The organism is Microcoleus sp. AT3-D2 (genome assembly GCF_036705715.1).
GTDB lineage: Bacteria > Cyanobacteriota > Cyanobacteriia > Cyanobacteriales > Microcoleaceae > Microcoleus.
Map to the genome: position 1 here is coordinate 7,584 of NZ_JAUBVE010000029.1, position 57,671 is coordinate 65,254.

A 57,671-nucleotide genomic window follows, 5' to 3' on the forward strand; every position below is an offset into this window, starting at 1 on the left:
ACTCCGACTCCGACGCCTGCGGAAACTCCAATTCCGACACCGACGCCAACTCCGACTCCGACGCCTGCGGAAACTCCAATTCCGACACCGACGCCAACTCCGACTCCGACGCCTGCGGAAACTCCAATTCCGACACCGACGCCAACTCCGACTCCGACGCCTGCGGAAACTCCAATTCCGACACCGACGCCAACTCCGACTCCGACGCCTGCGGAAACTCCGACGCCTGCGGAAACTCCGACGCCTGCGGAAACTGCGATACCAATTCCGACGCCAATTCCTGCGGAAACTCCAATTCCGACGCCAATTCCTGCGGAAACTCCAACTCCGACTCCGACGCCTGCGGAAATTCCAACTCCGACACCGACTCCGACGCCTGCGGAAACTCCGACACCAATTCCGACATCTGCGGAAACTCCAATTCCGACGGTTAAACCTGCGGAAACGCCGATCGCAACTGACAATTCGATCGCCCCAACCACATCTCCAACAACCGAAACCCCCGAACCTGCGCTAATTCCTGCTACTTCGGAAGACTGTATGTGCGATCAAATCACTTTACCTGATAGCACTTCCATTCTCGGCCCGAATATCCCTGAAAATATCCTCAATGGTACTGACGGTAAAGATACTCTAATCGGCAGCGATATTAATGACATAATCAACGGTTTCAACGGCAGCGACTTGCTAAATGGCTTATTCGGCAACGACAATATTTACGGCGGCTTTGCTAGCCCAGTTGCTGTTGGTGCGGATGCAGACAGTGACACCATATTTGGCAACGAAAATAATGACTATCTCGTCGGCCACGCTGGGAATGACATTATTTATGCGGGTAAAGATCATGATGTGGCGATCGCAGGCAAAGATAATGACATAGTTTGGGGCGACAAAGGCAACGATACCCTGCTTGGCGATGAAGGTAATGACAGTTTATTTGGTGGCACTTCTGATGCGTCTGACGGTGACTTGACAGGAAAAGATTTGCTTTTTGGCAATAACGGCAACGACGTTTTATACGGACAAGAAAGCGAAGATACTCTTGCTGGGGGCGAAGACAATGATACCTTACACGGCGGCAAAGATAACGATATAATTTGCGGCGATTCTGGCAATGATTTGCTGTTTGGAGATTTGGGAAATGACAGCATCTGCGGCGGCGATGGCGAGGATACGATTTTCGGAGATATTGACAATATCGCGATGGATGCTAGCAGTCAACAAGATTATTTGTGCGGTGGCAGCGGGAATGATTTAATTTATGGCAATGAAGATGCCGATCAATTGTGTGGCGGTGACGGTAGCGATACTCTGTACGGCGGTAAGGGTGATGATACTTTGATTGGGGGAAGTGGCGACGACTGGTTGATGGGAGACTTCGGAAACGATACGCTGCAAGGGGGAAGCGGGCGCGATTACTTTTTCTTGACTGCGGGAGAAGGCAGCGATATAATCGGTGATTTTACGCAAGGTGAAGATTTATTAATTTTAACGGGAGGGTTAACGGTCGATCGACTCAGCATAGTTGAAGAAAACAGTACAACTTTTATCAAAGTTGCCAACACAGATCAAATATTAGCTAGCCTCAAAGGCGTACCAGCTAATCTCATCACTCAACAGGATTTTATAGTAATTGGGCTACCTGGTTTGTAGATAATATCGAATCCGGTTGTATCAGAATGATTGCTAATATCATGTCCGATCGATTAACCATAATATCCCGGTCGGCCCGGGTTTTTGAGATTGTCAACTATTGGCAGGTATTGTTGGTGAGGGAAGCCCCTACAAAAATCGCGATCGCTCGACCGGACATGATATGAGACACTACTTAAATCTTTCGTATAGCGTCAGCAAATAGTCATATGGCATTGATTTATCCTCTCTAAAATTAATCCCTCCTGCCTTCAGAAAGCCGGCTAGGGCGATCGCGAGGAGTATGGAGTCAAACACAATATTGGTACTAGACTTGGGGTTAAGTTGAAACTGTAGGGTGCGTACTTCGCACCCTACAGTCTCTCGTTTCCAGGCTCGGCTTTGTATTTAAACCGGAACCAGAGTGGGTTCCAAAGTTGCCACTAATTTGAGATTGTACTCATATTCAAAACACGGCTTTTTATAATCCAAACTCCACATTTCTAGAGCGCAATTGTCTTCGGGATTGAGCGGTTGTAGGCGCAAGTGAAACTCTCTAACTTCCGGGCGATGTTGGCATTGGAAATCAGAAATTGCGCCTATTTGCCGCCTATCTAAAGCCACAGCTAACCGCAGAAAAGGATGCAATTTACTGACGAGTTCCCGGTATTTTTTCGGAAGAACAATAAAGTTTTCGTGCTTCTTTTTAGGAGGATTTTTCCGGTGATAGCGAGCCAAATTGGCAATGACTTCAATCTCTGTTTCAGTGTAACCCAATAACTCACCATTGCGAATTAAATAGTAAGAATGCTTGTGGTGCGCTGAATGGCTGACGTATAAACCGCAGTTGTGCAGAATTGCCGCAGCCCACAGCAACTCGCGTTCTTCGCTTCCCCAGTTGTGTAGAATTCCTTGAGTTTGGTCGAAGAAATTGAGAGTAAATGCTGCGGTTCTTTCGCTTTGTTCTAAATTGACTTGATATTTGTTAGCCATGTGCAGAATGCTGCGCTGGCGGATTGAACCTTGATAACGCAAGCGGTTTTCAATTAAACCGTGCGCCAGCATCCAGTCAACAATTACGCCTTCTCTCAGAGAGCGATCGCAAACAGTAAGCGATTCAATTCCTAATAGTGCCATAGCTTCCTGCAAAATCAAAGATCCTGCCAGAATAATTTCCGCCCGCTTATCGGACATTCCCGGAATTGCCAGCCTTTCCGAGTAAGAAAGTTTGCGAAAGCGATTGACTAAATCGCGCAAATCTTTTAAACTTAACTGATATCCGGCTAGGGGACTCGGCACTGTTCCCAACTTTTCGCGAGCGTTAATTGCAGCCAGAGTTTCGATGGTTCCAGCAGTGCCAATCAAGCGCAAAGGTTCGCCAGCCTTGAATTGAGAGCGCAATTCGTCGATCGGTCTTTCCAGCGAAATCCGAATATAAGCTTGCAAATAAGCAAACTCCTCCCTGCTAATCGGGTCAGTTTTGACAAATTGTCCTGTTAAGCGAACAGCACCAATTTTTGTACTGGTGAGACAGCGAGGCCCCGAACTGTCTCCTAAAATCAACTCCGTAGAACCGCCCCCAATATCAATAATTACCTGGGACTGATTGTTAAACTCCATACCCGAAAGAACGCCGAGATAAATTCTCCGCGCTTCTTCTTGACCGGAAATTAAACTCACATTCAGGTCTAATTCTTCAGCAACTTGTTGGAGAAAATCCCGCCCGTTAGGAGCTTCCCGAACCGCACTCGTAGCCACAGCAATAATTTGTTCGGCATTGAAAGTTTTAGCAATATCTTGAAAACGGCCCAGAGTGGCGATCGCCCTTTCCATAACCTCGGACTTCAAGCGCCCTGTCTTAACCTCACAATCGCCCAACCGAACCGTATCTTTTTCTCTAGCAATAATCGTAAACGCGGGCAATTTCGGATCGATGCGCGCCACCACCATGTGAAATGAGTTAGTACCCATATCAATAGCAGCAATAATGCGATTTGACTCCGCAAAAGCAAGTGAATTAACCATTGGAGTATCGGGGTTGACAGATATTTATGATTATTTCACGAATCCCGTTAGGCATTCTATTAAATTAGAAAAAATCAGGAACTGCTGACTGGGCAAGACTTTCACCTGTTTTAAATTTCGATAGAAGTATGCTCGCCAGCAGAGATAGTAAGTGATTGTGCCTAAAATTTGATAAAATCTAGAGTTAAAAATATCAAATCTAGAATTGAAATGCTTAAAGAGCTCGATCGCCAACCCGAATCCACATTGCTAACCGTCGTGAGGCTTTTGAGATGGGACAAACCAGCAGGAAGGCTCATTTTAATGATTCCAGCCCTCTGGGCCGTTTTTTTAGCAGCCGACGGGAAACCGCCCGCAGCATTGGTGGGGGTGATTGTGTTGGGTACCTTAGCCACGAGTGCGGCTGGATGCGTCATCAACGACTTGTGGGATCGCGATATCGATCCCGAAGTAGAAAGAACGCGATCGCGCCCGCTAGCATCCCGCGCCCTCACCGTGCAAACTGGAATCGGAGTTGCATTAATTTCCTTTGCTTGTGCGGCGATTCTCGCTTTTTATCTCAATCCTTTAAGCTTCTGGCTGTGTGTCGCCGCCGTACCAGTAATTATCTGCTATCCGCTGGCAAAAAGATTCTTTCCAGTGCCGCAATTAGTGTTATCAATTGCCTGGGGTTTTGCAGTTTTAATTAGTTGGAGCGCCACTGTTGACGAATTAGAATTAGCGACTTGGCTGCTGTGGGGTGCAGTCGTGTTGTGGACGATGGGATTTGATACAGTTTATGCGATGAGCGATCGGGAAGATGATTTGCGTTTGGGGGTGAATTCCAGCGCAATATTTTTCGGGGATAATGCTGCTAATGCTGTGGGCTTTTTCTTTGTTGGTACTGTCGGTTTGTTAGCTGCAATGGGAATTAATTTGCACTTGCACATTGGTTTTTGGATGGCAATTAGTGCGGCGGCTATTTTGTGGTTTTTGCAGTACAGTCAACTGGGGAAGGCGGATATTCCTAAGCAGGTTTACGGTCAGATTTTTCGCCAAAATGTTTGGGTGGGGTTTGTAATATTGGCAGGGATGATTGTTGGGGAGATTTTTGGATAAGTTCGCCAATATCAAGTGTAGGTTAGGTTGATATTGGCGAAACAAAACTTACACTTGATATGAGTCCTGAAGCAGAGAGATAAAAAGCGCGACGCAGAAATACCCCAGTGAAAGCAAAGAAAGAGTAGCAGTGAAGATTAAAGCGATCGACGATAACCACCAACTGAGTTTATTTACTTGACAAAATAACACTTACAAGCTAGCGTTATATCACCTCTACATTTAAATTGTAATATAAAAATTTATTCATAATGTAGACCCTAGACTTTATGATTCAAAAAATCCGTGAGGCTATTGGATTGTTCGCCTCAAACTTTGTGCTGTTTAGTTTGATAGTGCTAACAGTATGGTTGCCGGGGTCAATTCTGTTGATATATTTGCGCCTGTACGTTTTTCCAGAGATGACTGGTGGAGACGAGTTGCGTATGACCATACAAGAATTGCGAGTGTCGCAATTCATTGAAGGGTCTTTTGGTACGCTCTATGTGGGTGCATTACTTCATGCACTTGCTCAGTTGAAGCGGGGACTTCATCCAACTTATCGTGAGTCCATCACCCACGCAGGACGAAAGTGTTTCAAGCTGTTCGGAACTCGTTTTGTCACTGGATTGATTGTGGTAGGTGGTTTAATTCTTTTCATCGTTCCAGGTGTCATTTTGGCATTGCGCTATGCACTAATTGATGCCGCTGTGGTGCTGGAAGGTGTAGAAGGATCGAAGGCTCAAAAAGTTAGTGCAAATTTGACTCAAGGGAAAAGATGGAAGATATTTTGGACAATAATTCTGACCTATCTTGGATTGTTTATTGCTTTGATGATTGGGTCTTTGATTTTGTATCTACCGCTATCATTGATTGGACAACAGGATAACTTTGGAGTGGCATTAATCTATGAGTGCGTTGCGAGTATTTTTGCTGCATTGCCCATCATAGTTTTGTTTTTGTTCTACTGGGAGGCAAAAAATCAGCAGCCAGTTTTCTAGGAGGAAAATTATTGATGTCACGATGGTATGACAACAAAACAACTAGAAAATACTTCTCATCCAAAATCAACTACAGGGCTTACGCACAGACACTATCTGTAGGGTGCACACAGCGAACCTTACCTTCACAGATAGTTGAAAAATTGCTACTTGGCCGGGATGATTGTTGGGGAGATTTTTGATTTTTTTGTAGGGCTTTTCCCGCAGGAAACGGGTGTGAAACTCGAATGATTGAAGTTGGAAAGAAGAGCTTCCGAGCGATTTCAGCCTGAAAGCCTGTGTCTCTCTGCTTTGTATCGAAGTCTCCAACGGCTGCACCTGAAAAAGGGGGGATGTGCGATCGCTTATTCCCCCTTTTTCAGGATTATTATAGAGAAATATACTTAGTTAAATATACTTGGTGATCAATCCAATTAAATTAAAACTTTTACATAAATTAATGATGTGGAGGCTTCTAAAAACTGATATATTTTTTGTGTTACACAAAATTCTACTCAATTATACTAAATATTGCTGGCTAAAAATAAATAGAAACCGATTGTGACTGGTGAGGCTGCGGCATCTGGCTAAGAAATATCCAGATCCCTTTCTCACCCACATTCAGAAGGGTTCTCGATATTTCAACAATGCGATATATTCACTCCAAAACAATGAAAAAAATCGTCATTGGCATCATGGGCCCGGGCGATAGTGCCACATCAACCGACTTAGAAAACGCCTATCAACTCGGACAACTCATCGCCGAATCAGGATGGATATTGCTAACTGGCGGCAGAAATGTCGGCGTCATGGATGCCGCCAACAAAGGAGCAAAATCAGCTAACGGTTTAACAGTCGGCATCCTTCCGGGAAATGACACTCGCGGCATTTCTGAAGCTGTAGATATTGCCATTGTCACCGATATGGGAAACGCCAGAAATAACATTAACGTTCTTTCTTCAGATGTAATAATTGCCTGCGGTATGGGCACGGGCACTGCTTCGGAAATTACCCTCGCCCTCAAAGCTAACAAACAAGTTATATTGTTAAATCACAGCGCCGAAAGTCAACTTTTTTTTAAAGCTTTAGCACAATTTAACATCTTTGTGGTAAACAATGCTGTAGAGGCTATGAATCAAGCTCGCGAAATCCTAGTAAATCCAAGATGAAACCCAAGATGAGAGTAAGTAAATTTAACTTTTGTGCGATCGGCATTTTCCTGACTTTGGGGATTTTCGTCACTACCAAAGCAGACGGAAGAATTGCACAGTTCAGTTTCAGCAACAAATCCACTCAAAAATTATCACAAACCCTCCCTCCTCCTCCCCCTTTCACACAGCCTGTTACCGAACAAGAAGCGCCACCTATTCGCAGCGAATCCGTGCCGGATCAAATAGCTTTAGCAACCCATTTGCAGACAATCAAAGCTAGACTTTATGGTGCTTACTGGTGTCCTAACTGTCACACGCAACAAGAAATTTTCGGCAAAGAAGCATTTACCGCAATTACTTACATTGAGTGCGATCCCAGAGGCAAAGATGCTCAACCGGATTTGTGCAAAGCTGCCAATATTAAAGCTTATCCCACTTGGGAAATTCGGGGTAAATATTACACTGGCCGGCAATCTTTGGAAAAACTGGCTATTTTATCCGGTTATAAAGGCAGCAGCAATTTTCTGCCACCAGTTCCCTCTCCTTAAAAATATCTAAATTAGTTCGTACTCGCACTCGCCGACTAAGAAACCGGGTTTTTGAACCGAGCTTGACGGTTTCCAGCAATTATTTTGGTTAAAAACCCGGTTTCTCGCCACCCGTGCGCCTAGGACTATAAATGTAAAGTGCTGATGGCGCACCTAAAATTATGATTTTTATGAATCCAATTTCTGAATAATCTGAATTGACATGACAGTGAGCTGGTTATTTAATTGTAATTAGGCGGACAGATGTATGTCAATTTCAGACTAGCAGTTATTCAGGAGACTGAAGCGATGCAGTTACAATTTAGCAATAAACAATTAATCGGCAGCATTTTGCTGTGCTTTTCGGCAATTGCATTTCCCGTAACGAGCCAAGCTATAACAGTACAAGAAGTACCGAATCCCCGTCAAGTAAATAACACTTGGGTAACGGACAAGGCAAACATTCTCAGCGACAGCACCGAAATTCAGCTCAATCAAATGATTTCGGATTTAGAGGCAAAAAACGGCTCAGAAATCGCTGTTGTGACAGTTCCTGAAACTAAGCCATCGGCGACACCAAAAGCATTTGCTACAGAATTATTTAACTTTTGGGGTATTGGCAAAAAAGGTAAAAATAACGGAGTTTTATTATTAATTTCTGTGGGGGAACGCCGCGTTCAAATTGAAACAGATTCTGGCATTCAAAGCATTTTGCCGGATGCTAAAGCAGTGGGCATTATTGAAACCAAAATTACGCCCAGATTTAAACAGCAGGACTTTGACGGGGGTACATTAGCCGGGACAAAGGCGTTAGTAAATGTTTTACAAACTCCGATGGTAAATGCTCAATCTCAAATCACGCTACCTTTGGCTCCAATCGTACCATCTCAAGGGCTGAAACCGTCACCAATACCTAGTCAATCGCCAGTTATTAACAATAGTACATCCACAGGTAAAGATTCATCGAATTTAATCTATGGCTTACTTGGGTTGTTATTCATAGCATTCATAGCATTTATACCTTGCTTCATTATCTTCAGGATATTTCGCAGCTTATTTTCTCGGATATCTCGTTACCGCCACCGCCGTTATCCGCGCAATTACAGCAGTAACAATTGCAATTACAGCACTAACAGTCCCAATTACAGCAGTAACAATCACAATTACAGCAGTAACAATCACAACTATTGCGGTGGGGCTGGCGACTACAGCATTAACAGCATCGATTACTGTACCAGTAGCGACTACAGCACTAATAGCAGCAACTACAGCAGTAGCAGTAGCGACTGCGGGGGTAGCTTTGGCGGTGGCGACTCCAGCGGTGGCGGTGGGGGTGGCGATTACAGCATTAGCAGTAGCGACTGCGGGGGTAGCTTTGGCGGTGGCGACTCCAGCGGTGGCGGTGGGGGTGGCGACTACAGCAGCAGCAGTAGCGATTATTGCGGTGGCGGCGACTACAGCAGCAGCAGTAGCAGTAGCGACTACAGCAGTAGCAGTAGCGACTACAGCAGTAGCAGTAGTAGCAGCGATTCTAGTAGTGGGGGTGGCGGTGGGGATTGGTAGTTCGGGAATGGAGGCAGAAACCGACTTTTTTTAACAGGAATTAGTCCCCCTCTGTGGGGACTTTATTTGTTTAATTGCGGTTTCAACCGCTCAACTCGCGATGGAGTAGCTAACTAAAATACTCTTCAACAATTTTCAAAATCCGCGAAGCCGCTAAACCGTCACCAAAGGGATTAATTGCCATTGCCATTGCGTTGTATGCTTCGGAATTGCTCAGCAATTCTGCCGCTGCTGCTGTAATTATATCAGAATTAGTACCAACCAGTTTAGCAGTACCTGCAGAAATTGCTTCTGGTCTTTCTGTGGTTTCTCGTAATACTAAAACTGGCTTGCCCAAACTAGGTGCTTCCTCTTGCAAGCCACCGGAATCTGTGAGGATTAAATGACATCTCTGAATCGCTCCTACTAATTCTGCGTAATCTAAAGGTTCAGTTAAAAAGACTCTCGGATGGTCGCCCAAAAGAGCTTGCAAAGGTTCTCTGACTGTCGGATTTCGGTGTAGAGGTAAGAGCAAGGCTGTATCGGAAAATTTATCTAAGATTTGGAGAAATGCCCGCGCAATTCCTGCTAAAGGTTCTCCCCAATTTTCGCGACGGTGAACTGTTGCTAAGATAGTGCGATATTTGCTCCAATCTAAATTGGGAATCTCGCATTCTGGTTGGCGTTTGGCGACAGAAAGCAAAGCATCGATTACTGTGTTGCCTGTACGGTGAATTTCTCCCAAAACGCCCGATCGCCCTAAATTCTCTACAGCCAGCTCTGTCGGGGCAAAATGCAGGCGTGTGAGCTGAGAAATCAACCGTCGGTTAGCCTCTTCGGGGTAAGGATTGAACACGTCGTCTGTCCGCAATCCGGCTTCTACGTGACCTACGGGTATTTTCTGGTAAAATGCAGCCAAAGTAGCGGCAAACGCTGTCGTTGTATCGCCCTGAACTAAGACGATTTCGGGCTGCAATTCTTTAAACAAGGCTTCCAAACCCTGCAAACTCCGGGAAGTAATATCCGTCAAGGTTTGCTGGTGCTGCATAATTGCTAAATCTCGATCGGCTTTTAGATCTAACATTCGCATTACTTGCTCGACCATTTCTCGGTGCTGACCGGTTAAAATTACTTGGGTGTCAAAGGTTGGCGAACTTTTGAACAGTTGAATTACTGGGGCTAGTTTAATCGCTTCCGGGCGAGTTCCTAAGACGATACAAACGCGGTGTGTGGCTTCGGGCATGGTAAAATTGGGTAGTTGAGATGTGCGAGGCTCTTAAAGGCTGAATATTTTATAGCAGGTTTGAATCGTTAGTTAACAAGATTTATTTTTTTATGAACCGCAGAGGGCGCAGAGGAGGGAAGAGAGATAGAAAGTGGTTTGACGTTGGGTGGGGGCGGGTTTTTGAGATTGTGAGTTTTAGCCAATTATTGTCGGTGAAACCCGCCCCTACAAATTTATTGACATTAGTACATTCTTATTTTTAAATTTGTCATGCCCTATCGGTACATTCTATTTTACAAACCTTATGATGTTTTAACTCAATTCACTGACAACTCCAGCGAAACTAAACGCAGCACTCTCAAAGACTATATTCCTATTCCTAACATTTATGCAGTAGGAAGGCTCGATCGCGATAGTGAAGGTTTGTTGCTGCTAACCGATGACGGACAAATGCAGCACCGCCTCAGTGACCCGAAATTCGCTCATCCCCGCACTTACTGGGTGCAAGTTGAACGAATTCCCGATGCAAGTGCGATCGCGACTTTGCAGACAGGTGTCACAATTCAAGATTATCGGACTCGATCGGCAAAAGTGCAATTATTGTTAGAAGAACCACCTTTGCCGCCCCGCGAACCGCCGATTAGATTTCGCAAAAACGTGCCGACAGCTTGGCTGGAAATGACTCTCACAGAAGGCCGCAACCGCCAAGTCCGCAGGATGACCGCAGCAGTAGGGTTTCCGACGCTGCGGCTAGTCAGATGTGCGATCGGGCATTTGCGTCTGGAAGGTCTAAAACCCGGTGAATGGCGCGAACTAACTCAAGCCGATTTGAGATTTTAGATTGGAGAATTACAGTCAACAGTCAACAGTCAACAGTCAACCGTCAACCTTCTGCTTACTTTCGAGGCGGCAAAATAAAACTCTCGTTTCCATCCTTATCTTTTTGCACCTGAGCTCCCAACTTGACAAGAGCTTGTTTCGCCCTTTGACGCACCAACTTATCAGTTGTTTGAGCATAAACTGTGCTCCAAGCATTAAACCGCACCGGCACGCTATCGGGATCTCGGCGCAAATACTCAGCAGTTGCTCGAAACATCGGCGCCAATTTCGGCCTTTCCTGGCTTCCTTCCACCCAATCAGCGGCCATTTCGTGAGAGCGAATTGAGTCGGGAATATCCCCCAACAGCAGCAACTCATCAAGACCTTTAGTTCGCCACACTATCCAGGATTGGGAATGAAGTTGCGGCGAAACGGCAAGGGCCCTAGTACCACGCTCTATAAAGTTAACAGCAGTTTCAGGCTTTCCCTGATAAAAAGAAATAGCTGTGGAAAGAAACAGGTAGATGTCAGCCCACCGCGGGTCGCGCTGCGTAACTATGTCAAAATAATCTTGGCTCAGCTCGTAGCCCGTCACATCTCGGGCTTCGTCGTCGCCAAAATACTGCAAAAATTTGAGAAATGTCCAATCTGCAATTAAATTGTCAAATCCAAAACTAGGGACAGTTTTGAGCATTTTTAGCCGCAAGGCTTCTTGCTGCGCTTCTTGCTGTGCAGCTTGCTTGAACTGGGCAGCAGATATTCCAGAAGGCTGCTTCTGCCCCTGAACGCCAACTGGGGACATTCCGCCCAACTGCCCGCTAGACTGCATGGCGACGACCCCCGCCAGCGCTGCTAGACCGATAACTCCATTAAGGAGCAGGCTCAACCACTTACGCGAAAATTGTTCGATTTTAGCTTCCACGGCACTTTATAAATCCAAGTTTTAAATTAAGTTTATTGAAAGAGAGTAATAATTGGTTGGCGATCGACTATGAATCTCGTTAAACTGTCCAAAGGGATGGTGGAGCCTCCACACAATAGTTGAAGTAGTAGTGTGAGATTTTTTAGCAATATAAAATCTCAAATCAAAAATCTAAAATCGAATTGAGCCAAATTCAATGAATCAAGCCCGCAAACGCTTTTCTAAATTACAGGCAGCCCTGTTCAGTGGGGCAATGGCAACAACCGCTTCGATATCTTTACTCGTTCCCGGCCTGAGCCAATCAGTCCGCGCCGAGCTTCAAGATAGCCCCAAAGCTGTCTTAGACGAAGCTTGGCAAATTGTGAACCGAGACTATGTTGATGGCAGCTTTAACAAAATTGACTGGCAAGTAACCCGCCAAGAACTGCTGAGCAAAAATTATACCTCTCGCGAAGCTGCCTACACCGCCCTCCGCAAAGCCCTAGAGAAATTAAACGACCCCTACACGCGCTTCATGGACCCCAAGCAGTACGAAGCGCTGACGAATCAGACCTCCGGGGAGCTGACAGGGGTGGGGATGAGGCTGGAAGAAAACGAGAAAACCAAAGCGATTACCGTAGTCGAGCCGATGGAAAATTCCCCGGCCCTGAAGGCGGGGATTCAAGCGGGTGATACGATTTTGGTGATTGACGGCAAAACTACCAAAGGCATGACTGTCTCGGATGCTGCTCAGATAATTCGGGGCGACGAAGGCACGAAAGTCACGCTGCGGATTGCTCGTGAGGGCAAAAGCGAATTTGACATCACTCTGACTAGGGCGAGAATTGAGGTAGCAGCGGTTCGCTACAGCCTCAAGAATGAAGGCGGCCAGAATGTGGGTTACATCCGTTTGCAAGAGTTTAGCTCTCACGCAGGCGAACAAATGCAGGCAGCGATTAAAAAGCTCTCGGATCAGAAAGCTGACGCTTTTGTGTTGGATTTACGGGGCAATCCCGGCGGGTTGCTGCGAGTGAGCATTGATATCGCTCGGATGTGGATGGATACAGGGGCGATCGTCCGCACAGTCGATCGGGCGGGTGATTCTCAGGAAATGAAGGCAAATCGCACTGCGCTCACTGACAAGCCTTTGGTGGTACTCGTGGACGACAACTCAGCCAGCGCCAGCGAGATTTTGGCCGGTGCTCTGAAGGACAACAAGCGCGCAACTGTGATGGGCGGCCAAACTTTTGGCAAAGCTTTGGTGCAGTCGGTGCATTCTTTGGCTGATGGTTCGGGACTGGCGGTGACGATCGCCCACTACTATACTCCCAACGGTACGGATATCAGTCAGAAGGGGGTTACTCCCGATGTTAAGGTGGAAATCACAGACGAACAAAAGCTGAAATTAGCTAGCAAACCGATGTTGGTTGCGACTCAGGACGATCCTTGCTACGCGCAGGCGATCGCACTTTTGAAAACTACTGCTTCCTCGGCGCGTCCCGTGGCCGCTAATGAGGTTCTTGTTCCTAGAAAGTAAGTAGTTGAAACCGTAACTTATTAACAATAAGCATGAATATAAACCCGCGTCGGCGGGTTTTGTTTTTGTAGTTTGAATATATTGGGTTGACAGCCCTATTATATTATGTCCGGTCGAACCAGAAATCAGGTAGGGGCCGGTAAACGTGCCAATATCTGCCAATAATTAACAATCTCAAAAACCCGCCCGACCGGGATATTATGGTCAATCGATCGGACATGATATCATGTCCGGCCGATTAACCGTGATATAATAGTGAGGAACACTACCCCCGTCAGTTAAAGAATGCCGGCGTTGGTGAATTAGGATATGATGATTTGAGAGTGCGAGCGACAAAAAATAACACTTCACAAAACGCAAAGGTTATAAAATGTCCTGAATGTCAGTCAACTCATGTTAATAAAAATGGTCATAAAAAAGGTAAACAGAATTATATTTGTGTCTGTTGTGGCAGACAATTTATAGAGGGCAATCAACCTCATAAAGGTTATTCTGAAGATGTGAAACGTGAATCTCTCAAAATGTATGTCAATGGCGTGGGTTTTCGAGCAATTCGGAGAGTCAAAAGTGTGCATCATACGACAATCATTAATTGGGTCAAACAAGTAGGAAAACTCTTGTCAGATTTTTATGAGGCAGAAATAACTCCACAAGTGGGAGAATTAGATGAATTAGAGACATTTGTTGGCTCAAAAAAAACTTGCACCAGGTTATGGACCGCAGTAGACCATTTTAAACCAGGTATTATAGGATGGGTTTTAGGCGGCCCTAGTGCCAAAACCTTTGAACCACTATGGGAGATTGTTAATAAATGGAAATGCCATTTTTATGTGACAGATGGATGGAACGTTTACCCAAAGTTTATTCCCGATGGAGATCAGATTATTAGCAAAACATATATGATAAGAGTTGAGGGTGAGAAGACAAGATTAAGGCATTATTTGGCTCGCCTAAAACGAAAAAGTCTTTGTTATTCTAAATTAAACAGCAAGTTGCTAAGATATTCAATTCAGTTACTAATTCACTATCTAAAATTTGCAGATGTTCCAGTTCCGTATCAAAATCAAATAAATCATTTTCGCTTGTCTGCGATCGCACTATAAGTTTATCATACCTTGATTCAGCAAAGTTGATTAAAAAAGGGGCAACTCGCGTCGCCCCTCATCTATTTAAGCAACTGTAAAATTACACTTCCACAGCAATCTTTTGTTCCGAAGCCTCCGGCGAATTCGCTTCACTTGGCGGCACAACTTGCCAGAACTTAGGCAAATATTCCGACCAATTTGCTAAAATCTTCTCAGCTTTCTTGCTGCCAGTTCGATCGCACTGAGCCTCAATCAACTCCTTCAATTGCGCCTCCCCAGCCGCCGTACAAACCCGCTGCATCTTCACAATCTCCCCGTTGACATGAGCCGGGAAACTCCCATCTTCATCGAGGAAATAAGCCAAGCCGCCAGTCATTCCAGCGCCGACGTTGCGGCCGACTTTTCCTAACACCACAATCACGCCACCAGTCATGTACTCGCAGCAGTGATCGCCCGCACCTTCAATGACTGCTTTCGCCATCGAGTTACGCACCGCAAACCGTTCGCCAGCTTTACCCGCAGCCAACAGAGTTCCCCCCGTCGCACCATACAAACAAGTGTTACCGACGATCGCATTTTCAGAAGCATCATAAGTCGCACCAGCCGGCGGTGCGATCGCGATTTCGCCACCGTGCATTCCTTTACCAACATAGTCATTGGCTTGGCCTGACAGTACCAGCGTCATTCCCGGCAAATTGAACGCGCCGAAGCTTTGGCCCGCGCTACCAGTGAAATTGAGGGTGATTTGACCGCTAAAGCCGGTGTTACCGTGTTGCTGTGCGATCGCACCACTGATTCTTGCGCCTACAGTGCGATCGGTATTCACCAATTTTACACTCTTGCTAACAGTGCCGTGATTGGCGATCGCACTTTGAATCTCAGCATCCGCCAGCAAATCGTCGTCTAACACAGGCCCGTTGGTGTTTACGTCGCCGTGGATCAAGAAAGATCGATCGCTCTTAGTATCCGGTAACTTCGTCAAACAATCCAAATTAATCGCTTGAGTTTTAGTTAGTTTCACCCCATCGCGCATTTTCAGCAAATCCGCACGGCCGATGATATCTGCGATCGACTTATAACCCAATTTCGCCAGCAAACTCCGCACTTCTTGTGCTACGAAATAGAAGAAATTAACAACGTGTTCCGGCGTTCCGGGGAACCGTTTCCGCAAGTGTTCTTGTTGAGTTGTCACGCCCACGGGACAACTATTCATGTGGCAAACGCGAGCCATAATGCAGCCTTCTGCAATCATTGCCACCGTGCCGAAACCGTACTCTTCGCCGCCCATCAAAGCGCCTACAATCACGTCCCAGCCGCTTTTAAAACCACCGTCAACGCGGAGCAAAACTCGATCGCGCAATTTATTTTCCATCAGCACCCGGTGAACTTCTGTCAAACCGAGTTCCCACGGAGAACCTGCGTGCTTAATCGAACTCAATGGAGAAGCACCAGTGCCGCCATCGTGACCGGAAATTTGAATCACATCAGCATTTGCCTTGGCGACACCAGCGGCTACAGTCCCGATGCCGACTTCCGACACCAACTTCACCGAAACTCCTGCTTTCGGATTGATTTGGTGCAAGTCAAAAATCAACTGCGCCAAATCCTCGATCGAATAAATATCGTGGTGAGGAGGAGGCGAAATCAGCGTCACACCCGGTTTTGATCGGCGCAAATAAGCAATGTACTCGCTCACTTTCGCCCCTGGCAATTGACCGCCTTCACCCGGTTTCGCACCTTGTGCGATTTTAATTTCGATTTGTTGGGCGTTCATCAGATACTCAGGAGTCACCCCGAAGCGTCCCGAAGCTACTTGTTTGATGGATGAAGAAGCTGTATCGCCGTTCTGCAAACCTTTTAAGTGAGGTAGCGTTTGTGAGAAGCCTGCCTCGCTCACATCGTTTAGCACTTTGTAGCGCACCGGGTCTTCGCCGCCTTCGCCGGAGTTCGATTTGCCGCCGATGCGGTTCATCGCAATCGCTAGCGTTTCGTGGGCTTCCGGGGACAAAGCGCCGAGGGACATACCGCCGGTGGCGAACCGCTTGACAATATCTGCTACAGATTCTACATCTTCGATCGCAATGGAAGGGCGATCGCTCACAAAATCCAGCAAATCCCGCAAAGCCGTTACCGGGCGGTTTTCGAGCAGTTTCTTGTAAACCTCGTAGTGATCGTAAGCCGTGTCAGAATTTTTGACACCCATGGGTGTCATTTTTGGTTCGGCCCCATTGCCGTTACCGTTGCTTCCTTCTTCCTTCTTCCTAACATCCGTTACATCCGTTACAGAATCCGTTGCCGAACTTCCTTCTTCCTTCTTCCTTCTTCCTTCGTTAAAAGTAGTCACAGCCTTGTGCAAAGCCTTCGCCATTTCCGGGCTGTTCATGTGATATTCACCACCCCGGCGGTACTGCACAAAGCCGTAATTTTCCAGCTTTTTGAGGTGCAATTCTGGGAAAGCCTGACTGTGGAAAGACATTACCTCGTTAGCCAGTTCCGCCACACTCAAACCGCCGATGCGGGAAACAGTGCCTTTGAAACCCAAATCGAGCAGATCGCCGCCAATGCCGATCGCCTCAAAGATTTGCGCCCCCTGATAGCTAGACAGCAGCGAAATCCCCATTTTCGACAGAATCTTCAGCAGCCCGTTTTCCACCGCTGTGCGGTATCTAGCTTGAGCCTGCGTCACGGTAATATTGGGAATTTTGCCGTGCTGCATCAAATTTTGAGTCTTAGTGTCAGACCACCAGGCGCGCACGCTTTCCAAGGCCAGGTAAGGGCAAACAGCCACCGCCCCGTAACCTAGCAAACAAGCGAAGTGGTGAGTGCTCCAACATTGCGCGGTATCCACAACCAGCGAAGTTTGCATCCGCAGCCCGACGCTAATTAAGTGGTGGTGAACCGCACCAACTGCCAGGAAGGGCGGAATATAAGTGCATTCTGCACTCAATCCCACACTAGATAAATCTCCCTCTTCCTTCTCCCCTCTTCCTTCTTCCTTCTTCCTTCTTCCTTCTTCCTTCGATGGTCGATCGCTCAAAATCAGAATTCTCGAACCCTCGCGCACCGAAGCAGCCGCCTCTTGACAAAGTTGCTCGACTGCGCTCTTCAAACCTCCAGGCCCGGCAGAAATTTTGTAAAGCGTTGACAATTCCGTAGCTAGGAAAGACTTTTGGTCTTTCAAGACAGACAGTTCAGCGTCGTTGAGTACGGGGGAATCAATTTTCAGCCGCTTGGCATTTTCTGGCACTGCTTGCAGTAAATTGCCCCGCAGGCCCACATTCATCGTCAGCGACATCACCATCCCCTCGCGCAGGGGGTCGATCGGCGGATTTGTAACTTGAGCGAACCGCTGTTTGAAATAGTTGTACAGCAACTGAGGCTTTTCTGACAACACAGCCAAGGGAACGTCATCGCCCATGCAGAAAGTCGGTTCCTTCCCAGAACTCGCCATCTCGACGATCACCATGTCCAAATCTTCGGCGGTGTAACCGAAAGCAGTTTGGGTTGCTAACAGCGTTTGCGAGTCGAGGGTTGCTGTTTCGGCAAAAGGCTGCGGTTCCAAGGTTTCGCGGTTTTGTTTCAGCCATTCGCCGTAGGGATGGCGCTTAGCAATGCGCTGCTTGAGTTGCCAATTTTTGAGAATTTCCTTGGTTTGCAGGTCAACTGCAATCATTTGTCCTGGCCCCAAACGGCCTTTTTCGACAATATCTGCTTCGGGAATATCGACAACTCCGGCTTCGGAAGCCACAATTACCAAACCGTCTTTAGTAATGCAGTAGCGTGCCGGCCGCAAACCGTTGCGATCGAGCGTAGCACCTACTTGTTTGCCGTCGCTGAATACCAGCAGTGCGGGGCCGTCCCAAGGTTCTTGAATGCCGCTGTAATATTCGTAAAAATCGACAATTTCTGGATACTCAGCCAAATCCGGCTGATTTTTGTAAGCTTCGGGCACCAGAATTGTCAGGGATTCCAGGGGGGTGCGGCCGGAGTGTACCAACAACTCCATCACGTTGTCCAAGTTTGCCGAATCGCTGCTTTCGGGATTGACAATTGGGTTAAACGTGTCGATATCAGCTTGACTCCAATTCGGGTGAGCTAAATTCGCTTGCCGCGCCTTCATCCAGGTAATATTGCCCAACAGCGTGTTAATTTCCCCGTTGTGTCCCAGCAAGCGCATCGGCTGGGCTAAGCGCCAGCGGGGCAGGGTGTTGGTGCTGAAGCGCCGGTGATAGACGGCAAAGGAGCTTTTATAAGCGGGATTTTTGAGGTCGGGGTAAAATTCTGCTAGTACGGCCGATCGCACCATGCCTTTATAGACGATCGTGCGGCAGGAGAAAGAGCAAGTATAAAAGTCTTCGCGGGTGAAGTTGGGGCGATTTGACAGCGCGTGTCCGATCGTGCGGCGCGCCAAAAATAGATGTTTGTCGAGTTCGTCTCCGGCTAAGTGCGGTGAACTGACTATTACTTGTTCGATTTGAGGTTGATTTTCTAGCGCTTGCTCGCCCAAAACCGACGGTATAATGGGAACTTTGCGCCATCCCACAAGTTTCAGCCCGCGATCGGTCAGAACTTGCTCAACCACCTGCCGCGCTATAGTCGCTTGAAATTTATCTTGAGATAGAAACAGCATTCCCACGCCGCAGTTTTCCCGTGCGGGAGGCACAATTCCCTGTTCGGCAAACCAAGCATCCAGCAATTCCCAAGGAATCGCGGTCATCAAACCCGCACCGTCGCCGGAATCTTGGTCGGCGCTGCAACCGCCGCGATGTTCCAGACAAGTTAAAGCTGGGAGCGCTTTTTGAATAATCGAGTGGGTGGCTTCACCACTTTGGTTGGCAATAAACCCCACACCGCAGGCATCTCTTTCTTCCACTAACCAGCTTTGGCCGGCATAGGGAGTCCCTCGCTCAGTTTGATGCACGTTTTTGTTTCTGTTTGGATCGATCGTGTTACCCATATTGATTGAATGTTATTTCCGTGATTGTGTGGTTGATGCGTTTTTATAGCTCGGAGAGAGAAGGCTGCCGAGCGGTGGGAGCCTAGTAAACTTTAAGACAGCACATTGGAAGCTGATTTGATTAAAAATTTACGTCTATGCGGCCTGTACTTAGCACTGAAACCCTGTTTGCAGATTTTAAATTATCTCGCTCGCATCCTCTCGGAGATGTCTCCTAGAATACCCTGCTGTTAAAAAGCTGTGATTCTTTGGGAAATCGCCGCCCTGCAACTAGATACATTGCAGGCGATTCCCTACGGGATAGCTGCGCTTCACGAGTTTTTTGTGTGGGTTTTTCCTGAGTTCGGAAGGGTAGCCTTGCGGACTCAGGTAGATAGTAACTTTAGCGTTATTTTGCTTGCTACGCTATTGAGTTGCTTTCGTCAGCGCCCGCAGACACAAAAGCCACCTGCCCGGTCAGTCGGTAGGTGCAATGTAGCAGCGCGGTTCACAACTGGTGAAACCTGTCTTATTGTGAAGTCAACTCTCAAGCCGGGAACATCAAGTTTATCAAAAAATTGATAAAATTTCACCCATTACAGTCAGAGTTGGGGTGCAAGTCTTGTCAGCGATCGTCCAGAACCCAGGCTAAGATGCCTAGCCGAAAAAGGTTGACAGTTTTCCCTAAGCCTATTTTGTATTTTTTTACCCACAAACGTTTTTGACACTCTCAGGTCTACAGACGCGCTTGATTCTTGATTCGTTGAGGCGATTTGCTAATGCAGGATTTCTAACCGCAAGCGTGTCTGAAGTAAATACTTTTGCAAAGTATTTACTTCAGACACTGAACTCATACCAAGACGCATCGTTAATTAACTTAGCTATGCCAGGATTTTTCACCCTATTTTTTATCCTATTAATTGGATTCTTAACTTCCTCTTAAATGAACTGGTGTCATTCAATTAGCGTTATACTCCTTCATTTTCTACTTAGCCTAAACTCCAGTATCAATATCTCTTACCTAAAATATTAAGTCTTGTTTTTAAAATGGTGTTTTCATAATTTTAGCTACAAAGTAGATTAAACTAAGTATAGTTAATCAATAGCACGGCCGATAGAGCGAAAATAGTAGATAGTAACTCTAAAAAGCTTCAGGCTTGACAGAAGCAGTAGGAATACGTAGATATGGCTAGCATAACAAATATTTTTCGAGGATATCAGATTAACGAGCAAATATACGCAGGCAATCGAACTCTAGTTTATCGTGCCCGTCGGTCTTCCGATCAGCAGCCCGTAGTGATCAAACTGCTGCGAAATGACTTTCCCCGCTTCCACGAACTGGTTCACTTCCGCAATCAGTTTGTCATTACTAAAAACTTAGAGATATCTGGCACTGTCAAGGCATACAGCCTGGAGACTTACCATAACCACTATGCTCTGGTGATGGAAGACTTTGGCGGAATTTCCTTAAATAGTTACCTCGCTAGTTTAGTGTTCGCCAGCAAGGAACCTCTGGAAGGATTGCCCCTTAACGAGTTTCTTCCCATTGCCATTCAAATTGCCAACTCGCTTGATGGACTTTATCGCCACCACATCATCCATAAAGACCTCAAACCGGCGAACATTTTAATTAACCCTGTCAGCAAACAAGTTAAGTTGATTGACTTCAGCATCGCTTCTCTGTTGCCGCGCCAAACCCAAGAAATTCAAAATCCCAACCTCCTCGAAGGCACTTTACCTTACATATCTCCCGAACAAACTGGGCGAATGAACCGAGGCATTGATTACCGCACAGATTTCTACTCTCTGGGAGTCACCTTCTACGAACTGCTGACGAGACAGTTGCCTTTCCAAAGCGAAGATCCGATAGAGTTAGTACACTGTCACCTTGCCAAGCAGCCTATCTCAGTTCATCACCTCAACAATAACGTTCCATTGGTGCTATCTGAAATTGTTAGCAAACTGATGGCGAAGAATGCTGAAGATAGGTATCAAAGTGCGATCGGACTCAAGTTTGATTTGGAAACTTGTTTGTACCAGTGGCAACAAACTGGAGAAATCGCCTCTTTTAAACTAGGGCAGCGAGATTTGTGCGATCGCTTCATCATTCCCGAAAAATTATATGGTAGAGAGATCGAAGTATTCTCCCTAGTGAGAGCCTTCGATCGCGTAAGTGCAGGAAGCGCGGAAATGATGTTGGTGGCTGGCTTCTCAGGCATTGGCAAAACCGCCGTCGTCAACGAAGTTCACAAACCGATTGTCGCAGCTAGAGGCTACTTCATCAAAGGCAAATTCGACCAATTTGGGCGCAGCCAACCCTTCTCAGCTTTTGTACAAGCTTTTCGCGATTTAATGAACCAATTGCTGAGCGAAACAGATGCTAAAGTTGAACAGTGGAAGACTCAAATCCTGGCAGCATTGGGCGAGAGTGCTCAGGTAATCATTGAGGTAATTCCTGAACTAGAACGGATTATTGGAGAGCAACCACCCGCACCAGAACTTTCGGGCAGTGCGGCCCAAAATCGCTTCAATCGGTTATTAGAGAACTTCATTCAACTCTTCACAACCAAAGAACATCCCCTCGTCATCTTCCTAGACGACTTGCAATGGACCGACTCAGCCTCATTGAACTTGATTCAACTTCTGATGAGCGATCGCGATCGCCACTATCTCTTATTAATTGGAGCGTATCGAGATAACGAAGTCAGCCCCGTACACCCTTTGGTGCTGACATTATCCGACATTCAACAAACGGGAGCTACGGTAAACACCATTACCCTTGCACCGCTCGATTGCTTCAATTTGAATTGTTTGATTGCCGATACTTTAGTTTGTTCTAGAGCGTTGGCTATGCCCTTAACAGAACTGATCGATCAAAAAACCCAAGGTAATCCGTTTTTTAGCACGCAATTCCTCAAATCTTTGCATGAAGATGGGCTAATTACCTTTAATTTTGAGGAGCGGTATTGGCAGTGCGATCTCGCCACAGTCAGAACCTTAGCCCTGACAGATGATGTTGTAGAGTTCATGGCGCTTCAATTGCAAAAGTTGCCACCCGATACGCAAGAAGTTTTAAAGTTAGCTGCCTGCATTGGCAACGAATTCGATTTAGCAACGCTGGCGGTAGTTTGTGAAAAATCTTCGTCCGAGACGGCAGCAAATTTGTGGCCAGCTTTGCAAGCAGGGTTGATTCTCCCACTGACTGAAGTTTATAAGTTTTTTACTTCAGACGAGTTTGAATTCAGAAATGAGGATTCAGAAGGAGAAAGCAATACTTCTGACTCGTGGTTCCAGAATCCAGAATCGTGTTATTACAAATTTCTACACGATCGCGTACAGCAAGCAGCTTACGTTTTGATCCCAGAATCCCAGAAACAATCCACTCACCTCAATATTGGTCAACTGTTGTTGATTAATACTCCAACAACAGAAAGGGAAGAGAAAATTTTTAATATAGTCAACCAGTTGAATTATGGTGGTGATTTAATTACGGAGCCAACCGAGCGTTACCAACTGGCTGAGTTGAATTTGATCGCGGGACGCAAGGCGAAGACTGCTACCGCTTATGCTGCGGCACGCAAATATTTAAGTTTTGGCAGGCAAATCCTAGCTCCCGATAGCTGGCACACTCACTATGAAACCGCCCTCGAACTGCACGTATTAGCGGCAGAAACTGCATACCTGAGCTATGATTTTCAGGAAATGGAGGAATTAGCAGCTTTAGTCTTGCACAATGCCAGAACGCTGCTGGATAAGGTCAAAGTTTATGAAATCGAGCTATCTGCTTGTACGGCGCAAGTCAAACCTCAACAAGCCGTTGAAATGGGGTTAGCAGTTCTCAAACTCTTGGGAATCTGCTTTCCAGAAAATCCAACTCCGGCAGATATTCAGCAGGCACTAGAACAAACCGCATCACTTTTTGCTGGCAAAAAAATTGCGGACTTTATTGATTTGCCAGAAATGGAAAATCTCCAAAAGCAAGCAGCCTTGCGAATTTTATCAGCTTTAGTTTCTCCAGCCTACATCACGGCTCCACTTCTCCTGCCACTGGTTATTGTCGAAATGGTTCATTTGTCGGTTAGTTATGGGAATGCTCCCTTATCTGCTTTTGCTTACGGCTTGTATGGATTGGTATTAAGCGGTGTAGTTCAAGACATTGAAACAGGGTTTGAGTTTGGGCAATTGGCGTTAAATATTGTTGATTTATTTAATGCTAATTACCTCAAAACCAAAGTGTATTATACAGTCGGCGTTCACATCATACATGGTAAACATCATGTTAAAGAAACCATTCCTCTTTTAAAAGAGGGTTACGCCAGAGGACTGGAAACAGGAGAACTAGAATTAGGATATTCAGCCAAAGAAATTTCTCAATATTCATATTTAATCGGTCGGGAAATTGCGGGACTCGAAGAGGAGGTAGCGACCTACTGCACTGCGCTGGTTCAATTTAAACAAGAAGCAGCGTTAAATTATACTCAAATCGTTCATCAGGCTTTATTAAATCTGCTGGGGAAATCGCAAAATCCCTGTCAATTTGTGGGAGATGCCTACAATGAAGAAACAATGCTCCCCTTTCACATCCAAGCCAACGATCGCAACGGACTCCACTATTTTTACTTCCATAAACTGCTTGTGTGTTACCTGTTTGGAGAAACCGAGCAAGCTTTAGAAAATGCTCGGCAAGCCGCACAGTATTTAGACGCGGTAACGGGTATGCTCAATGTGCCGATGTTCTACTTTTATGACTCTCTAGCACGGCTGGGAGTGTGTAGCGAGGTGGATTCATCGGAAGAGAAACAAGAACATCTGCAAAAAGTGAAAAGCAACCAGGAAACCCTTCATAAATGGGCACATAACGCCCCCATGAATTTCTCGCACAAATGTTACCTAGTGGAAGCCGAAATGTTCCGAGTGCTGGGTGAAAATGTGCAGGCGATGGAGAGTTACGATCGCGCCATTTTTCTTGCTAAAGAAAACGATTATCTCAACGAAGAAGCTCTGGCGAATGAATTGGCTGCTAAATTCTACCTGGTATGGGGGAAAGAAAAAGTTGCCCAGGTATATCTAAGAGATGCTTACTATGCTTATGCTCGTTGGGGAGCAAAAGCAAAAATCGACGATCTAGAACAACGCTATCCCGAACTTCTGGCTCCTATCTTGAAACAGGAAAATGCTCGTTCGTTCGAGAAAGGTACTACCTCCCATGAGAATTTATTGATTTCTAGTCATCGCCAAACAATTGCTGGCAGTACGAGTACCACAGTAATAGATTTACCAACTGTTATCAAAGCTTATCAAGCTTTGTCTAGCGAAATTAAGCTGGAACAATTGCTCACTACCCTAATGGAAGTGGCGATTCAAAATGCAGGCGCTCAAACAGGAGTATTAATTTTGAAAGAAGAGGACAACTGGAAAATTGCTGTTCACTGTAGCGATCGCCAAGGCTGTATTCTGCAAGAAACTATTGGGATTGAGGAGAGCGAATCAATTCCCCAGACAGTCATTAATTACGTTAAACGTAGCAATAAAACCCTAGTTTTCGATGATGTCAAGACTGAATTAATATTTACTTCTGACCCCTATATCAAGCAGCACCAACCTAAGAGTATCCTATGTACTCCGATTATCCATCAAGGCAAAATGATGGCAATTCTGTATTTGGAAAATAATCTGACGACAGGGGCATTCACTCACGATCGCGTCGCCCTCCTCAACATCCTCTGCTCCCAAGCTGCCATCTCGCTGGAAAACGCCCGCTTGTATCAGCAATCTCAACAGCTTTATCAACAATCTCAGGATTATGCTCAAAAACTTGAGCAGTCTATCCAGGATCTCAAACAGATGCAACTGCAATTGGTGCAGGGTGAAAAGATGTCTGCTCTCGGAAATTTAGTCGCAGGTGTAGCCCACGAAATTAACAATCCGGTAGGCTTTATCGCCGGTAACTTGCAACCTGCTCAAGAATACGTGGGGGATTTATTCAATTTGATTGATTTGTATCAAGAAAAATTTCCCAATCCGGGAGTGGAAATTGAAACAGAAATTGAAGATATGGACTTGGAGTATTTGCGAGAAGATTTGCCCAAATTGATTGGCTCGATGAAGGAGGGAGTCGAGCGCATTCGCAATATCAGTACGAGTTTGAGAACGTTTTCGAGGGCAGATAGCGATCGACCAGTTTCTTTCAATATTCATGATGGACTCGAAAGCACTCTGCTAATTCTCAAACACCGTTTAAAAGCCAGCGAGTTCCGCCCTGCCATTGAAATTGTGAAAGAGTATGGTAACTTGCCCCTAGTAAAATGCTTTCCCGGACAGTTAAACCAGGTATTTATGAATATACTGGCCAATGCCATTGACGCTCTGGAAGAGTCAAATAAGGGGCGGAGTTTTAGTGAAATTAAAGCCCTACCTAATCAAATCACGGTTCAAACTGCTCTGAGCGAAGACAAAAAGCAGGTTTTGATTCGGATTAAGGATAATGGAGTGGGGATGTCGGCCCAAGTCCAGGAAAACATCTTTAACCACTTATTCACAACCAAGCCTGTGGGTCAAGGAACCGGATTAGGATTGTCGATCGCTCACCAAATTGTTGTGGAAAAACATGGAGGTACGTTACTCGTGAATTCTTCTTTGGGGCAGGGTTCGGAGTTTGTGATTTCTATTCCGGGGTGAGCATTTCGTAGTAGGGTTTAGCGCAATTAGCTCAGTTTAGTAAGAAGAAACATACGGATATTCCGGGTTTCTAGACACCCATGCGTTTAGAAGTGAAATAGTGAGTTGTAAGCTGTGAAACGTAATTTGTCCTCTTGGCGCCCAATATTGTCAGTCTCGATTTTACCCGTACTGGCGATCGCCCCGTCTTTAGTCTGGAATCAACCCGGAAGAGCACAACAGGGGGAGAGGGCTGGGCTGATTCATGCTTCGAGAGCTCGCCAGGGAATGAATTCCCTGGCTGATAGCGAAAGTCGGTTAAAACCGACTGAAATATTGACAGATAGTTCTCTTGAGAGAACTTCAGCTATGAGACAGGGGTTGAAACCACTGTCGGACTATAAGTTTTTGGCTCAATCTGTACCGCCCTCTTCGATAATTAGACAAGGCCGCCAAGTGTCCCTAAACGGCAGCATTCTGCCCCTAGCTTGGACTCAGCAGCCGGCAAACAGCACTTCTGGGAATTTCCGAACTTGGATTGCTGATGTGGGATTGATGCAAAGTGCGGGAGTGGATTTGGTTAGCAGCGCCGACAGTGCCAAACAACCGGTGCAGTGGTTTTCGGTATCTTTAACCGGCGCTCAAAGCTTAGCAGCACGGGCAACAGGCCCGTATCGTTACTTAGATGTTACAGATTTTGCTAGACTTGCGGGCTGGGAGATATCTGCTGATGGGAATATTCTAAAAATTACTTCTCAAACTGCAACTGTTACCGGAATTCGGCAAGCACAAATAGAATCGGGCGATCGCATTGTTGTAGATATCGATCGACCGGCCCCTTGGCAAGTCAACTTTGTCAATAAACCAAGCCCGTCGCCGACACCCACACCCAACCCCCCGGACGACCCCACAAAGCCCGCTATCCCACTGCCAAACCTCCGCGCAGCACCAAACCTCGAAACACCAGACGACCCGACCAAACCCGCCCTGCCACTGCCAATAACGCCCGCAGCGCCGATCGCCGGTCAAGAATGGTCGATCGCGATCGATGCCAAAATCGATCCCGCGATAATTCAGCAGACTTTCTCAACCAGCAAACAATTGCTATCACTAAAAGTCGAACCTGACGGCGCTCAAACTAAAGTCAAAGTGACGATTCCTTTAGGTTGGCGGCCGCAAGTTTTCAGCCTGGGAAATCCCAATCGATTAGTGATCGACATTCGGCCAGATTCGTTAGTAGAAAAAAACATTGTTTGGGCGCCGGGTGTAGAGTGGCGGCAGCAGTATCAGAATTTAGGAACGGCTCGTTTTCCAGTAGTTTGGCTAGAAGTTAATCCGCGTCAAGCTGGTGTAAAAATTCGACCAATTCTCAGCAATCCGCCTGCCGTTCAAGGCACTGCACCTTTATTGCAAACAGCAGAAGTTTCGGGTGCAGGTGCGGCGATTAATGCAGGGTTTTTCAATCGGATAAATCGGTTAGCTTTAGGGGCAATTCGGCGCGACAATAAATGGCTTTCGGGGCCGATTTTGAACCGGGGGGCGATCGCCTGGAACGATCGCGGAGAATTTGCGATCGATCGTTTAACTTTGCAAGAAACTGTGATAACTCCTGCCAATCAACCTTTACCCGTTTCTCACCTCAATAGTGCCTACGTACAACCGGGGATCGGTCGCTACAATTATGATTGGGGAACAACTTATACTCCGTTGTCTGGCAATGAAATAGTTGTGACAGTTGCGGGCGATCGAGTTGTCAGCCAATCCCCCGGAGGTGCGCCGGGAACAACAAGTTTTCCCATTCCAGCTAACGGTTATATTTTGGCTTTGCGTTCCGATTTTTCCCCTGCCTCTCAATTCACTACCGGTACATTATTGCGTCTAGAAACTAACACTTTTCCTGCTGACTTTAACCGTTTTCCGTACATTCTCGGCGGTGGGCCGGTGTTGGTACAAAACAGTCAAGTGGTGCTGGATGCTAAGGCGGAAGGGTTTAGCGAGGCGTATGTTCGACAGACAGCAATTAGAAGTGCGATCGGGCGAAATGCTGCGGGGAATTTGCTGATTGTAGCCGTGCACAATCGCGCGGGCGGGGCGGGGCCAAATTTCGCAGAACTGGCGCAGATATTGCAGCAAATGGGTGCTGTGGAGGCTTTAAATTTGGATGGGGGAAGTTCGACGAGTTTGTATTTGGGAGGTAGTTTGCTCGATCGACCTCCGTCAACTGCTGCGAGAGTTCATAATGCGATCGGTATTTTTATTCAACCATAAACCGTACCACCACCGAACAAACTCAAAAAACTCTTAGCCCCCCCTTAGCAAGGGGGGGTTGGGGGGGTTAAAAAACCATAAGACAACAAAAAAATCCTATATAACAATGACAAAACTCTACAACAGACCCTCAGAAAAATTCAAGCGACAGAAGCTTCGCACAGAAATGACAGAAGCTGAAAAGCGACTCTGGGAACACATTAGAAACAGACGGCTTGAGAATTGTAAATTTCGCAGACAATATAGTGTAGCCGCATTTGTGCTAGATTTCTACTCACCGGAAATCAAGTTAGCACTAGAAGTTGATGGTGACAGCCATTTTGTAGATGGCGCTGTAGAATATGATGCAGAAAGGCAGACCTTTATTGAGTCGGCAAGGATTAAATTTTTGAGGTTTACTAATGAGGATGTTTATCATAATTTGGAGGGGGTTTTAGAGGTTATTGTAGAGGGGATTAAATCGCTGAGAATATCGGGTGTTTTACCCCCCCAGCCCCCCCTTGCTAAGGGGGGGAGTAAGAGTTAGAAAGGTAGATTAGATTCAATCGTTGAGAACATCGGGTATTTTACCCCCCCCAGCCCCCCCTTGCTAAGGGGGGGAGTAAGAGTTAGACCCTTGCTAAGGGGGGGAGTAAAAGTTTCTATAATCCCAAATAAAGTGGCTTTTTTGTATGTGATGATAACGGGATATTCCCGCGATTTTTGCAGGATTAAAACCAGTTTTTGGCGGTTTTGCCACAAAATGATGCGGTTCCTGTGCCCGATCGCACTTCGGCAATTCCTCAACCGCTAGCCACAGTTATCGATCGCGCTTTAATTGACAATCCAGAAATTTATTATAAAAGTGCAGCGGAATTTAAACAAGCCCTATTCAATCGTATATCGTAATTTATGGTTCGACTACCAATAGGTTTTCAGAAACCCGGTTTCTTCAAGAAACCGGGTTTCTTGGTATTCTCAATCTGCCATCACAGACAGCACATACTCTCCTTGATTTACTGACTGATTGGTCGAAACATCAAAAATGAAAACATCCGACTCAGCACCAACATCAACCAAACTCGGAAATTTCCCATTCTTATTAAAGCTGAGAATTTGATAAAGCCGATCGCCCTTTTTGACACAGCTTCCCAATTGCACTCGATTTTGAATCATCCCGCCCGCCGGCGCGTAGTATTTGAACACCGAATTCTTGGCGGTGAAAATAACTTGATGATTCGCAGTTTCCGGCAAAGGAAATCCATCTATTTTCAATAAACCCTTACTTGCTAAGTAATTTTTGATGCCCCGCAAGCCATTCGCCACCGACTCGGGATTCATTTCCATCCCCGAACCTAATTCTAAAGTCCAAGCTTCCACATCAAATTTGAGTGTACTTCCCAACTGGGCCAAAATCTTCTCCAAAGCCAGCCAAGGCTTGAGAAACGCCTCGTCAAAAGCATCGCCATCGTACTCGTTCATCAAGATTGCCCGATCGAGCAAAAAAGCTTTTGCACTCTCCTCGCGGGAATTAAAACAGTAAAGGTAATCTAAACTTTGATTCGTAGAACTGTGCAAATCCAGCACATAGTCAGCATCCAAACACAAAGATTGTAGCTGATATCGGTAAAATTCGCTGTAGGGGCGGCAGCTAGGAGCGTTAATTTTTGCCAACTCTTTCGCAAAACTCAAAGCAATCGCTTTTCTGTAATTAACTTTGACAGTATCAGCATCGAGATGGAGGTGAGACTTAGCAAAACCCAGAATATCTTCCCCTTGTTTTTCAAAATCCCAGAAAATCCGGTTCCAATTTACCCCATCATAAAGATTGTAACGACCAGGGGAAAAATGGTGCGATCGCTGGCTCACACCCACAGGATTACAAACAGGAACTAGCAAAATTTCCCCGATTAACTGGCTGCTGTCCAAAGACATTAAAAACTCAATTAATTGGTAAATCACAGCATTACCGCTAATCTCAGCGCCGTGGAGGTTAGATTGGAGATAAGCTTTTTTGCCTGGAATCGCACCTTGGAACTGATAGACTTGCAGTGAAAGCCGATCGCCCGAAGCAAGCTGCACCACAGGAATAGTCGAAATAACTGGAATCATAGAGAAGGAAACGGGGAATGGGGAATGGGGAATTGGGCATGGGGCATGGGGCATGGGGCATGGGGCATTGGTAACTGGTAATTGTTACTAATGACTAATGACAACTGCCAACAGACTTATTCCTTCCTAGCCGATTTGGTGGCGAAGGTTTAAAATCAATACAGTCCTCTGCTGATTTGCTTTTAGCAAGCAAGATTTCAGCATACTTACCCTGAAACCTGATAATAATCCTTGTGCCAGACACTGCCCAGAACCGCCCAGAGCTGGATCTGAAGACCATATTTCCATTCGAGCTAGATAACTTTCAGAGAGAGGCGATCGCCGCCCTCGATGCAGGTAAATCCGTTGTTGTGTGCGCTCCCACAGGCTCTGGGAAAACGTTAATCGGCGAATACGCCATCCATCAAGCACTCTCCAGGAAGCGGCGCGTCTTCTACACAACTCCCCTCAAAGCTCTGTCTAACCAAAAGCTGCGCGACTTCCGCAGTCAATTTGGAGACGACAACGTAGGTTTGCTGACGGGCGACATCTCCGTCAATCGAGATGCGCCCATTTTGGTGATGACTACCGAAATATTTCGGAATATGCTCTACGGTACGCCGATCGGAGAAGTCGGTACTTCCCTCACCGGAGTCGAAACCGTGGTGCTCGACGAGTGTCACTACATGAACGATCGGCAGCGTGGTACCGTCTGGGAAGAATCGATCATCTACTGTTCGAGCGAAATTCAACTTCTCGCCCTCTCAGCAACCGTTGCCAATAGCGACCAACTCACAGACTGGATTAACAAAGTCCACGGGCCCACAGAGCTCGTCTACTCAGACTTTCGGCCAGTGCCGCTGCAATTCCACTTCGCCAATCAAAAAGGGATATTTCCCCTGCTAGACGAGACCGGCAAAAGAGCTAATGTCCGGTTAGTCCCCAAAAAGAAGGGGCAAAAAGTAGAAAGAGGCAGCATCCCCACTCCGAGTTTGACCGATGTTTTGGCTCGGTTGGACGATCGAGATATGCTACCAGCAATTTACTTCATCTTCAGCCGTCGCGGGTGCGACCAAGCAGTCGCAGAAGTCGGCAATTTCTCCCTGGTTAACGAAGCCGAAACAGCCGAACTCAAACGCATCATTGACGATTTTTTACAGCGAAACCCAGAAGCAGAACGCTTCGGTCAAAAAGAAGCACTTTTAAAAGGCATCGCGGCCCACCACGCAGGCATTTTGCCCGCTTGGAAAGGTTTAGTAGAAGAACTCTTTGGCAGAGGTTTGATTAAAGTCGTATTTGCCACCGAAACCCTAGCAGCCGGGATTAATATGCCCGCTCGCACCACAGTTATTTCCACCCTGTCCAAGCGCACGGACAAGGGACACCGACTGCTAAACGCTTCAGAATTCCTGCAAATGGCCGGTCGGGCGGGTCGGCGGGGCATGGACAAGCTGGGGCACGTGGTCGCAGTTCAGACGCGCTTTGAAGGCGCAAAAGAAGCCTCGTATTTGGCAACAGCCAAAGCCGACCCCCTCGCCAGTCAGTTTACTCCGAGCTACGGCATGGTGCTGAATTTGCTGCAAACACACACTCTCGATGAAGCTCAAGAGTTGGTAGAGCGGAGTTTTGGCCAATACCTGTCTACCTTGTACTTGCAGCCGCAGCAAGAAGAATTAGACCGATTGCAAACAGAATTGGCGGTGCTGGAAAAGTCCCTGGCGGCAGGAGGAAATGTCTCCACCCTGGAAAAAGAGCTCGCCCATTACGAAAAATTGCAGGGAAGACTCAAAGAAGACAAACGTTTGCTGAAAACTTTATTGCAGCAAGCTGAAGAAGCCAGATTTAAGGAAATGTCCGTAGCTGTGGCTTTTGCAGTGCTCGGCACGGTTCTGAGTCTCAAAGGTAAGCACGTTCCGACAGCTAAACGATCGCACACAAATCCTGTACCCGCCGTACTGGTTGCCAAAATCGCAGGTTCCGGCCAAGCACCAAATTTGGTGTGCTTGGGCAAAGATAACCGCTGGTATGTCGTCGCCATTAGCGATGTCGCTAGCCTGCACGCCGAATTACCCCGCTTGAGCGTTGCAGATACCTTGAACCCGCCGTCGGAAATGCCCCTGAGACTGGGCCAGTGCCGCTTGGGAACTGAAGAAACTGCTTCAATTGCTGCATCGATCCCACAATTGCCGACACCGGAACCGAGCCCAGAGGCGATCGAGCAACAGCGGAAAATCGCAGCCGTAGAAGCTAAGCTAGAAACTCACCCGGTTTTAGAATGGGGCAATCCCGGTACTTTGCTCAAACGCCAGCGCCGCCGGGAAGAATTGAAAAAAGAAATCCGCAAAAGCGAAGAAGACTTAGAAAAGCAGAGAGCTCGCTACTGGGAGGAATTTCTCAACTTAATCGACATCCTGCTGAATTTCGGCTGCTTGGAAAGAGTAGTTTCGGCAAATGTAAAGCGAGATGACTCCTCCGGCAGGTTGGTACCCACAATCTTGGGCCAAGCTTGCGCCGCCATTCGCGGCGATAACGAACTGTGGCTGGGTTTGTCCCTGATGTCTGCAGAGTTTGACGAACTCGACCCCCACCACCTCGCTGCTGCTTGCGCGGCCTTAGTTACAGAAGTTTCTCGGCCCGACAGTTGGACTCACTACTCGCTGTCGCCAGAAGTTTTGGCACCTTTGGACAATCTGCAAAAAGGCTTGCGCCGCCGATTGTTTCAAGTGCAGCGCAAGCACGATTCTGCAATCCCGATTTGGCTGGAACGGGATTTAGTGACTTTAGTCGAGCAGTGGGCTCTAGGCGTTGAATGGCTGGAACTGATTAGCCATACGAGTTTGGATGAAGGGGATGTGGTGCGGATTTTGCGCCGGACTTTGGATTTCTTGTCTCAGATTCCTCATGTTCCTCATGTTTCCGATTCTTTGCGGAGGAATGCTTGTCGGGCGATGCAGTTAATCGATAGATTCCCGGTGAATGAAGCTGCAACTTAGAAAAGTGTTGACTGTTGACTGTTGACAGTTGACTGTTGGCTGTTGACAGTTGGCTGTAAGCTGTGTGGCATCTAAATTGTATTTGGGGTTTTTCAACCCAAATGCACCCAGGTTTGTAATCTAAAATCGTTTCCGGTGGCATCGGTATTGTTCAAATGCCAAAATGTCCAAACAGTCAACTGTCAACTGTCATGAGGAATAGATCCAAAATCTAAAATCCAAAATCTAAAATCCAAAATCTAAAATCGATCGATCGCACTTTTTCCTGATTCAGGTTGCAGGGCAGGATAGACAATTGTATGGTGCGGATCGATCGCTCTTAATTGTTATTAAATTTTTCTTTAGCGGTGTGGTGAGTAATTCTCATATTTATGCAACAAATCAATAAGCCTGATCAACTGCCGGATGCCTGCTCCCAGGCTAAAAAATTGCGCTTTTTCACTTTCTTGCAAAGAGTCTTAATTGGAACTCTAGCGAGTACATTACTCAATCTCTTCATCCTATTTCCCTCTCCGAGTTTCGCAGAAGTAGTTCTGGGCGTTGTTCGCAGTTCCGAGAATTCTCCCGACTGGGTAAAGATTACCACGCGCCTCTGGGAAAGTGGCATTGCTTACAAACCAATCAATCTCGAAGAAATCAAAAGTACGGCGGATTTAACAGGCGTTAACGTGCTGTTTTTACCCAACATTGAAACTTTGACTCCGACGCAAATTAAAGTTTTAGAAGCTTGGGCATCCCAGGGCGGCCGCTTGATTGCTTCGGGCCCCGTCGGCCGCAGTTCCCCGGCTTTGGTGCGCCAATCTTTGCGATCGCTCCTAGGGGCCTATTGGGCTTTTCCGTTAACCCAACCCGCGACTCCGCAACCGCGCAGCCGCTGTCGGGATCTCGCTTGCACTACTTCTAGCAGTTGGATGCCACCCGAACAAAAAAATGCCTCAGTCCAAGGCGGTGTCTTGATTCCGGCTGATGCGAATAGTCAAACTATTGCTACTTGGAAAGATAGTTCCGGTTCCTCCGCAGCCATCGCCACCGATCGCGCTACCTATCTCGGCTGGCGCTGGGGTAGCGACGGTTCGGCAAATGTAGATAAGGCTTGGCTGCAAGCCTCGATCGCCCGCTGGGGAGGCACAATCGCTTCGCAGCCTGTAGCGCCGCCCACTACTGCCGCGACCCCACTGCCAACTCCCCCCTCAAGAGTCACTAGAAACAGCCCTAGTTTGCCGCGTAGTAACCCGCTGAGCCGACTTTCTCCCTCTGGCTCGGTTCCCGATTCAGTACCTGCAACTTTTACAGACCCTTCCGATCAGTCGGCGCCACCCGGTTTGGACGTGCAGCCAAATTCCAATAAGCCGATCGTCAGCATTGAAGCGTACTTGATGCGCCAAGAACTCACTAACCTCCTCGGCCGGTTTGAAAGCGCCCTGACAGCATCTAATTCAGCCAATACCGCCATCAATCTCAATGCTGCTACCTCCCCTCAACTGGTGGCTGCAGAACAGGGCGGAGGCGGCCCGGCAGCCAGCCGCCCCCCTGTTCTGCAAGCGATCAGGGGACGGGCGATCGCCCAAGCGCGGCAGGTTTTGCAAACTTTCGACCAACTCCTGCAACAGCAAAACTACGCCGAGGCTAGAAAGCAGTGGGTGGAAGCGCGGCAGTTGCTGTGGCAAAATTACCCGAAGGAAGGACAGCGCGTTGGGGCGGAAATTCGGGCGGTTTGGCTCGATCGCGGGACGATCGTCGCGGCACGATCGGAACAGGGTTTGGCGGCAGTGTTCGATCGACTCGCCGCCGCCGGTATCAATACTGTTTTCTTTGAAACATTGAATGCCGGATATACGATTTATCCCAGTCAAGTTGCACCGCAACAAAATCCCCTGACTGTTGGCTGGGACCCGCTAGCATCTGCGGTTAAATTAGCCCACGAGCGAGGCATAGAACTGCACGCTTGGGTCTGGGTTTTTGCCACAGGAAATAAGCGCCACAATACTTTAATTGGCCAGCCTAGTTCTTATCCCGGCCCAGTGCTTTCCGCTCATCCACAGTGGGCAAATATTGACAATAAAGGACGCACGCAAAATCCTAACGATGGTAAATTTTATCTAGATCCAGCGAACCCGGAAGCGCGGAATTATTTGCTGCGAATTGTCAGCGAAATTGCCAATAACTACAAAGTAGATGGGGTACAGTTAGACTATATTCGCTATCCTTTTCAAGATGATAATGCGAATTTTACTTACGGTTACGGTATTGCGGGGAGGCAGCAATTTAAGCAGTTGACTGGTGCAGATCCGGTGAATATTTCCCCTAGGAACGGCAGTTTGTGGCGGCAGTGGGTTGAGTTTAAAACTAATCAAATTAATAGTTTTGTAGCTGAAGTTTCTCAGCTTTTGCGACAGAATTATCCGCGCACAATTCTTTCGGTGGCAGTGTTTCCGCACCCGGAAAGTCAGCGGATTTACAAAATCCAGCAAAATTGGGAAGTTTGGGCTCGTCAGGGCATTGTAGATTTGATTGTGCCGATGACTTATGCTTTGGATACGAACCGACTTCAGCGCATCACCGAACCGCTGGTAAATGAACAAATTCTGGGTTCGGCTTTGATTTCTCCGGCGGTTAAGTTGTTGACTCTCCCGGAAGTTGTGGCGATCGACCAAATTCAAGCTTTGCGCGATTTGCCGACTGGGGGCTATGCTATTTTTGCGGTGGAAAGTATCAGCAGCGGGATGCAGGGTTTTTTTAACCGCACTCAAGGCACGCCAGTGCGTTCCACTTCTGCAGCGGAGCCGATTCCTTACCGACAGCCGTTTGCGGCGGCGGCTTCGCGGTATACTGCTCTCAAGCAGGAATGGAGTTTTTTGTTGGCTAACAATCAGTTGCGGGTGTCGGAATCTGAACTAAAAGTTTTGCAAAGTCGATCGGAGGAATTGGCCCAAGCTTTGAGTAAGTTGGCGGCAAATCCTTCTACGGAAAGTTTAGCAACTACTAAAAGATTGTTAAGGGGTTTTCAATCTCAATTTCAATCTTCGATGCGTTTGCATTCTGCTGAAAATAGCTATCAGGTGCAAACTTGGCAAAATCGTTTGGAGAGTTTGGATATGCTGTTACGTTACGGCGAAAGGATGGAGTTGAATCGCAGGTAAATACAGATTTTTCGGGTGTGTGCTGCTGTGGATAGTGCGATCGTGCTAACATTTGGGCGATCGTACTCTAATTAATAAAACTTACGCACGTACTAAGATTTTGTGTCCTGGCGAACGTAGTGAAGCAATCTCAAACCCTTGATTTAACGCCCTTGAGTGCGTAAGTCCTGATTAAGTTAGTTCGCGATCCACGGGTAATCCTCACCTTGTTGTTTTCACAGCAATACTTCGTTCGAGCCTGCAGATGCAGTAAAAAACCCGGTGGTTGAGCGAAATCGAAACCCGCTGTCTTGGGTCGGAGTGCGATCGCGAACTGTAAGTTTGTAAGTAGGTCATCGCAAAATAACCATAGTATCTTATCAGGGAGGGTTGAGTTAAGATCCATGATCAAAGCGAGTAGATGAGTCCTCTCACCCGCCCGAACCATGTAAGGTTTATTTGCACCTACTTAGTGACGACGGAAGTCCTCAAAACCCTTAAAGGTCGATAGAAAACAATTTGACGGTGAGTGATTAACCCGATTTGATATTACTCGCTCGTCTCTCGCTCCAATATTTTAACATCTACTAATTTCAACTGCCACTTTTAATTAATTTTAGGATGAATATGTTTTCTAAACCCCTCAATCGTTTGGCTACAAAAATTATCGGCAAAGCTCCATTACAAACCGTGCTCGTGGTTCCTTTTTTAGTCCAAATTGTCGGCACGGTAGGACTTGTAGGTTGGCTATCTTTCCAAAACGGTCAGCGGGCAGTCAACGATGTTGCCGCTCAGTTGCGGGGAGAAATTAGCGATCGCATCAAAGACCGCATGGAACATTATATGTCAATTCCCCACATTGTAAATTACCTGAACCTTCAATCGATAAAATTGGGACAGTTGAACCTAGAAGACCAGCAAAAACTCGAACATTATTTCCTCAAACAAATTCAATATTTTGATTCTATCAGTATCATTTACACAGGCAAAGAAAATGGAGAACATTCGGGAGCAATCCGCACTAAAGATGGGACTTTGATATCGGCTGCTGACAGCTCTACTGGCAATAAATTAGCTCGATATACTGCGGACTCTCAGGGGAACCGCGTTCAATTAGTGCAAATTTCACCCAACATTTACGACCCGCGAACTCGCCCTTGGTACATAGCTGCGGCTGCGGGCAAAAAACCTATTTGGACTCCTATTTATACAGATTTTTTGACTAGGGAACTGGCAATTACTGCTGCTTTGCCTATCTACGACGATGCTGGCAAATTGTTAGGAGTAGCTGGCAGCGATTTGCTGTTTTCCCGAATCAAAGAATTTTTGGTTAGCCTCAAAATTGGCAAATCAGGACAAACTTTTGTCATGGAGCGATCAGGGATGTTAATTGCTACTTCAACGGCGAGTCAAGAATTCGTGGTGGAAGGTAAAGAAACAAGACGCATTAAAGCTTCAGAAAGCGAGAATCCGGTAATTAGCCAAACTGCACAACATTTAGATAAATCCTACGACAGCTTAGCTAAAATCAATAATTCTCAACAACTTACTTTTGATGTTGATGGCAAGCGAAATTTTGTTCAGGTAGCTCCTTTTAAAGACGATCGAGGGTTGGATTGGCTGATTGTAGTAGTTGTACCCGAATCTGACTTTATGGAGCAAATTAACGCCAATACGCGCACGACTTTTTTGCTGTCGGTTGCAGCTTTGATTGCGGCGACAATTCTGGGAATTCTTACTGCTAAATGGGTGGTTCAGCCTATTTTAAAATTGAATGCGGCGGCGAAAGCTTTGGCGCGGAATGAATGGGATACAAAGCTCACTCTGAATCGCGAAGATGAACTCGGAGAACTTGCCACTGCTTTTAACAGCATGGCCGATCAATTGCAGCATTCATTTACTTCTCTGTCGGAAAGCGAAAACCGAGTAAAACAATTTTTCAATGCAGTACCGCTAGGGATTTTTATTGCAGATCCCAACGGTCAACCTCACTACATTAACCCTACCGGAGAGCAACTTTTATCTCAAGGAATTGTACCAGCAGATTCCGAAAGTTTACGTCAATCCTACCGAGTTTATTTAGCTGGCACTCAGGAAATTTACCCGGCGGAACGCGACCCAATTTTAAATGCTTTGCAGGGTAAAAGTGTAATTGTTGATGACATTGAAATTTCCTCAACTGACAAAACTGTTCCCTTACAAGTTTGGGGAACTCCTATTTATGACGCTCAAGGAAATATTATCTACGGGATGTGCGCTTTTCAAGATATTACAGAACGCAAACTAGCCGATAAAGTATTAAAGGAATACAACGACAATTTAGCAGCGCAAGTTGCAGAACGTACCGCCGATCTTGCTAAGGTACAAGAAAAGTTTTCTAAAGCTTTCCGTTTAAGTCCTAATGCAATTACCCTGACTAGAATTAGCGATGGTCGCCACATAGAAGCCAATGAGAGCTTTTGTCGGATGATGGGTTACAGTCACGAAGAAATTATTGGAAAAACAGCGGTAGAACTCAATTTCTGGGCTAGTTTGGGAGAGCGCGATCGCATGATTAAAATGTTAAAAAATAAGACGGCTCTTCACAATTATGAGCTGAGGTTTCGCAATAAAAAGGGTACAGAAAGAACTGCACTGCTGTCGATAGAAACCATCGATATTGACGGAGAAGCTTGTTTTTTGTCGATTTCTAGCGATATTACCGAGCGCCAAAAAGCCGAAACTGCACTCCGGGAAGCAGAAGAAAAGTACCGCAATATTTATGAAAATGCTTTGAATGGAATTTTTCAAACTGCTATTGACGGGAAATATATCAGCGCTAACCCCGCTTTAGCTAACATCTACGGTTACGAATCGCCTGCAGATTTAATAGCAGCACAGCCGAATTTCAATAACCAGCTTTACGTGAAACCCAACCGCCACGACGAATTTGCAGCGCTGATGAACGAGTACGGGATACTATCAAACTTTGAATCGGAAATTTACCGCAAAGATGGCAGCATAATCTGGATTTCGGAAAATTGTCGCGCTGTCTGTGATGAAGCAGGAACTCTACTTTACTACGAAGGTTTTATTAAAGATATTACTGATAACAAACAAGCGGAAATCAAAATGCAGCAGGCGAAAGAAGCGGCCGAAGCAGCAAACAAAGCGAAGAGTACCTTTCTCGCCAATATGAGTCACGAATTGCGATCGCCACTGAACGCGGTCATCGGCTTTGCTCAAGTCATGATCCGCAGTAAAACTTTGTCTCAGGAAAATCAAGAAGATGTCGGAATTATCCTGCGGAGTGGCGAACATTTACTGGCTTTAATTAACCAAGTTTTAGACTTGTCAAAAATCGAAGCCGGACGCACGACTATTAATTCAAAAAGCTTCGATTTGTACCAACTAATCGACGATTTAGAAGATATGTTTGCTCTCAAAGCTGAGCAAAAAGGTTTGCAATTAATCTTCGACAGAGACGCAGAAGTTCCCCATTACATTTGTACTGATGAAGTTAAATTGCGACAAGTGTTAATTAATTTACTCAATAATGCAATTAAATTTACTTCAGAAGGGGGAGTCTCGGTGCAAGTCAAAGCAGGAAGGCGGAATATACATAAAAACAGCACTGACCAATTGCCCGGCCGCTACTGGCTGCACTTTGAAGTTCAAGATACTGGTGCCGGCATTGCTGCTGAGGAAATCCATCAGTTGTTTGAAGCATTCGTGCAGACGAAAACAGGTAAAGATTCTCAGGAAGGAACGGGTTTAGGTTTAGCTATTAGTCGCCAGTTTGTGCAATTAATGGGAGGTGAAATTACTGTTAGCAGCGAGATCGGAAAGGGTGCAGTATTTCAGTTTGACATCCAAGTTCATCTGGTTGAAGCTAGTGATATTGAAAGCAAAAAAACTCAACGTCGAGTTGTTGCCCTCGAACCGAATCAGCCGAGTTATCGCTTGCTAATTGTGGACGACAAACCTTTGAACCGCCAACTGTTAGTAAAACTTCTCAGTCCACTCGGATTTGAGTTGAGAGAAGCGAATAACGGTAAAGAAGCGGTTGATATTTTTATGGAGTGGGAACCGCATCTGATTTGGATGGACATGAGAATGCCTGTCATGGACGGCTATGAGGCAACGAAACAGATTAAAACTACAACTGGCGGGCAAGCAACGGCGATTGTGGCCCTAACTGCTAGCGTTTTGGAGGAAGAACGGGCGGTGATTCTTTCGGCGGGTTGTGATGATTTTATGCGGAAACCGTTTCGAGAGGAGGATATCTTTGTGGCAATGGGAAAACATTTAGGAGTACGCTATATTTATGAAGATCCAACCGCAGTAAGTGCCGCAGGTGTAGAGGAGTCAAGTCAGGAGGTGCTGACACCGGAGGCTTTTGCCTCTCTTTCTCCAGACTGGATACCCCAATTCAAGCAAAGTATTTTGAGTGTGGACATGGAGGCGATCGCAACTTCGATCGCACAAATCGGCACTGTCAATCCCTCTCTTGCGGGCAAGCTTCAAGATTGCATAAATAATTTTGAATATGACAGAATTTTGAACATAATCGAACTCACCGAGAAACAGTAAATATCCGATGACTTCAACTTTACCTAGAACCAATCGAGCTAATATTTTAGTAGTAGACGATACGCCAGAAAATCTGCGACTGCTGGCAGGAATTTTGAGCGAAAAAGGCTATCAAGTTCGCCCCGTACCCAATGGCAAGCTAGCATTGTCGGCCGCTCAAAAAATACCTCCGGATCTAGTGCTGCTGGATATTATGATGCCGGAAATGGATGGCTATCAAGTTTGCCAGCAACTCAAAGCTTCTGAAATTACCAAAGACATTCCTGTTATTTTTATTAGTGCGATCAATGACGTGCTAGATAAAGTTAAAGCTTTTGCAGTTGGCGGAGTTGACTTTATTACTAAACCGTTTCAGGTTGAAGAGGTTTTAGCCCGGATAGAAACTCATTTAAAAATTTGTTCACTGCAACAAACTTTGCAAGAGAAAAATCAAGATTTGGCAACGGCGCTGCACCAACTGCAAGCCACCCAAGAGCATTTGATTCAATCGGAAAAAATGGCAGCCCTGGGACAACTGATTGCCGGCATTGCCCACGAAATCAATACCCCCTTGGGCATTATAGGTTCCTCTATTAATAATATAGCTAATTTCTCCGACGAGTTTTTAGAAAAATTTCCTGAAATTTATCAACAACTTTCTGACGAAAGCAAAGCTTATTTTTTAGCTTTACTGTACAGAGCAACCCATCAAGAAGTTCTCTTCACAAGCAGAGAGAAACGCAAATTTAAGCAGCAGTTGGCGGCGGATTTGATGGCAGAATCTGTTGAAAACTCCGAGGAAATTGCGGATACTTTAGTTGACATGGAAATCTACGAAAAAATAGAAGAGTTCTTGCCGCTTTTTACATCGCCGGATTGGGAAGTAGTTTTAAATAGTGCTTACCAGTTTGCGAGCTTTAAAAAAAGTATTAGCTTGATCCAAAGAGCGACAGCGAAGTCTGGGAAAGTAGTATTTGCCTTAAAAACCTACGCTCATTTTGATAGCCAACCAGAAAAAGTCCAGGCGAACTTACACGATGGCATTGAAACGGTGTTAACACTTTATCAAAATCAACTGAAACACGGTATAGAAGTAGTTAAAAATTATGGAGATTTATCCGACATTATGTGCTATCCAGATGACTTAAATCAAGTTTGGACAAATCTCGTTCATAATGCCCTGCAAGCAATGGATTATAAAGGTATTTTGACGATTGAAACTCGGCAGCAAGAGACAAAGATTTTTCTCAAGTTTACTGATAACGGCAAAGGTATTCCCTCAGAAGTTATTCCCAAAATTTTTCAGCCCTTTTTTACGACTAAATCTGCGGGCGAAGGTAGCGGTTTGGGATTGGATATTGTGAGAAAAATTGTGGAAAAGCACGAAGGCACAATTGCTGTAGATTCTGTACCGGGGCAGACAACTTTTACCGTCTCGCTGCCAATTTATTAAACAAAACTTACCTGCAGGGGGCTGATTCCCGGTGACACTCGTCGCTGTCTCCCTGACAAATACAAGATTTATTACAAGAAACCGGGTTTATCTTCGGAAGTCCTATTAAAATAAGATAGGGGACAGATATCCTGCATCCTTGCCCGAAATCAATAACGTAAAAGCAAGTCATGTCGGTAAACCTACTAAAATTTAAGCAGAGAGGAAAAGATGAATAAGCCTATAATTCTTTGCGTTGATGATGAACCGGATATCTTGAATAATCTCAAGATTCAGCTCAAAAAAGAATTTAAAAGTGATTATTTTTATGAATTAGCTGAAAGTGGTGATGAAGCTTTAGATTTACTGGAGGACTTTCAAGAAAAAGCTCAGGTTATTGTGGTTGTTTCTGATTGGCTGATGCCGGGAATTAAAGGTGATGAACTTTTAATTAAAATTCACCAAAAATATCCTAAAATTATTAAAGTGATGTTGACTGGACAAGCCGATGCAGCGGCTGTTCAGCGGGCAGTAGAAGAAGCAGATTTATACTGTTGTTTGTACAAACCCTGGCAAACCAAAGACTTAATAGAGACTATAAAATCTGGGCTGGCTAAGTTATGAAAAAACCTGTGATTGTTTGTATTGATGATGAACCTGACGTTTTGAATAGTTTAAAGATTGAACTGAAAAAGGCGATCGGCGATCGGTGTATAATTGAAACCGCTGAAGGGGGGGCTGATGCTTTAGAGTTGCTGGCAGATTTGCAGGCAGATGAATACGAGATTGCTTTGGTGCTTTCCGATTATATCATGCCGGATATTAAAGGGGATGAACTGCTCAGAAAAATTCACGAAAGCTCGCCGGAGACACTGACCATTATGCTAACGGGGCAAGCAGATTTGGAAGCCCTGAGTAATGCTATTAAGTATGCTAAATTGTACCGTTATATCCCTAAACCTTGGCAAAATGAAGACTTAAAATTAACTGTAGTAGAAGCAGTTCACAGTTATTTGCAAGATCAAAAGTTAACAGATGAAATTCATAAGCGGCAAGAAGTAAACGAGGAGTTAAAGCTAGTAAATGAGGCGCTGTCTGCGAGTGAAAGCCGCCTGAGTCAATTTTTAGAAGCTTTGCCAGTGGGGGTATCTGTTTATCATTCCGATGGTTCGATCGCCTATTTCAACCAGGCAGCGCGGGATTTGCTGGGTGCAGACACTATCCCGGAAAGCACTGCGGAACAATTAGCTGCCACTTATCAACTTTATGTTGCCAATACTGATGAGCTGTACCCGCCGGATAATCTGCCAATTTTGCGTGCACTGAAAGGAGAATCTGTCAAGGTTGACGATGTAGAAATCCGTCAAGATGGCCAAAGAATTGCGATCGAGATCAATACCACGCCGATTTTTGACGCTAGCGGAAATATTGTTTATGCGATCGCAGCTTTTCAAGATATTAGCGATCGCAAACAAGCCGAAAAAATACTAGCAGATTACCACCACACATTAGAAGCCCAAATTGACGAACGCACAGAACAACTGCAACAAGCCGCATTAGCTGCTGAAGCAGCAAACAAAGCTAAAAGCACGTTTCTTGCCAATATGAGCCACGAGTTACGCACCCCTCTCAATTCTATACTCGGCTTTGCACAAATCATGGAACCCAGCCCGGATCTTACTGTCGAAAACCAAGAAAATATGAGAATTATTCGCCGTAGTGGCGAACATTTGCTGACCTTGATCAATGAAGTCTTAGACTTGTCAAAAATCGAAGCGGGGCGGATGACGCTCAACCCGAAAAATTTCGACCTCTACCGCTTGCTTGACGATTTGCAAGATATGTTTCAACTGCGAGTACATAATCAAGAATTGCAGTTGCATTTCCAGCGCGATGCTGACGTTCCTCAGTACGTGCGAACCGATGATATTAAACTGCGGCAAGTGCTGATTAATATTTTGAGTAATGCGATTAAGTTTACGCAAACAGGCGAAATCATTTTAAGAGTGATAAAGTTAGAAGGATCGGGATTTATGGATTTATTGGATAGTCCCACAGCTTGCTTTGATACCACAAGAAGTATTCGGGATTTTTCGAGAACTAGCAGTGATTTTGCCAAGGTTGAATGGAGCGATGAGGCTGAGGATTCAACTGTGCCGGGTTTTTTCCTTCTATTTGAAATTGAAGATACAGGAGTTGGCATTGCTCCCGAAGAATTGGGCAATATTTTTAAGGCGTTTGTGCAAACAGCTTCCGGTCAAAAAATTCAGAAAGGCACGGGTTTAGGATTGAAGATCAGCCGTCAATTTGTCCGTCTGATGGGAGGAGAAATTGTCGTAGAAAGTCAACTGGAACTTGGCACCACTTTTAAATTTGAAATTCCAGTCAGTGCAGTTGATGCTGCTGAGCTTCCCGATCCGCAACTTAACCGCGAAGTTACTGGGTTGGAACCCAATCAACCGTGCTACCGGATTTTAATTGTGGACGATCGCGAAGACAACCGCCAACTTTTAGTCAAAATGCTTTCTCCTTTAGGTTTCGGGGTGGAACAAGCCACCAACGGCCAGGAAGCAATAGAAATGTGGGAAAATTGGCATCCGCACTTAATTTTGATGGATGTGCGAATGCCCGTAATGGACGGCTACGAAGCTACTAAACAAATTAAGGCTAGAATCAAGCAGAGAGAGCAAGAGGGGGAAATGAATATGTCCCATCCCGACTCCCCGATTCCAAAGATTATTGCTTTGACAGCTAGTACAATTGAAGGGAGGCAAGCGTTTGCTTTATTGGTCGGCTGCGACGATTTTATTAGCAAACCTTTCCGCAAAACAGATATATTTGATACCCTCACCAAACATTTGGGGGTGAAGTATCTCTACTCTAACTCAACGGACTTTATCTCAATAGGCGATCGAAATAATTTATCTGGCTCCTTCGCTAATGCTGCGCTTGCTTATTTACCTACACTTCCCGCAGAATGGATAGACAACATGAAGCAGGTAATCCGCAGTGCTGATTTTGACTTAATTGTCAAGACTATCGATGAAATAAGGGAGCCACATCCTGAATTGGCGGAAATCCTCCAGGGTCATCTCGATAATTTTGATTACCAGAAAATTCTCAATTTAATTGCCGAGGCGGAGGAATCAAATAATGCAGATCAAGGCGGAACAAACTGAAAACTATCAAGCCGATATTTTAGTAGTTGACGATACGCCAGATAATCTGCGTTTGTTGATTAGGATTTTGCAAAAAAATGGCTATAAAGTTCGACCAGTTACTAATGGTTTTTCGGCGTTAGATGCTATTCAATCTAGCGCACCAGATTTGATTTTACTCGATATTATGATGCCGGATATTGACGGCTACGAACTATGTAAAAAATTAAAATCACAATCGGAATTTAGGGAAATTCCCATCATTTTTCTCAGCGCGCTAGAAGAAGGAATAAATAAAGCAAAAGCTTTTGAAGTGGGCGGAGCCGATTATATCACCAAACCTTTTCAGGTGAAAGAAGTATTGGCGCGAGTGAGCAATCAACTTACTGTGCGTTCATTGCAAATGCAATTGCAAGAAAAAAATCAAAAATTGACGGCTCAAAATATCCAGTTGCACCAAGAAATCGCTGAACGCCACCAGGTGGAAATGGAAACAAGATTGCTGCTGGAGGCGACTCAAGCTATTAGCAAATCTGAGGATTTTGAGTCTGCTATAGATGTGATTTTAGGTTTAATTTGCAAAACTATTGAATGGAATCTGGGCGAAGCTTGGATTCCTTGCAGCGAGGGCTTTTTAAAATGCGCGACAGGCAGGTACGTCAGTGACTCCAGTTTTGCCCAATTCCGACAAACAAGTTGGCAGTTAATTTTTGCTCCTGGTGTGGGACTCCCAGGTAGGATTTGGCAGTCGCAGCAGTCTGAATGGATCGATGATGTTTCTACTGCACCGGAACAAGTTTTTTTACGAGCGGAAATTGCGATGACTGTGGGATTAAAAGCGGCTTTTGGGGTGCCAATTGTAGCGGACAATCAAGTGTTAGCTATTTTGATTTTTTATCGCGAAAAAGTTTTGAAATGTCAGCCGCGCTTGTTGGAATTAGTAAGCGCGGTTGCTACGCAGCTCGGTTCGTTGATTCAGCGAAAACAAGCTGAAGCAGCGCTGAAAGTGCAGCAAGGACAAACCGAGAAATTGCTGCTGAATATTTTACCGAAACCTATTGCGGATCGCTTGCAAAAAGAGCAAAAGTTGATAGCGGAGCATTTTGATGAGGTGAGCGTCTTGTTTGCTGATTTGGTGGGTTTTACAGAGTTTTCAGCTCACAAAAGTCCGACGCAGTTGGTAGAAATTTTGAACGGGATTTTCTCGGAGTTCGATAGGTTGTCTGAATTGCACGGGTTGGAAAAGATTAAGACGATTGGGGATGCTTACATGGTGGTTGGGGGTTTGCCGACGCCGCGGGAGGATCACTCTGAGGCGATCGCACTTTTAGCTTTGGAGATGCAGGCAGCATTGAGAAGGTTTAATGCCAAAATGGGAGAAAATTTTCAATTGAGGCTTGGAATTGACAGCGGTTCGGTGGTGGCTGGAATTATTGGAATTAGTAAATTTAGCTATGATTTGTGGGGTGATACTGTTAATGTTGCTTCACGTATGGAGTCTAACGGATTGCCTGGTAAAATTCAAGTAACGGCGGCGACTTACGAGCGTTTGAAAGAGCAGTTTGTTTTGGAAGAACGGGGTCATATCCCGATTAAAGGTAAAGGAAGAATGCTGACTTACTGGTTAATTGAAGAACAAAAGAAGTCTGTTGAGTTTTTTGATATTAATTTCAATTAATATGAAAAGTATACCGCATTTATACTTTCAGGAGGGCTAATCCTTTGCAAACACTTGAAACAAAATCGCCGACAGCATTGAAAAAAGTCCTGGTTATTTTAATATCACTGATAGCAGTAGCGGTACTGTCGATCGCTAGCTTTATCGCTATACCCGGAGAAAAAACAATGTTTGCTGGAACCAGACCTGCCAATATCGGAATTCAGTCAGGAAAACTCGCAGCATGCCCGAGTTCCCCCAACTGCGTCAGCAGCTTCAGTCAAGATGCCGAACACAAAATTGAACCTTTGGCATACACTTCGTCCGCTGCGGAAGCTATGGCAAAGCTCAAAGGGGCGATCGAGTCCTATGGGAAAACTAAAATTATCACTGCAACTGATAATTACCTCTATGCGGAGTTTACCAGTGCTTTGATGGGGTTTGTTGATGACGTTGAATTTTTGGTAGATGATGAAGCAAAAGTCATCCATGTGCGATCGGCTTCACGTCTGGGACAGTCGGATTTGGGAGTTAACCGCAGTCGGATAGAAGCTATCAGAACTCAATTCAATCAGCTCTGAACTTAAAATTTCTAGCTTTCCTGAAGCCCCTCTCCTACCAGATGAGGGGCTTTAATATTTGTGTTTTACTATGTAATGCTGATTTTTCACCACCTAGTTAACAATTATTAACAGTAGGCACACCGCAAAGGAAAAGGAGTATCCAACAAAGGGAGTAGGACACAGCAATGCCGTGTCCCTACGGTTGGCTTTGAGTTTTAATACTTGTTATAAGATTGACGATTGTAGAGTTTTACAATCTTTAAAATAGCTGAGTGCGCTACCACAGAAGAAGAGATGCCGTAGTATTCCTATAGTATTAAACAACCTAAATTATACACTTCTGACTTTAGGGAGAGGGAACTGAACGAATTAATTTCTACTATTAATGTAAGTAGAGCAAAGAGGAAAAAACACATGGCACTTCAAAAAATAGCAGACTTTTATCCTAATTATCAGGAAGAAATCTTTGCTGGAGACGACATCAAGGGATTTGATGTTTATGCTGGCGACTCTGATGAAAAAGTAGGCACGGTTTATGACGCTTTGGTTGATGACACTGGTCGTTTCCGCTATCTGGTAATTGACACCGGAATTTGGATTTTTGGCAAAAAAGTATTGTTGCCAATCGGCTCGGCTCGCTTCGACTACGGAGCCCATCGGGTCTACGCAACAGGCCTTCGCAACAAAGCTCAAGCAGAACAATTGCCGGCTTACAATGAATTAGAAGCAATAGATTACGATCGCGAAGAACAGGTAAGAGGCGTCTACCGCAATCAAGGAACTGCCGCTGCCCGCACTGCAACTCCTGCTAGCTACGATCGCAGCAGCTACAGCTACGATATGGACCGCCCCCTCTACGAAACCAACGAACAGCAGCACCAAAATCTCAAGCTTTATGAAGAACGCTTGATTGCCAACAAACACCGCGCAAAAACAGGCGAAGTAGCAGTTGGCAAGCGCGTGGAAACTGAAACAGCGCGAGCTTCAGTACCCATTGAAAAAGAACGAGTCGTAATCGATCGAGTAACCCCGGTAGAAGCGGGTCAAGTAGTTTCAGTCGGTGACGCTGACTTCCAATCTGGGGAAGTTGCACGCATGGAAGTCTACGAAGAAACTGCCGACATTCACAAGGAAGCTTTCGTCCGGGAAGAAGTCAACGTCACAAAAGAAGTTGTTCGCAGCACGGTTGAGGGCGAAGAAACCTTGCGTCGTGAAGAATTAGACGTTAAGACTGATGGAACTGCGGTTGTAGATAATAAAAAAAATAAAAAGATCTAAACCAACCGCAACAGCTATTGCATAGGAATTGCGCCTTAATGACATAATTCTGTCACCGCGCAGGTTTGATTGAATTGGTAGCGATCGCGCAATTCCTATGTGAGTGGCGGGGGGGTACAAAACTTGTCTAGTTTTGGCAACGTTGATGCACTTTCCCCGCCTTTACCAATTTCCCCTTACCAATTCATAATAAAAATCCCTAAGCAGGAAAGTTTAAAAAATGAACGGTCAAGCATCAGCAGAAAAAATAGCAACTGCCAAATCAATAACCCGTCTCAACCGGGTACCTGAAAAAGTCAGAACTAAGCTAAAAAGTTTTACCGTCAAAGACAACCAAGGTCACTTGGTCGGCAAAGTTAAAGATGTCTATTTTGATGCTAACGGTCAGTTAAACTTTGTGGTGGCTGGGCTAGGCAGCGAAAATCCCCGCATTTTTTTATTAAGTGTTAAGCTGCTAAAAAAAGTCGATTATCACCAAAAAGCGCTGTTTGTAACTATTAATTCGGATCAAGTCGATATGCTGCCGATAGTTTCGGCAAATGGGGGTCATCCGTATTTAGAAAATGCCTCCGAAGCGCATAGTGAATTTAGCAACAGTGAGTCAACAAATCCCTCAACAGTTATGTCAAATCTAACAGATACCGATCGCACAGATGCAAATTGGGAGACAGATCAGGATGAGGAAAACTTGGATATTGTCGATCAAGAAGTAATTCGCCTGCTAGAAGAACGATTGGTGATCAATCGCAGCAAGCGCAAAGTCGGCGAAGTCATAGTGCGTAAAGAAATTGAAACTCGGATGGTACAAGTACCTATCCAGTGGGAAAAGCTGATTGTTGAACAAGTCGGCGACGATCCGAAGGTGTTGGCAGAAATAGATTTAGGCGAGGGAAACATCACCGGTATAGATTTGACGGAGATTAAGACCGATCGCCAAGAACCGACAGTTAAGGCTGAATTTACCTCTGTCCAGAAAGCTAGCAAGATCTTAAATTCGATCGCCTCTCAACCCCGTCACGGTTGCGTCAAAGTCCGCCTAGAACTCGTTCTCGAAGACAAACAACTTGAGGATACTTACCAAAAATGGATGACGGAACACCACTCAGAGAGTTAAAATATTCGTCCTTTTCGGTGTAGATTTTAGCTATTAGCGAGAAACTTAAATCTAAGAGCGGACTGTGGCGAGCACTTCTGTGGGGAAAGTTTACCGCCCTCTACTAAGATCGTGTTCGGTAAATTAACCGTAATGTTGGTAGGGGCGGGTTCACCAATATCTATAATATAAGCCTGAGATCCGTAAACCCGCCCCGGCCGGGATATTTAAATTTTTAGCGATCGACCTCTCGACAAAATTGTAGCGACTTGCAGTAAAATTGTGGTGGTCAAATTTAAAAGTATTTGAAAATGCCCAGCACAATCTCCGACATTAAAGTAAAAACGATCGCAGGCGAAGACAAGCAGCTAGGAGAGTACGCTGGCCAGGTACTCTTGATAGTTAATGTAGCTTCCAAATGTGGCTATACACCTCAATACAAAGGGCTCGAAGAATTGAGCCAGAAGTACAGCGCGGCTGGACTCCGTGTTTTAGGATTTCCCTGCAACGACTTCGGAGGTCAAGAACCCGGAAGTAATCCAGAAATCGTCAATTTCTGTACTACCAAATACGGCGTCACCTTTGAATTATTTGACAAAGTACGCGCTAAAGGCACTCAGCAGCACCCGCTGTACGCTAAGCTTACGAGTGCAGTCGAGCCCAAGGGTGAGGTTTCCTGGAATTTTGAGAAATTCTTAGTTAGCAAACAGGGTGAAGTGGTTGCCCGATTCCGCAGCAGTGTTGGCCCCGATTCGCCCGAACTGATCGCTGCTATCGATCGAGAATTGGCAAAATAAGCAGTTCGGCAACTAAGCAGTTTACAGAATTCAACCGATTTAACGGATGGATGTTTAGGGAAGAGGGAAGAAATTAATAGGCTTTTTTTCTAATAAGTTGAAAGCTAATTTTTTTCTTCTAATCTTCCCCATTGTGTGCAAGCACTCAACCATGAACACATACCGATGATTGTATTTAATTGGAGAACAGTTTAATTTAATGGAAAATACATCGGGATTAGATTTAGTGGTAGGTTTACTTGCCTTCGCAATTTTGGCAGGTGGTCTGGCTATGCTATTTGTAGGCATGGCATCGTTTCCTAAAGAAAAATAATACTAATCGATATGATGTGCGATCGCACAACCCGAATTAAAGTCTTTGTAGTGAGGACTTCAGTCCTAACCTAATAGAAATCGGAGGGTTCCAGTCTTGACTACCAAGTTAAAATGTTTATTTTACAGCAGACGATCTGAATAAATTAAAGGGCTTTCAATTTTAACATTCGCAATTGACAATCATGCAAACTACGGAAAACAACGTCAAAATTGCCCTCGCGCCGGGGAATTTGCGCCGCGTTCACCATATCGCTTTAAACGTGCGTGACATGAAAGCTTCCCGCCACTTCTACGGTACAATTCTCGGCCTGCACGAACTAACAGGTGCAGAAATTCCCGCAACTTTAACAGAAATGGTAGCCGCTGGTAAAGTCGCTAATTTCGTTACCCCAGACGGTACTGTTATTGACTTATTTTGGCAGCCAGACTTGGAACCGCCAAACCCAGACCCGGAGAAAGCTTTTACCCGCGCCAACCACTTAGCCTTCGATATCGAGCCGGATTTGTTCGATCGCGCTCTGGAAGTGCTACAGTCAAATCAAATTGCGATCGATAGCGGCCCCGTCACTCGCGCTACAGGACGCGGCATTTACTTTTACGATCCTGATGGATTTATCATCGAAATCCGTTGTGATGCAGTTTAAACAGTCGCTATCGGGTTCTTGGTAGTTTGGGTGTACCCTACATTTACTCTTTGGAGCGCGGTGAGCCGTAAACATCCTACCTTTAAAGTTGTTTTATTTTCCGTCTTGGCTAATAGGTTGCTTCGGCCAAGTAAACCGAAAAGTTGCTCCCTCACCTTCAGCAGATTCGATGGAAATAGTGCCCCCTTGACCTTCAACAATTTTTTTCACCAGCGACAAACCAATCCCAGTATTTTCAACTTTATCGCGAGCTTCCAAGGTCTGAAAAATTACAAAAACTTTATCGTGATATTGAGGAGCAATCCCCGGCCCGTCATCCTCTACAGAAAACTCGTAAAAATCATCTAACTCTTTAACCGATATTGTTACATGACCCGATTCAGCTCGGTTGTGCTTAATTGCGTTACTAATTAAATTAGAAAAAACCTGCTGTAGCGGCAATTTTTCTGTCACAAAAGTTGGCATTCCCGGTTCAACTTTCACCTCAAATCCAGACGGGGGCGCCAACGAATCAATAATTTCTGCTAATAAATTCTCAACTTTTACCATTTCCGAAGGCACTTGAATCCGTCCGACGCGGGAATATTGCAGCAGTCCCTCAATCAAACCTTCCATCCTGTGAACTCTGCCGCGCAGCAGGTTCATTTGGTGCAGAGTATCCTCTGTCATCGACTCGCTGAGGTCTTCTTCTATCCAACTGCTGAGATTTGCGATCGCCCTGAGTGGCGCTTTCAAATCGTGAGAAACTACATAAGCAAACTGGTCTAATTCTTGATTCCGCTTTTTCAAAACATTCGTCGTTTGAGCCAGATTTTGCGCCGTCCCCCTCAATTCTTGAGCGCGCAACCGCAGCGATTCCTCAGCTTGTTTGCGTTCCCTAATATCTTCTACCACACCCATCAGAAATTGACTGCCATCTTGTTCTCGCAGCAGCGAAACCGTTAAGTTTGCCCACACCAACTCTTCGTCTTTGCGGATGTAGCGCTTTTCCAGAGAGAAATTTTCAATTTCTGCTGCTAACAATTGGCGCAAAAGTTCCAGTTCGCTTGCCAAATCTCCAGGCCAAGTAATCTCCTGAAATCTTTTCTCCAACAATTCTTGTCGGCTGTAGCCCAAAACTTCGCAAAGTTTTTGATTGACTAACAGAAACTTCCCTTCCACAGTCGTTTGGGCCATGCCGACGGCCGCCTGCTCAAAAGTAGCGCGAAACCGCTGCGCGCTTTGGGCTAAAGCAATTTCTGATCGCTTGCGATCGCTAATATCGTTGCTAATTTCCAAAATAGCCACCGGTTGATCTTGATCGTCGTACTGCAAAGTCCATCGGCTTGCCACCGTTATTTTTGTCCCGTCTTTCTTAGTTCGCACCAGTTCTCCTTGCCAAGAACCCTTCTCGAAAAATACTTTTTGAATTACCTCAAAAGGTTGGACCCATTCTGTTTGTAAAAGCTTGTGAATATTTTTTCCTACTGCTTGCGACTTCCGCCACCCGTAAAGCCACTTCGCCCCCAAATTCCAATAAGAAATCGCCCCATTCAAGTCTAGTACCGCGATCGTATCGTTTGCCAAATCCAGCATTTGCGCTTGCTTTCGCAGAGTTTCCTCGGCTTGTTTCCGTCCTCTGGCATCGCGGCAAATCGCAATAAACAAATGTTGATTTGCCAGACGCATTTCGCTGATAGCTAACTCCATCGGAAACTTAGTTCCGTCGTGGCAAATTCCAACTGTTTCTTGCTGGTAAGTCTTCAGCGTAGTATCTGGATGTAACACAAAATATTCGATCGAATAATCCCCCACGCTGCTGTACGGCTGCGGTTGAGCGATCAGCCGCCGCAGGTTAGAGCCAATTATTCGATCGGCTTTCTCGCCAAAAATCTTTTCTGCTGCCCTATTAAAAGACTCAATATTTCCCCGTGCATCCAAAGTAATAATCCCGTCAGCCGCATTGTCTACCACAGCTTGAATGCGACTTTTACTTTCTTCCAAGCCAGCTTCCCGCTTCCTCAATTCCTTCTCTAAACCATCAAATAAATACCAGGAAGCCCCTGCGCCCAAACAGCCGAAAAGCAAACCCGCAACTTGCACAAAATTAGTGAAATCTATCAAACCCCGTCTTTGCTGATCTAGAGCTTTCTGGTAGGCTTCGCCGGCATTAGCAAACACATTAATTTTTGCGCGAAGGTTATCCCTCCTCACTTTGCCTTGAGTGAACACCTCAATTATTTCCGGCGACTGCACGCTTGTTGCCGAACTGTCGAGCTTATTCAAAGTGTTTTGCAAGAAATTTATATGCTGTTCGGTACTTTTTTTTATATCTTCAAATCGCTGAGCTTGCACTTTGTTTTCTTGAACCATAACCTTGAGTTCAGCCAGCAGCGGAGGCAAACTATTCTTGGCTTCTAAGTAGGGTGAGAGAAATGCGCGGCGCTTCGTCAACCCGTAACCTCGAATGCCCGTTTCCGCATCCACCACGAGGGTTAACAAGCGGTTAGTTTCCTGAAGTATTGCCCTATTAGTATCTCCTCGCTCTCTTATCTGTATGGTAATCTGCCGGAGGCGTGCAATTGCTAGCAGCGAAGCAAACAGAAAAATAATGGGGATAGCAACGATGATTGTTCCCCGCTGGCGAATTGGTCGGTCTGTCCATACAAAGTGGAGGCAGCGATCGAGCAAATACTTCACGGATATTGAGGGAGAAAGTTTGCTGCCAGTATATCGCTTTTTGGCAGTTTAGGCTATGGATAAGTTTGTTTTGTTTGGTTTGGCGATCGTCGGGGGACTAACCGTGGAAACTAGATTAGACCCCTGCGATAGCTACCTGCTGACACTAACAGCAGATTTTTTGGCACGGTGTTTAAACGGAGGCAGGGAGAAAGAAAGGACTTTTTTCGACACCGAGACAGCAGGCGAAGCAGAAAGAATGGTTTCTGCTTTACCTTCATTTTCGCCTTCGGCTTCTGCTTTTAAACTAGAGTCTGTTTCGCAAGTGGTTGGAACACTTGTAACTACAGTAGTCCACCTGCCTGTAGCCGGATCGCGATAACAAGTAAAAGGGTTTATTTTTAGCGGTTGACTGCAAGGTTTAATCATGTAGATGCACTCCTTTGATTCTGAGAAATTGTGCATTGCTTTCAGCAGCAGTGCTATCTCGCCCGTAGAAGCAGTATGAAGGCAAAAAGCAGAATTGTGTTTCTGCGTCCAGAGACTTTTGAAACTTCCTGATTTCCTGTTAACTTTTGCCTTCTACTGCTTCGCGACCATAGCATTACTTTTACCAAATTGCCTTTCTGGAAGCAACCCCCCACCGCCTTAATTAGGTTGAGGTGGGACTTGTGAATGCAGCGAGGCGCCCGATCGTGCCTGCAGGACAATTTTGGGATAATATAGGTATTCTAGGCTGAAAAAAAATGCTACTGTGTGATCGACAACAGAGGTCGATCGCGATCGGTGTCACAATAAAAAAGGGAATGGGTAATTGGTAATGGGTAATTGGTAATGGGGAAATGGGTAATTGGAGAATTATTCCATCTTTTGCCATCCGTTAAATCCGTTAAATCCGGTACACAATTCCTGGCAAAACCCCCACCCGTTAAATCCCTTAAATCCCCTAGATTGCTAGTTACCCAACTTGCTTCTAACTAATATCAACTTTTGCCTTTAAATGAACCGTAAAAGTAGAGCCAACATCCAACTGACTCTCAACAGTGATATCGCCTCCCATCATCTGGCAAAACAAGCGGCTAATGGCCAATCCTAAACCTGTGCCTCCGTACTTGCGAGTAGTCGAAGCGTCCCCTTGAATAAAAGGTTGAAACAAACCCTGCTGCTGTTCTGCCGACATTCCAATCCCCGTATCAGATACCTGCAAATAAACCCAATCGCTGTCGCCTGCTGGTTCCCGATTCGCGCTCAATAGCACCGTTCCACCTTCGGTAAACTTCAGGGCATTCGAGAGCAAATTGAACAGAATTTGCCGGACTTTAGTCAAATCTGCATACATCACTCCCAAATTTTCCGAGCAAGAAACTTGCAATTGATTGTGATTTTTTTCGACCAAAGGGTGCAAAGTTGCAACAACTTCTTCTATTAAATTACTGAGGTCAAATTTTTCTAAATAAAGCTCCATCCGACCGGCTTCTATCTTAGAAAGGTCTAGAATATCGTTAATTAAAGTCAGCAAGTGTTTGCCGGCGTTATAAATTTTTTGGGTATCGGGGATGATTTCTTCGAGTCCCGATTCCCGTGCTTCTTCTTGTAGCATTTCGCTGTAACCGATAATCGCGTTGAGCGGCGTCCGCAGCTCGTGGCTCATATTGGCTAAAAAAGTGCTTTTAGCTCTCGAAGCTGCTTCAGCTTTGTGTAAGGCTTCTTGCAAGGCTATTTCGGCTCTTTTGCGCTCGGCAATTTCGATGCGGAGCAGTTTATTGGCAGTGGTGAGTTGAGCGGTGCGCTGATCGACGGTCATTTCTAGCTGCGCTTTGGCTTTGGAAAGGGCTTCCTGAGCTCGCTGGCGCTCAAATCCTTCGATCGCCAGTGCTACCAAATTTGCCAAAGAATCAGCGAAGGTGCGCTCCTCCAGAGCCCACTGGCGGGGTACGCCGATATGTTCGAGAGAGAGGATGCCCACGATCTGGCCGCCGAGCCTAATTGCTACATTTAATATGGATGAATTCGGCTTGCTGGCATTTGGCAGCACAGCGGAATGTTCGGCTAGGGAAGATGAGTGGGACAAATTTGTTTGTAGAGAGTTTTGAGTCTTTGTCGTCGGTTCTAAACCATTGTCCGATCGCAAATTTTCGCCCGGTGCGTCGCCTTCAACATCTAAAATTGATAAATTTAAATCGCTTGCCGATATGGACTCCCGGCTCAAATGATTCTCCTGGGTGCGATCGTACAAGTCGAGACAAACTAATTTGAGGTTGGGGATTTTAAACTTAGAATGATTCACCCCCTCGTGTTGCTCTGGGGCAGCGGTCTCTGTATCGAGTGCCTCTGTTTGGTTCTGGGCGAGCACTCTCTCGGTAAAATTTAGCTGGGGATCTGTCGGGTAGCGAGTTCCAAATCCTCCATGGTTGTAAAGCCAGACGCTGACTTTTTCCACATCCAAAGTCCGGGCGGCAGCCTCGGTAATTTCGCGAATTCCCACATTCAGCGCACCGCTGTTGAGAGTCCTTTGCCTACCTAGCTGCAACAAAGCCAAACTCTGGCGGCGGAGCCGCTTTTCGCTCTCTTGGAGGGTTTGTTCTGCTTCCTTGCGCTGGGTGAGGTCGTACAAGGCGCACAATGCTGTCGGCTCGCCGTTAAACACCAGCGACTGAACCGAGATCATCGCCCAGAAAGCGGTGCCGTCTGATTTTTTGCATTGGAGTTCGTAGTTTTGCAGGTATCCCTCTTTAGCAAGTGCCTCAAGTACCTTTGGGCGATCGGCGGGGTTGAAGTAAAAGTCTGGAGTGCTGCAGCCGATCAATTTTTCTAGGGGTATGCTCAGGAGAGAAGCCAATTGAGCGTTCGCATACAGAATTAAGCCGTCACAGAGGCGAGAAACTAATATCGGCACGGGAGTTGCCGCGGCGATCGCCCGAAACTGCTCTTCGCTTGAACGCAGCGCCAACTGAGCTTTGCTCAGTAAGTGAGCTTCCATC

Annotated in this window: 34 protein-coding genes (1 of these 34 only partly in view); 27 read left to right on the plus strand and 7 right to left on the minus strand. The window is 45.8% G+C overall.

The window, feature by feature from the left end:
- Positions 1-1,653 (plus strand): calcium-binding protein (locus tag QUB44_RS14560; protein ID WP_333368530.1); only part of this gene is annotated, 1,653 nt, incomplete at its 5' end.
- Between the two features lie 387 nt (positions 1,654-2,040).
- Here QUB44_RS14560 and QUB44_RS14565 read toward each other — a convergent pair.
- Entirely contained in the window at positions 2,041-3,657 is a 1,617-nt protein-coding gene (locus QUB44_RS14565; RefSeq protein ID WP_333368533.1) for a Ppx/GppA phosphatase family protein, read from the minus strand.
- Positions 3,658-3,867: 210 nt separating this feature from the next.
- Here QUB44_RS14565 and QUB44_RS14570 point away from each other — a divergent pair, with 210 nt between their 5' ends.
- The 5 genes from QUB44_RS14570 to QUB44_RS14590 all read left to right on the plus strand — a co-directional run bounded on the left by QUB44_RS14570 (position 3,868) and on the right by QUB44_RS14590 (position 8,955).
- A complete protein-coding gene (locus tag QUB44_RS14570; protein ID WP_333368536.1) occupies positions 3,868-4,755 on the plus strand; it encodes a 4-hydroxybenzoate solanesyltransferase in 888 nt (295 codons plus the stop codon).
- 269 nt (positions 4,756-5,024) lie between these two features.
- Positions 5,025-5,735 (plus strand): hypothetical protein, encoded by a 711-nt coding sequence (locus tag QUB44_RS14575; RefSeq protein ID WP_333368539.1) that lies wholly within the window; start codon positions 5,025-5,027, stop codon positions 5,733-5,735.
- A gap of 650 nt (positions 5,736-6,385) precedes the next feature.
- A complete protein-coding gene (locus QUB44_RS14580) occupies positions 6,386-6,883 on the plus strand; it encodes a TIGR00725 family protein (RefSeq protein ID WP_333368542.1) in 498 nt (165 codons plus the stop codon).
- Between the two features lie 8 nt (positions 6,884-6,891).
- Positions 6,892-7,413 (plus strand): hypothetical protein, encoded by a 522-nt coding sequence (locus QUB44_RS14585; protein WP_333368545.1) that lies wholly within the window; start codon positions 6,892-6,894, stop codon positions 7,411-7,413.
- Positions 7,414-7,656: 243 nt separating this feature from the next.
- On the plus strand, positions 7,657-8,955 hold the full coding sequence (locus tag QUB44_RS14590) for a TPM domain-containing protein (RefSeq protein ID WP_333368548.1): 1,299 nt from the start codon (positions 7,657-7,659) through the stop codon (positions 8,953-8,955).
- Positions 8,956-9,064: 109 nt separating this feature from the next.
- On the opposite strand, the gene wecB is transcribed toward QUB44_RS14590, so the two are convergent.
- Positions 9,065-10,177 (minus strand): non-hydrolyzing UDP-N-acetylglucosamine 2-epimerase, encoded by a 1,113-nt coding sequence (wecB, locus tag QUB44_RS14595; protein WP_333368551.1) that lies wholly within the window; start codon positions 10,175-10,177, stop codon positions 9,065-9,067.
- Between the two features lie 252 nt (positions 10,178-10,429).
- On the opposite strand from wecB, the gene QUB44_RS14600 reads away from it, so the two are divergent.
- Positions 10,430-10,999 (plus strand): pseudouridine synthase, encoded by a 570-nt coding sequence (locus QUB44_RS14600; protein WP_333368554.1) that lies wholly within the window; start codon positions 10,430-10,432, stop codon positions 10,997-10,999.
- A gap of 55 nt (positions 11,000-11,054) precedes the next feature.
- Here the strand turns inward: QUB44_RS14600 and QUB44_RS14605 are convergent, their stop codons facing one another.
- A complete protein-coding gene (locus tag QUB44_RS14605) occupies positions 11,055-11,900 on the minus strand; it encodes a hypothetical protein (RefSeq protein ID WP_333368556.1) in 846 nt (281 codons plus the stop codon).
- 196 nt (positions 11,901-12,096) lie between these two features.
- Here QUB44_RS14605 and ctpB point away from each other — a divergent pair, with 196 nt between their 5' ends.
- Entirely contained in the window at positions 12,097-13,416 is a 1,320-nt protein-coding gene (ctpB, locus tag QUB44_RS14610) for a carboxyl-terminal processing protease CtpB (RefSeq protein WP_333368559.1), read from the plus strand.
- Positions 13,417-13,781: 365 nt separating this feature from the next.
- Positions 13,782-14,519, plus strand: coding sequence for an IS1 family transposase (locus QUB44_RS14615; protein WP_333368635.1), 738 nt, complete (start codon positions 13,782-13,784; stop codon positions 14,517-14,519).
- Between the two features lie 82 nt (positions 14,520-14,601).
- Here the strand turns inward: QUB44_RS14615 and QUB44_RS14620 are convergent, their stop codons facing one another.
- Complete coding sequence (locus QUB44_RS14620; protein ID WP_333368562.1) at positions 14,602-19,458, minus strand: glutamate synthase-related protein; 4,857 nt, start codon at positions 19,456-19,458, stop codon at positions 14,602-14,604.
- 240 nt (positions 19,459-19,698) lie between these two features.
- Between QUB44_RS14620 and QUB44_RS14625 the strand changes: the two genes are divergently transcribed.
- The 5 genes from QUB44_RS14625 (at position 19,699) to QUB44_RS14645 (ending at position 29,250) form a co-directional block, all read left to right on the plus strand.
- The gene (locus QUB44_RS14625) at positions 19,699-20,019 is read left to right on the plus strand and encodes a hypothetical protein (protein ID WP_333368565.1); all 321 of its coding nucleotides are present in this window, start codon (positions 19,699-19,701) and stop codon (positions 20,017-20,019) included.
- 603 nt (positions 20,020-20,622) lie between these two features.
- Positions 20,623-26,115, plus strand: a complete 5,493-nt coding sequence (locus QUB44_RS14630) for an AAA family ATPase (protein WP_333368568.1) — start codon at positions 20,623-20,625, stop codon at positions 26,113-26,115.
- A gap of 114 nt (positions 26,116-26,229) precedes the next feature.
- Complete coding sequence (locus QUB44_RS14635) at positions 26,230-28,362, plus strand: phosphodiester glycosidase family protein (RefSeq protein WP_333368571.1); 2,133 nt, start codon at positions 26,230-26,232, stop codon at positions 28,360-28,362.
- Between the two features lie 106 nt (positions 28,363-28,468).
- Positions 28,469-28,888 carry an endonuclease domain-containing protein gene (locus QUB44_RS14640; protein ID WP_333368574.1) on the plus strand — a complete coding sequence of 140 codons (420 nt, stop codon included), beginning with the start codon at positions 28,469-28,471 and terminating at the stop codon, positions 28,886-28,888.
- Between the two features lie 197 nt (positions 28,889-29,085).
- Positions 29,086-29,250: a hypothetical protein gene (locus tag QUB44_RS14645; protein ID WP_333368577.1), complete on the plus strand. Its 165-nt coding sequence runs from the start codon at positions 29,086-29,088 to the stop codon at positions 29,248-29,250.
- A 69-nt stretch (positions 29,251-29,319) separates the two neighbouring features.
- Here QUB44_RS14645 and QUB44_RS14650 read toward each other — a convergent pair whose 3' ends face one another.
- Positions 29,320-30,453 carry a succinylglutamate desuccinylase/aspartoacylase family protein gene (locus QUB44_RS14650; protein ID WP_333368580.1) on the minus strand — a complete coding sequence of 378 codons (1,134 nt, stop codon included), beginning with the start codon at positions 30,451-30,453 and terminating at the stop codon, positions 29,320-29,322.
- A gap of 233 nt (positions 30,454-30,686) precedes the next feature.
- Between QUB44_RS14650 and QUB44_RS14655 the strand changes: the two genes are divergently transcribed.
- From QUB44_RS14655 to QUB44_RS14710, 12 genes are all read left to right on the plus strand, one after another.
- Positions 30,687-33,425, plus strand: coding sequence for a DEAD/DEAH box helicase (locus QUB44_RS14655; protein ID WP_333368583.1), 2,739 nt, complete (start codon positions 30,687-30,689; stop codon positions 33,423-33,425).
- A 371-nt stretch (positions 33,426-33,796) separates the two neighbouring features.
- The gene (locus QUB44_RS14660) at positions 33,797-36,565 is read left to right on the plus strand and encodes a family 10 glycosylhydrolase (RefSeq protein WP_333368587.1); all 2,769 of its coding nucleotides are present in this window, start codon (positions 33,797-33,799) and stop codon (positions 36,563-36,565) included.
- 606 nt (positions 36,566-37,171) lie between these two features.
- Positions 37,172-41,116: a PAS domain S-box protein gene (locus tag QUB44_RS14665; protein WP_333368590.1), complete on the plus strand. Its 3,945-nt coding sequence runs from the start codon at positions 37,172-37,174 to the stop codon at positions 41,114-41,116.
- A gap of 7 nt (positions 41,117-41,123) precedes the next feature.
- The gene (locus QUB44_RS14670; RefSeq protein WP_333368593.1) at positions 41,124-42,548 is read left to right on the plus strand and encodes a response regulator; all 1,425 of its coding nucleotides are present in this window, start codon (positions 41,124-41,126) and stop codon (positions 42,546-42,548) included.
- A gap of 210 nt (positions 42,549-42,758) precedes the next feature.
- Complete coding sequence (locus QUB44_RS14675; protein WP_333368596.1) at positions 42,759-43,151, plus strand: response regulator; 393 nt, start codon at positions 42,759-42,761, stop codon at positions 43,149-43,151.
- A complete protein-coding gene (locus QUB44_RS14680) occupies positions 43,148-45,706 on the plus strand; it encodes a response regulator (protein ID WP_333368598.1) in 2,559 nt (852 codons plus the stop codon). Before QUB44_RS14675 ends, QUB44_RS14680 begins: the two co-directional genes overlap by 4 nt.
- Positions 45,681-47,363, plus strand: coding sequence for an adenylate/guanylate cyclase domain-containing protein (locus QUB44_RS14685; RefSeq protein WP_333368602.1), 1,683 nt, complete (start codon positions 45,681-45,683; stop codon positions 47,361-47,363). The genes QUB44_RS14680 and QUB44_RS14685 overlap by 26 nt, the downstream gene beginning before the upstream one ends.
- 44 nt (positions 47,364-47,407) lie before the next feature.
- The gene (locus QUB44_RS14690) at positions 47,408-47,923 is read left to right on the plus strand and encodes a DUF1499 domain-containing protein (RefSeq protein WP_333368605.1); all 516 of its coding nucleotides are present in this window, start codon (positions 47,408-47,410) and stop codon (positions 47,921-47,923) included.
- A gap of 396 nt (positions 47,924-48,319) precedes the next feature.
- On the plus strand, positions 48,320-49,183 hold the full coding sequence (locus QUB44_RS14695; RefSeq protein WP_333368608.1) for a DUF2382 domain-containing protein: 864 nt from the start codon (positions 48,320-48,322) through the stop codon (positions 49,181-49,183).
- Between the two features lie 220 nt (positions 49,184-49,403).
- Positions 49,404-50,297, plus strand: coding sequence for a DUF2382 domain-containing protein (locus tag QUB44_RS14700; RefSeq protein WP_333161381.1), 894 nt, complete (start codon positions 49,404-49,406; stop codon positions 50,295-50,297).
- A 290-nt stretch (positions 50,298-50,587) separates the two neighbouring features.
- Positions 50,588-51,073, plus strand: coding sequence for a glutathione peroxidase (locus QUB44_RS14705; protein WP_333161383.1), 486 nt, complete (start codon positions 50,588-50,590; stop codon positions 51,071-51,073).
- A gap of 497 nt (positions 51,074-51,570) precedes the next feature.
- Positions 51,571-52,032 (plus strand): VOC family protein, encoded by a 462-nt coding sequence (locus QUB44_RS14710; protein ID WP_333368611.1) that lies wholly within the window; start codon positions 51,571-51,573, stop codon positions 52,030-52,032.
- Between the two features lie 93 nt (positions 52,033-52,125).
- On the opposite strand, the gene QUB44_RS14715 is transcribed toward QUB44_RS14710, so the two are convergent.
- The gene (locus QUB44_RS14715; protein ID WP_333368615.1) at positions 52,126-54,711 is read right to left on the minus strand and encodes a PAS domain S-box protein; all 2,586 of its coding nucleotides are present in this window, start codon (positions 54,709-54,711) and stop codon (positions 52,126-52,128) included.
- 55 nt (positions 54,712-54,766) lie between these two features.
- Here QUB44_RS14715 and QUB44_RS14720 point away from each other — a divergent pair, with 55 nt between their 5' ends.
- The gene (locus QUB44_RS14720) at positions 54,767-55,072 is read left to right on the plus strand and encodes a hypothetical protein (protein WP_333368618.1); all 306 of its coding nucleotides are present in this window, start codon (positions 54,767-54,769) and stop codon (positions 55,070-55,072) included.
- A gap of 591 nt (positions 55,073-55,663) precedes the next feature.
- On the opposite strand, the gene QUB44_RS14725 is transcribed toward QUB44_RS14720, so the two are convergent.
- A protein-coding gene (locus QUB44_RS14725) for an ATP-binding protein (protein WP_333368621.1) crosses the window boundary here: on the minus strand, positions 55,664-57,671 show its 3' portion. 131 nt of this gene lie beyond the right edge of the window; only the last 2,008 of its 2,139 coding nucleotides appear in the window; the start codon falls outside the window, past its right edge; it ends in the stop codon at positions 55,664-55,666.

Bases quoted from the DNA above. Each gene is read 5' to 3' on its own strand.
- QUB44_RS14565 (WP_333368533.1), bottom strand. From the start codon at position 3,657: ATGGTTAATTCACTTGCTTTTGCGGAGTCAAATCGCATTATTGCTGCT.
- QUB44_RS14570 (WP_333368536.1), top strand. From the start codon at position 3,868: ATGCTTAAAGAGCTCGATCGCCAACCCGAATCCACATTGCTAACCGTC.
- QUB44_RS14575 (WP_333368539.1), top strand. From the start codon at position 5,025: ATGATTCAAAAAATCCGTGAGGCTATTGGATTGTTCGCCTCAAACTTT.
- QUB44_RS14580 (WP_333368542.1), top strand. From the start codon at position 6,386: ATGAAAAAAATCGTCATTGGCATCATGGGCCCGGGCGATAGTGCCACA.
- QUB44_RS14585 (WP_333368545.1), top strand. From the start codon at position 6,892: ATGAGAGTAAGTAAATTTAACTTTTGTGCGATCGGCATTTTCCTGACT.
- QUB44_RS14590 (WP_333368548.1), top strand. From the start codon at position 7,657: ATGTATGTCAATTTCAGACTAGCAGTTATTCAGGAGACTGAAGCGATG.
- wecB (WP_333368551.1), bottom strand. From the start codon at position 10,177: ATGCCCGAAGCCACACACCGCGTTTGTATCGTCTTAGGAACTCGCCCG.
- QUB44_RS14600 (WP_333368554.1), top strand. From the start codon at position 10,430: ATGCCCTATCGGTACATTCTATTTTACAAACCTTATGATGTTTTAACT.
- ctpB (WP_333368559.1), top strand. From the start codon at position 12,097: ATGAATCAAGCCCGCAAACGCTTTTCTAAATTACAGGCAGCCCTGTTC.
- QUB44_RS14620 (WP_333368562.1), bottom strand. From the start codon at position 19,458: ATGGGTAACACGATCGATCCAAACAGAAACAAAAACGTGCATCAAACT.
- QUB44_RS14630 (WP_333368568.1), top strand. From the start codon at position 20,623: ATGGCTAGCATAACAAATATTTTTCGAGGATATCAGATTAACGAGCAA.
- QUB44_RS14640 (WP_333368574.1), top strand. From the start codon at position 28,469: ATGACAAAACTCTACAACAGACCCTCAGAAAAATTCAAGCGACAGAAG.
- QUB44_RS14650 (WP_333368580.1), bottom strand. From the start codon at position 30,453: ATGATTCCAGTTATTTCGACTATTCCTGTGGTGCAGCTTGCTTCGGGC.
- QUB44_RS14660 (WP_333368587.1), top strand. From the start codon at position 33,797: ATGCAACAAATCAATAAGCCTGATCAACTGCCGGATGCCTGCTCCCAG.
- QUB44_RS14665 (WP_333368590.1), top strand. From the start codon at position 37,172: ATGTTTTCTAAACCCCTCAATCGTTTGGCTACAAAAATTATCGGCAAA.
- QUB44_RS14670 (WP_333368593.1), top strand. From the start codon at position 41,124: ATGACTTCAACTTTACCTAGAACCAATCGAGCTAATATTTTAGTAGTA.
- QUB44_RS14675 (WP_333368596.1), top strand. From the start codon at position 42,759: ATGAATAAGCCTATAATTCTTTGCGTTGATGATGAACCGGATATCTTG.
- QUB44_RS14680 (WP_333368598.1), top strand. From the start codon at position 43,148: ATGAAAAAACCTGTGATTGTTTGTATTGATGATGAACCTGACGTTTTG.
- QUB44_RS14685 (WP_333368602.1), top strand. From the start codon at position 45,681: ATGCAGATCAAGGCGGAACAAACTGAAAACTATCAAGCCGATATTTTA.
- QUB44_RS14695 (WP_333368608.1), top strand. From the start codon at position 48,320: ATGGCACTTCAAAAAATAGCAGACTTTTATCCTAATTATCAGGAAGAA.
- QUB44_RS14700 (WP_333161381.1), top strand. From the start codon at position 49,404: ATGAACGGTCAAGCATCAGCAGAAAAAATAGCAACTGCCAAATCAATA.
- QUB44_RS14705 (WP_333161383.1), top strand. From the start codon at position 50,588: ATGCCCAGCACAATCTCCGACATTAAAGTAAAAACGATCGCAGGCGAA.
- QUB44_RS14710 (WP_333368611.1), top strand. From the start codon at position 51,571: ATGCAAACTACGGAAAACAACGTCAAAATTGCCCTCGCGCCGGGGAAT.
- QUB44_RS14720 (WP_333368618.1), top strand. From the start codon at position 54,767: ATGGATAAGTTTGTTTTGTTTGGTTTGGCGATCGTCGGGGGACTAACC.